Source organism: Pseudomonas sp. MDT2-39-1, assembly GCF_054898085.1.
Genome location: NZ_CM142716.1, coordinates 1,413,712 through 1,470,200, shown reverse-complemented (window position 1 = coordinate 1,470,200; position 56,489 = coordinate 1,413,712). Strand labels below are relative to the sequence as shown.

Sequence of the window (56,489 nt, the reverse complement as noted above, 5' to 3'; positions counted from 1 at the left end):
CGGCAGGCTTTTCAGCCTTGTTGCCCAGTTTGGCGTCGACTGCGAACTCGAAGCTCAACTCTTTGGCGCAGCTGTCGCAATTGACTTTCCAGGTGTGGATCGCCAATTCGCCGAACACCGGACCACTGGCCACCGCGACCCATTGGCCGGGCGGGTTGATCAGGTGGCGAACCGTTTCCACGGTCAGGCGCATGGACAAGTCCTTGGCACCCTTGAGGGTCACGACCAGCACGTCATTATTACGAATCGAGCCGCCGTTGCCGGTGACTTGATAACGCCCCGGCACAAGGGCGCGGCATTCGGTGAGGGTGTGTTGCGGGTTCATCAGGTTATAGCGGAAATCGTGTTCGACCATGGGTCCTCCAAATATGCGCGGTATGCTATCACGGGCCTGCACGCAGCATGGCGTGGGCAGATGACCTTCGATCTGGTTCAAATCACCGGCCGACTCATGGCACACTGCCGCTTTTGCATCTCAAGGAACGGACATGGCGTTAATCGAATGTTTTGAGTGCAAGCAAAGCATCAGCTCCATGGCGCCTGCTTGCATTCATTGCGGTGCACCGGCGGGAACGGTGCAAGCAACCACTTCGACGGCAGCGCCCTTGCAGGCGCCGCTTTCTTTCGGGCGTTTGCCAGAAGATGCGAAAGTCGCCAGGGTGATCCCGGCCGCGTTCGGACGTAAACGCAAAACCGAAGTTCCGGCCGAAACGGCGGCGCCGATGGCCGCCCCCAACGGCGTGCGCCCGGTGGAACTCTGGCTGAAGCTGATGATTTTCTTTCTGCCGCCGTTCTTTGTCTGGTTCCTGCTGCGTCGCGGGCATTCGCTGGGGCAACGCTTGTTGGGGTTCGGCTGGCTGGGGCTTATGATCCTCTTGTCCAAGGCCTGATCGAGTCAGCCCTCGACCCGATTCTGCGGTGTGCCGGCGGCCCAGGCGGCGATGTTCTGCAGGGTCGTCGTGGCAATCGCGTCCAAGGCTTCGCGGGTCAGGAAGGCCTGGTGCGCGGTGATGATCACGTTCGGAAAGGTCAGCAGCCGCGCCAGCACATCGTCCTGCAACGGCAGGTCGGACCGGTCCTCGAAGAACAGCTGCGCCTCTTCTTCATAGACATCCAGCCCCAGATAACCCAATTGGCCGTCCTTCAGCGCGTCGATCAGCGCCGGCGTGTCCACCAGACCACCACGCCCGGTGTTGATCAACATCGCGCCGGGCTGCATGTGCGCCAGTGACTCGCGGTTGATCAAATGTTTGCTCTGCTCGTTGAGTGGGCAGTGCAGGCTGATGATCTGCGACTCGGCGAGCAGCTCCGGCAAGCTCAGGTAACGAGCACCGAGGGCTTCGACTTGCGGATTAGGGTAGGGGTCATAAGCCAGCAACCGGCAGCCGAAACCGTTCATGATTTTCGCGAAGGTCGCGCCAATCTGCCCGGTGCCGACCACGCCGACAGTCTTGCCCACCAAGTCGAAACCGGTCAGGCCGTGCAGGCTGAAATCACCTTCGCGGGTGCGGTTGTAGGCGCGGTGCAGTCGCCGGTTGAGCGCGAGGATCAGCGCCACCGCGTGTTCGGCCACCGCGTGCGGCGAGTAGGCCGGGACCCGCACAATCGAGAGCCCCAACAGCTTCGCCGCCTCCAGGTCGACATGGTTGTAGCCGGCCGAGCGCAGGGCGATCAAGCGTGTGCCGCCCGCGGCCAGACGTTCCAGCACCGGGGCGCTCAGGTCATCATTGATGAACGCGCAGACCACCTCGTGAAATTCCGCCAATGCCACGGTATCGAGGCTCAGCCGCGCCGATTGAAAGTGCAGCTCGATACCGGCGGGCAGCTCGGCGTCGAGAAAGCTGTCGCGGTCGTAGGTCTGGCTGCTGAAAAGAATCGTGCGCATACGGTCCTCCTGGATAACTCGGTCACGATTACAGAATCCGGTGAGTTTAGCGGTTATGGTTTGGGCACCATTGCGCTGCATCAAGCGTTTATTCGGGCGTGGGCGGCCAGGCGATTGATCGCCCGGTCGAGTTCTTCCAGGGCGCCGGGGGCTTTCGGGTCCAGTTGCTTGAGCAGGGTTTCGCTGCGCTGGCAGGCGGCACGCAGTTGCGGGACGCCGCAATAGCGGGTCGCGCCGTGCAGGCGGTGGACGCGCTCGATCAGGGCGTTCTGGTCATTGATTTCCCGGGCCAGACGAATCGCCTCGCGGTCGGCTTCCAGGGAGGCCAGCAACATCGCCAGCATGTCGGCTGCCAGATCGGCTTTGCCGGCGGCCAGGCGCAAGCCTTCGTCGTGGTCGAGCACCTGCAACTCATGTGCGCCGCCATGGCTGTCGCTGGAGCGCTTCGGCCCGTGATTGCGCAACGCCAGGCCGGTCCACTTCAAAACCACCTGGGCCAGTTGCCGTTCGCTGATCGGTTTGGTCAGGTAGTCGTCCATGCCGCTTTGCAGCAGCGCGCGTTTTTCGTTGGCCATGGCGTGGGCGGTGAGGGCGACGATCGGCAGTGGCGTGCAATGCCGCTCGCTTTCCCACTGACGAATCGCCTCGGTGCTCTGACGCCCGTCCATGCCGGGCATTTGCACGTCCATCAACACCAGGTCAAAGGTCTCGCTTTGCACCGCTTTCACCGCCGCGTAACCGCTTTCGACCGCGAGCACCTTGGCGCCCATGTCTTCGAGCAGGGTTTGCACCAGCAACAGGTTGGCCGGGTTGTCGTCGACGCACAGCACCTTCGGCGCGCGGCTGGATACCGGTTCGCCGGGTTCGTTGCGCTGCTGGCGCGGGTTGACCAGGTCGGACAAGGCCCGGCGCAACTTGCGGGTGCAGGCCGGTTTGGCCTGGAGCTGGCTGTGTGGGTTGGGCACCGAAAGGTGGAACAGCGTCTGTTCGGTGGTCGGGCACAGCACCAACACTTTGCAGCCCAGGTGTTCGAGGTCCCAGATGTGCTGGTTGAGGCGCTCCGGTGGCATGTCGTTGCTGGTGATGCCGAGCACCGCCAGGTCGATCGCCTGATCGGTCTGATGCGCGCCGGTTACGCAATTGGCCAGGCTTTCCAGGGTATTGAACGGCGTCACGACCAGGCCGCAATCTTCCAGTTGATGCTGCAAGGCCTGGCGCGCCAGTTCATGGTTTTCCAGCACCGCCACGCGGCGCCCGAGCAGCGGTGGGGCGGGAAGGTCTTCGGCATCGTCACGGGTCTTGGGCAGGCTGAGACTGATCCAGAACTCCGAGCCTTCGCCCGGCGTGCTGTCGACGCCGATCTCGCCACCCATCTGCTCGATCAGCCGCTTGGAAATCACCAGCCCCAAACCGGTGCCGCCGGGCTGGCGGGACAGCGAATTGTCGGCCTGGCTGAACGCCTGGAACAGGGCGCGCACGTCCTGGTTCGACAGGCCGATGCCGGTGTCCTGAATGCTGATACGCAGTTGCACGCTGTCTTCGTGTTCTTCTTCAAGCATGGCCCGGGCGACGATGGTGCCTTCGCGGGTGAACTTGATCGCGTTGCTCACCAGGTTCGTGAGGATCTGCTTGAGTCGCAGCGGATCGCCCACCAGCGACAAAGGTGTGTCGCGATAAACCAGGCTCACCAGCTCAAGCTGTTTGGCATGGGCGGCCGGGGCGAGGATGGTCAGCGTGTCCTGCAACAGGTCGCGCAGGTTGAACGGAATATTGTCGAGCACCAGTTTGCCGGCCTCGATTTTCGAGAAGTCGAGGATCTCGTTGATGATCCCCAGCAGGCTGTCGGCAGACTTTTCGATGGTGCCCAGATAGTCGAGCTGTCGCGGGGTCAGCTCGCTTTTTTGCAACAGATGAGTGAAGCCGAGAATACCGTTGAGCGGCGTGCGGATTTCATGGCTCATGTTGGCCAGGAACTCGGATTTGATCCGGCTCGCTTCCAGGGCTTCCTTGCGCGCCAGGTCCAGCTCGATGTTCTGGATCTCGATGGTTTCCAGGTTCTGGCGCACGTCTTCGGTGGCCTGGTCGACGCTGTGCTGCAATTCTTCCTGAGCGTTTTGCAACGTGCCGGCCATGCGGTTGATGCCCGACGCCAGCTCATCCAGCTCCTGACTGCCAAGGGGGGGCAGGCGGGTTTCCAGATGACCGTCCTTGAGTTGCGCCACCGCCAGTTTGATCTGGCTGATCGGTCGATTGATCGTACGGCCCATCCGCAAGGCGAGCAACGCCGCACCGGCCAGGCCCGCGCCAATCAGCAGCAGGCTGGCGAACAGGCTGCGGTAACCGCGCAGCAACATGCCGCTGTGGGACAGTTCGAGCTCGACCCAGCCCAGCAGGCGCTCGGCTTCATCAGGTATCAGGTCACCGGCCAGGTTGCGGTGCTTGCCGAACACCGGCAGCAGATAACGCGTCGCATCGTTGCCACTGCGGCGCAGCATCTGCGAGCCATTGCCCATCGGTGCCGGGTTGAGCATGGTCGGGCCGGCGTGGGCCACGGGCGTGCGGTCGGGGGCGAGGAAGGTCACGGCGCGCACGTCTGGTGTTTCCAGCGACTGAGTGGCGATGCGCTCCAGCAACTCATTGTCTTTGTGACCCATGGCCGGGGCCACCAAGGGCGCGAGCTGTTCGGCGATCATCTCGCCGCGCTGCATCAGTTGGGTTTGCAGGTCGGATTGCTGCGTCCAGGTGAAATAGCCGCCCAGGACCGCCGCCATCAGAGTGGTCGGCAACAGGGTCAGCAACAGCACGCGGCCTTTAATTCCCAGTTTCTTGAGCACGCATCTCTCCTGCATCCAGCTATTGATTGACCTGCGCGTGCGTCCGGCACGTGCCACCGGGCCAGTGTAGCGATTTGCAGGCAGGCAATCTTCGTAAAATTGATGTCGTCATTCGTCGGATGGATCGCCGCTTTTGCGCCACGGGCAAACCTTGGGTTGCCCATCGTCAGGCAATCTTGAATAATCGCCAACTGAGAATTATTTGCAGATACTCATGACTCCCATTTCTGTTGGCCATCCCCGAATCCTCTCCATCGAAGACGACCTCGTCCTCGGTGCTTATGTGCACGAGCATTTGGGCCGTTGTGGTTTTCAGGTGACCTGGTGCCAGAACGGGCAGGAAGGCCTGGACATTGCTCGTCAGCAGTCCTTCGATGTGGTGCTGATGGATATTTTGCTGCCCGGGTTGAATGGGCTGAACGTGCTGACGCAGTTGCGCCAGAGCCATTCCACCCCGGTGGTGCTGATGTCAGCGCTGGGCGCCGAGGCAGATCGCATCAGCGGTTTTCGCCTGGGGGCCGATGATTACCTGCCAAAACCCTTCAGCATGGCCGAGTTGCGCGTGCGCATCGAAGCGATCCTGCGCCGGGTGGCGCTTGACCGTCGGCCAGAGCCGGCAGCGGTGGCGTCCCCCATCGATAGCCTGCGTTTCGATGATGAGGTCTGTGAGGTTTTCTATGGCGAACACGCCGCCGGCCTGACCCGCAGCGAGTATCGACTGCTGGACACACTGAATCGCAATGGCGATGAAGTGCTGAGCAAAGCCTTCCTTTATCAGCACGTGCTGCAACGCGGTTTCGCCCCCCATGACCGCAGCCTCGATATGCACATCAGCCAGATCCGTCGCAAACTCAAAGGCATCGGCTACACCGAACGGGAAGTGCGTACGGTCTGGGGCAAGGGTTACGTATTGAGTGCTGGCGATGAAATGGTCTGACCTGCCGGGCCGGCACTCGCTGTTCTGGAAACTGGCGTGTTTGCTGGTGGCGTTCTGTCTGCTGATGATCTGGCTGAGCTGGTCCTGGGGCCGCTACATGGAGGAACGAAACCAGTTCCTGTCGGATCAGGCCCGACGCACGCTGGTGGGGTATGCCACCGAGGCCGAACAGGCGTGGCGTCAGGGCCATAGCGAGGGTATCGATGCCTGGCTGCAAGGTATGAAACAGCGCGAGACAGGCTGGGTTGGCGTCATCGGCGGTGATTTACAGTCGTTGAGCAGCCTGCCGCTGACGGACAAGGAAATCGAACACCTGACTTTTCTGCGCGGCCTGGATTGGCCTATTCACAAGAAACGTCTGCCGTGGCTGCGCGTGCCGTTCCCCGGTGATTCCTACGCCGGCAATCTGGTTGTCGAGCTTCCAGAGCGCTTCATGCCCGGACAATACCGGGTGTTCTGGCGCGTGATCACCAACGGCATCATCCCGGGACTGTTCACGCTGTTGCTGTGCGTCGGTCTGTATCGGCTGTTGGTCGTGCCGTTGAACAGCCTGCGCGAACAAGCCAACGCCTGGCGTGCCGACCAGTTGAGCGTGCGAGTGTCGAGCAGCACCACCAACCGGTCGGATGAACTCGGTGAACTGGGTCGGGCGTTCGATCACATGGCCGAGCGACTGCAAAGCACCGTGGCCCTGCAACAGCAATTGCTGCGCGATTTGTCCCATGAACTGCGTACACCGCTTAGCCGTCTGCGGGTTGCCAGCGAAAGCGAGCAAGGGCTGGCGCAGTTGCGCGAGCGCATTGGTCGAGAAGTCGATGGCATGCAGCGGCTGGTAGAAGACACGCTGCAACTGGCCTGGCTCGACACCGAGCGCGGGCCGTTACCCGACGAAGCGATTCAGGTCCAGGCGCTGTGGGAAATGCTCACGGAAAACGCCTGCTATGAAAGTGGCTGGCCGGCGAGTCAGTTGCAGTGTGCGGTGGATTCGTCGTGCTGGGTGCGGGGCAATCTCAACACCTTGGCGCAGGCGCTGGAAAACATTCTGCGCAATGCCATTCGTCATTCCCCAAGTGGCGGTATCGTACGGCTCGGTGGTCAGCGCGATGGCGACTTCTGGCATTTGTGGCTGGAAGAAGAGGGCGGCGGGGTGGCTGAAGCGGATCTTGAGCGGATCTTTTGTCCATTCATTCGGCTCGATGGATCACGGCCGGGAAATGGCGGGTTCGGGTTGGGGTTGAGCATTGCGCGGAATGCGGTGAAGCGTCAGGGCGGGAGTCTTTGGGCGCAGAATACCGGGTTGGGGTTGCGGTTGAATATGAGGCTGGTGGCTGAGATTGATGGCGTCTTCAAAGACGCTATCGCGAGCAGGCTCACTCCCACAGTGGATGTGTGCCGACCAAAAATCGTCTGATCAACCCCGGTCCCTGTGGGAGTGAGCCTGCTCGCGATAAGGCCCATCGCGTCACCATCACGAAAAAGTCTCACCGCTGGTGAGACAATTTTCCTGGACCCAACCACCGTCGGATCTATAAGACCTGTCACGCTGAAGTGAAAGTCGCACCACCGGTGCGACAATTCGGTGGTCGAGCGACCTGATCATTTTCTCCCAGTGCAAACCTTGTTTAAAGCCGCGCTGTTCGGGCGCAGCGACGTCCAACCGGCAAAAGTGTCAGCGCCGCTGACACAAACCCGCCCGCTCGGCGCGAGCATTGTTCAGCTAGTATTTTTTTGAGCTGCTGCCCATATCTATATCGCGCAAACAGCCGCTTATTCCCATAAGCCATAAGCACCACACTTTGCGTGATATGGCCTGCGCGGGTTTGCCGGTATGATAGGCGCCCCCGCAGTCTGGATTGCGAATACGCCATGACCTTGCAGTACCCAACCATCGCCGATTGCGTCGGCAACACTCCGCTGGTCCGTTTGCAGCGCCTGCCTGGCGCCACCAGCAATACCCTTTTGCTCAAGCTCGAAGGGAATAACCCGGCGGGTTCGGTCAAGGACCGGCCGGCGCTGTCGATGATTACCCGCGCTGAATTGCGCGGGCAGATCCACGCCGGCGATACGCTGATCGAAGCGACCTCGGGTAACACCGGTATCGCGCTGGCCATGGCTGCCGCGATCAAGGGTTACAAGATGATCCTGATCATGCCGGACAACTCCAGCGCCGAACGTAAAGCCGCGATGACGGCCTATGGCGCCGAGCTGATTCTGGTCACCCAGGAAGAAGGCATGGAAGGCGCGCGCGACCTCGCTCAGCGCATGGAAGCCGAAGGCCGTGGCAAGGTGCTGGATCAGTTCGCCAACGGGGATAACCCGGAAGCGCACTACACCACCACCGGCCCGGAAATCTGGCGCCAGACCGAGGGCACCATCACCCATTTCGTCAGTTCGATGGGCACCACCGGCACCATCATGGGCGTCTCGCGCTACTTGAAAGAGCAGAACGAAAGCGTGCAAATCATCGGTCTGCAACCGATGGAAGGCTCGGCAATTCCGGGCATCCGTCGCTGGCCGCAGGAATACCTGCCGAAGATCTACCAGGCCGAGCGCGTGGACCGGATCGTAGACATGGCGCAAAGCGAAGCCGAAGACGTGACCCGTCGTCTGGCTCGCGAAGAAGGTATCTTTTGCGGCGTGTCCTCGGGCGGTGCTGTGGCCGCCATGCTGCGCCTGTCCCAGGAAGTTGAAAACGCGGTGATCGTGGCGATCATCTGCGACCGTGGCGACCGTTACTTGTCGACCGGCATTTTCGACGCGCCCAACTGATGGCCAAGCAAGAGAGAGGCCTGCGCTTCCAACCCACCGGTGGCAGCAAGGCCCCGCAAATTCCGACCGGCAAAAAGCAGCGCTTGAGCATCGAGCGCCTGGCCAATGACGGTCGCGGTATCGCGTTTTTTGAAGGTCGCACCTGGTTCGTCATTGGCGCATTGGCCGGTGAAGAGATCGAGGCGCGTGTGTTGGGTGCCCACGGCAAAGTGGTCGAGGCGCGCACCGAACGTGTGTTCCAGGCCAGCGAATTGCGTCGTCCGGCGCCGTGTCCGCATGCCGGTCGTTGCGGCGGTTGCAGCGTGCAACATCTGCCGCACCACGAACAACTCGCCCTGAAACAGCGCATGCTCGCCGAGCAATTGTCGAAGGTCGCCGGTGTTGAACCCGAAGAATGGGCTGCGCCGTTGAGCGGTCCGGAATTCGGTTACCGGCGTCGCGCCCGAGTGGCGGTGCGCTGGGACATGAAGGCGAAAAAGCTCGAAGTCGGTTTCCGCGCGGCGGGCAGTCAGGACATCGTGGCCATCAACGAATGCACGGTGCTGGTACAGCCCTTGCAGCCGATCATGACCCGCTTGCCGGAAATGCTTCGACGCTTGAGCAAACCTCAGGCACTCGGGCATGTGGAATTATTCGCCGGATCGTCGTTGGCGGTTTTGCTGCGACACATGGCGCCGTTGTCCGACGCCGACCTGACGATCCTCAAGGATTTCTGCGCGTTCCATGAAGCTCAGCTGTGGCTGCATGGAGATGGCGAACCACAACCGGTCGAAGCCGATCAGTCGTTGGGCTATCGACTTGAGCAGTGGGATTTGAACCTGGCGTACCGGCCGGGGGATTTCATCCAGGTCAATGCCGGGGTCAACGAAGCGATGATCGCCCAGGCGCTGGACTGGTTGAAGCCGACAGCGGATGAGCGCGTTCTCGATCTATTCTGTGGGTTGGGTAACTTTGCTTTGCCCCTGGCCAAAGCCGTTCGCGAAGTGGTGGCGGTCGAAGGCGTACAGGCGATGGTCGAGCGGGCAGCCGCGAACGCCGCTAGCAACAATCTTCATAATGCGAAGTTTTTTCAGGCCGATTTATCCCAGCCTTTGACCGATGCCGAATGGGCGCGCGAAGGCTTTTGTGCGGTACTCTTGGACCCACCGCGTGACGGTGCTTTCGAGGTGGTGCGCAAGCTGGCGTCCCTGGGCGCCAAACGGTTGGTGTACGTGTCGTGCAACCCGGCAACGCTGGCGCGCGATACGGCTGAATTGATCAAGCAGGGCTACCGGTTAAAACGTGCCGGGATTCTCGATATGTTTCCTCAGACGGCACATGTCGAGGCCATGGCGTTATTTGAAGCGAGCTAGGACGGCTCGTCTGGTCCGACTGGCCGCCCGTGCAGCTCTCGCATTAGCCCCGTGAGGGCAATCGGGCCATGAAGGTCAGCGATTTGACGCATTGAATCTGCGTCGTAGGGAAGGTAAGCAAGATGGTACAGGTGAGAGCACACCAGCCGATCAACACCGACGGCAGTATCAATCTCGAGGCTTGGCTCGATCATGCGGTCAGTGTCGATCTGGCACTGGATCGCGAAGCCTTGAAGGAAGCGTGCGAGTTCGCTCGCGTGTCAGAACAACAAGCCAATGCGGCGAAGAATCTATGGTCCGAAGGGACCTCGAGTTTCCGCACGGGCCTTGAGATCGCCGAGATTCTCGCCGACCTCAAACTGGATCAGGATTCGTTGGTCGCGGCGGTCTTGTACCGCGGCGTGCGCGAAGGCCAGATCGAACTGCCGGCAGTCAGCCAGCGTTTCGGTCCGGTGGTCGCCAAACTCATCGACGGCGTGTTGCGCATGGCGGCGATCAGCGCCAGCCTCAGCCCTCGTCAATCCTTGGTGCTGGGCACCCAGGGCCAGGTCGAAAACCTGCGCAAAATGCTTGTGGCCATGGTCGACGACGTTCGCGTCGCGCTGATCAAACTGGCCGAACGCACCTGTGCGATCCGTGCGGTGAAAACTGCCGACGACGAGAAGCGCAATCGCGTTGCCCGTGAAGTCTTCGACATTTACGCGCCGCTCGCTCACCGTCTCGGTATCGGTCATATCAAATGGGAACTGGAGGATTTGTCCTTCCGTTACCTCGAACCCGATCAGTACAAGCAGATCGCCAAGTTGCTCCACGAGCGGCGTCTGGATCGCGAGCGCTTCATCGCCGACGTGATGAGCCAGTTGAAGAATGAGCTGACCGCCACCGGCGTCGATGCCGACATCAGCGGGCGCGCTAAACACATCTATTCGATCTGGCGCAAAATGCAGCGCAAGGGTCTGGAATTCAGCCAGATCTACGACGTGCGTGCCGTTCGCGTGCTGGTGCCGGAAATGCGCGACTGCTACACCGCGCTCGGTATCGTCCACACCCTGTGGCGGCACATCCCGAAAGAATTCGACGACTACATCGCCAATCCGAAAGAGAACGGCTACCGCTCGCTGCACACCGCGGTGATCGGCCCCGAGGGCAAGGTGCTGGAAGTGCAAATCCGCACCCACGCCATGCACGAAGAAGCTGAGCTGGGCGTTTGCGCGCACTGGCGCTACAAGGGCACCGACGTCAAATCCGGCTCCAATCACTACGAAGAGAAAATTTCCTGGCTGCGTCAGGTCCTCGAGTGGCATGAAGAGCTGGGTGACATCGGCGGCCTGGCAGAACAGCTGCGGGTCGATATCGAGCCGGACCGGGTCTACATCTTTACCCCGGACGGTCACGCCATCGACTTGCCGAAAGGCTCGACACCGCTGGACTTTGCCTACCGCGTGCACACCGAAATCGGTCACAACTGCCGTGGCGCGAAGATCAACGGGCGCATCGTACCGCTTAACTACAGCCTGCAAACCGGTGAACAGGTCGAGATCATCACCAGCAAGCACGGCACCCCGAGTCGTGACTGGCTGAACTCGAACCTGGGTTACATCACCACCTCGCGAGCGCGGGCGAAGATTGTTCACTGGTTCAAATTGCAGGCGCGCGATCAGAACGTCGCCGCCGGCAAAACCTTGCTCGAACGCGAACTCACTCGCCTCGGTCTGCCAGCGGTGGATTTCGACAAGCTGGCCGACAAGGCCAACATGAAGACCGCCGAGGACATGTACGCCGCGTTGGGTGCCGGCGATCTGCGCCTGGCACAACTGGTGAACCTGGCGCAGCAACTGGTCGAGCCGGAACGCGGCAACGAGCAGCTGGAACTGATCCCGCGCAAAGCCACCGGCTACAAACCGGGCAAGCGTGGCGACATTCAGATCCAGGGCGTCGGCAACCTGATGACGCAAATGGCCGGCTGCTGCCAGCCGTTGCCGGGCGATGCCATCGTCGGTTACATCACCCAGGGCCGTGGCGTGAGCATTCACCGTCAGGACTGCGCCTCGGTGCTGCAACTGGGCGGGCGCGAGCCGGAGCGGATCATCCAGGTCAGCTGGGGCCCGGTGCCGGTGCTCACCTACCCGGTGGACATCATCATCCGCGCTTACGACCGTTCCGGTTTGCTGCGTGACGTCTCGCAAGTACTGCTCAATGAGCGGATCAACGTGCTGGCCGTTAACACCCGCTCGAACAAAGAGGACAACACCGCGTTGATGTCCTTGACCATCGAGATTCCGGGCTTGGATGCACTGGGGCGGTTGCTGGGTCGAATTTCCCAGTTGCCGAACATCATCGAAACCCGCCGTAACCGGACTCCATGAAACCGATGTACAGCCTTGAAGACTTGCTGCACCTGATGAGCCGTCTGCGCGACCCGCAGTTCGGCTGCCCGTGGGACATCAAGCAAACCTACGAAACCATCGTCCCGCACACCCTCGAAGAAGCTTACGAAGTCGCCGACGCCATCGAGCGCGGTGACTTCGATCACTTGCAGGGTGAGTTGGGCGATTTGCTGTTCCAGGTGGTTTATTACAGCCAGCTGGCCCGGGAAGAAGGGCGCTTTGAATTTGCCGGCGTCATCGACAGCATCACCCGCAAGCTGATCCGTCGTCATCCTCATGTGTTTCCCACCGGGGATCTGTACGCGCCGCTGGATGTACCGCGCCTGAGTGAAGAACAGGTCAAGCAGCGCTGGGAAGAGATCAAGGCTGAAGAGCGCGCCGAGAAATCTGCCGCACCCGAACAGCTGTCCTTGCTCGATGATGTACCCTCCGCATTGCCGGCGCTGTCACGTTCCGCGAAGTTACAGAAGCGTGCAGGGCAGGTCGGTTTCGACTGGCCTGACGCCTTGCCGGTACTGGATAAAGTCCGCGAAGAACTCGATGAAGTACTCGAAGCCATGGCCGACAATGACTCGGCAGCGATTGCCGATGAAGTCGGTGATCTGTTGTTTTCCGTGGTCAATCTGGCGCGTCATTTGAAGGTCGATCCGGAAACTGCACTGCGTGGCGCCAACAGCAAATTCGAAAGACGCTTCCGTTTTATCGAACAGGCATTGCGCGACACCCTCCGTCCCATAGAAGATTGCACCCTCGAAGAGTTGGACGCCCTGTGGGGCGAAGCCAAACGTCAGGAAAAGAATTTGCCCAGCTGCGGTTGAGCAGTTGCCTAAGTGAGAAATAAGCACCATGAGCATTTCCCTTCGCGACCAGTTGCTCAAAGCAGGGCTGGTCAACCAAAAGCAGGCCAAACAGGTCGGCAAAGAGAAACAGAAGCAGCAACGCCTGGCCCACAAAGGCCAGATTGAACTTGATGACTCCCAGCAGCGAGCGGCTCAGGAAGCGATGGCCGAGAAGGTCAAACGCGACCAGGAGCTGAACCGTCAGCAACAGGAGAAAGTCGAGGCCAAGGCCCGTGCGGCCCAGATCAAGCAGTTGATCGAAGTTTCGCGCCTGCCGAAGCTGACCACCGAGGACTACTACAACTTCGTTGACGACAAGAAGGTCAAGCGTATCTCGGTCAACACGCTGATGCGCAACCAGCTCAGCAATGGCTTCCTGGCGATCGTGCACCATGCCGGCGGTTACGAAGTGATCCCGCGTGAAGCCGCCCTGAAGATCCAGGAGCGTGATCCGCAGCGGATTGTGCAGCTGAATGTGAAGACCGAAGAAGTCGCGGCCGAGGACGATCCGTACGCGGCCTACCAGATCCCTGACGATCTGATGTGGTAAGCCTTTAAAGGCTGCAACAACGACAAACCCCGCTCATGGCGTAATGCTGTTCACTAAAGCGCGGGCACTCATTTGTGGCGAGGGGATTCATCGAAACGTCGCACCGCCCCGTTCGGCTGCGAAGCAGTCGTAAATCCACACAACTCGGTCTGTCTGAACGGGCGCAGGGGGCCGCTTCGCAGCCCAACGGGGCGGTGCGACGTTTCGATGAATCCCCTCGCCACAGGTTCTCGCTCGACTGATGATTGTCTTAAGTGAACAGCATTACGCTCATGGCGGGGTTTGTCGTTTCAATGCTGTCATTGCTTATGCGGATTGGAGCGCTCGTTGCTGCTCCAGTTTTTCCAGTTCGGCCTTGTAGCTGTGGGCGTCGGTTTCGGAATGAAACATCCCCACCAGCATGTCTTGTTGATGTACGTCCCAGATACGGATACCGGCGGCTACACCTTCATGGGATTTATGTGAATCGTCGCGTTCAGTTACTTTTACAGTCATCTGCTAGCTCCAATCTCTGTTATCTGCAGCAAGGCGTGTGCAGGACTCAGTTATATATTTTGGTAGCTTGCTAAGTAAACGACTGAGTTCGGTAACGAATTTTTGCGAAATCGGCAAAAGTCCTGCAGCCCGCCAAACACGCGGCATTCGGTCGCAGGGCGTTGAGTTTTATGACAAAAGCTTCATGTTCACGACGATGAAAACGGCGGATTGAAACCGGTACCTGTAGGAGCCAGGCTTGCCGGCGAAGGCGTCCTTGGGTGCGCCTTCGCCGGCAAGCCTGGCTCCTACAAAAGCAAAAGCAAGGCACAAAAAAAACGCCCCGAACCAGTCGGGGCGTTTTTATGTGCAGTGAAGCGGCGGGGTATTACTTACCCTGCCAGCGTTGCAGTACCAAGGTAGCGTTGGTGCCACCGAAGCCGAAGCTGTTGCTCATCACGGTGTTGATGGTGGCGTCTTCGCGCGTCTTGGTCAGGATCGGCATGTCTGCCACTTCCGGGTCCAGTTCGTCGATGTTGGCGGAACCGGCCATGAAGTTGCCTTCCATCATCAGCATGCAGTAGATCGCTTCGTGGACGCCGGCGGCGCCCAGGGAGTGACCCGACAGGCTCTTGGTGGAGCTGATGGCTGGAGCTTTGTCGCCGAACACTTCACGCACACCCTTCATTTCCGCGACGTCGCCGACCGGAGTCGAAGTGCCGTGGGTGTTCAGATAGTCGATCGGTGCATCAACGGTGGACATGGCCATCTGCATGCAGCGGATGGCGCCTTCGCCGCTTGGAGCGACCATGTCGTAGCCGTCGGAGGTCGCGCCGTAGCCAACGATTTCGGCGTAGATCTTCGCGCCGCGAGCCAGAGCGTGTTCCAGCTCTTCGACCACGACCATGCCGCCACCGCCGGCGATGACGAAACCGTCACGCTTGGCGTCGTAGGCACGGGAAGCTTTTTCCGGGGTTTCGTTGTACTGGCTGGACAGTGCGCCCATGGCGTCGAACAGGAACGACTGGCTCCAATGCTCTTCTTCACCGCCGCCAGCGAACACGATGTCCTGCTTGCCCATCTGGATCTGTTCCATGGCGGTACCGATGCAGTGAGCACTGGTGGCACAGGCAGAAGCGATGGAGTAGTTCAGGCCCTTGATCTTGAACGGCGTGGCCAGGCAAGCGGAAACGGTGCTGCTCATGGTCCGCGTTACACGGTATGGGCCAACGCGCTTCACGCCTTTCTCGCGCAGGATGTCCAGCGCTTCCATCTGGTTCAGCGTGGAGGCGCCACCGGAACCGGCGATCAGGCCGGTGCGCGGGTTGGAGACTTGCTCATCGGTCAGGCCGGAGTCTGCGATGGCGTCTTTCATGGCCAGGTAGGCGTACGCCGCCGCGTGGCCGACGAAGCGATAGATCTTGCGATCGATCAGCTCTTCGAGGGGAAGGTCGATGGAGCCGGAAACCTGGCTACGCAGACCCATTTCGGCATATTCCGGGTTGAACCGGATGCCAGGGCGGCTTGCACGCAGGTTAGCGGAGACGGTCTCTTTGTCATTGCCCAGGCACGATACGATGCCCAGACCAGTGATAACGACGCGGCGCATGCGGATAACCCTTAGAAGTTGTCAGTGGAGGTGAAAACGCCGACCCGAAGGGCTTCGGCGGTGTAGATCTCGCGGCCGTCGACACTGACCGAACCATCGGCGATGGCCAAGTTCAGCTTGCCCTTCAGCACGCGCTTGATCTGAATGTTATAGGTCACTTTCTTGGCGGTCGGCAGGACTTGACCGAAGAATTTCACTTCGCCCGAACCCAGCGCACGGCCGCGGCCCGGCAGACCTTGCCAGCCGAGGAAAAAACCGACCAGTTGCCACATGGCGTCGAGGCCCAGGCAACCTGGCATCACCGGATCACCTTCGAAGTGGCAGGCGAAGAACCACAGGTCCGGAGTGATATCCAGCTCGGCGACCAATTCACCTTTGCCGTACTTGCCACCCTCGGCACTGATATGGGTGATGCGATCCACCATCAGCATGTTCGGGGCGGGCAGTTGTGCGTTACCTGGGCCGAACAGCTCACCGCGACTGCAGCGCAGCAGGTCTTCCCGAGTAAAGGCGTTTTGTTGGGTCATGCGAGCTCCTCAATAATCCCATGCGGCAGGGTGGGGCAAATCTTCCCGGCCGACCGAAGCGTTCATGCTTCAAGTCAGCAGCCTACTCATAGACTATTGCGTTGTGGTGAAAGTCACAGCACCAAGGACATGAATGTACACTTGTGCACTGAAATTATTATTCAAGCCCCTTTTCGGGCCTGTTCGGGTGCCTAAGACTGCCGCACTTTCGCCTTTCACGCCAGTCGCAGATGGTCGAAAGGCCTGCACTACTGCACCCAGCGCTGCAGAATCTGCTGCAGATCAGTGCGTTTGAAGGGCTTGGCCAGGTAATCGTTCATTCCAGCCGATAAACACGCTTCACGGTCGCCCTGCAAGGCATTGGCGGTCAGGGCGATGATCGGCAAGTCTGCGCAGCCGGGCAACTGGCGGATCTGGCGGGTCGCTTCGTAGCCATCGATGATCGGCAGTCGGCAATCCATCAGAATCGCTTCGAAAATCAGGCTCTCGGCACTTCGCACCGCCTGCGCGCCATCGGTCGCGACGCTGACAGTAAAGCCCAGACTGCGCAACATTGCTTCGATGACCGTCTGGTTGACCGGATTATCCTCAACCAGCAGCACATTGCGCCCTTCGCCCTGGCCGTCGCCGGCCTGTGTTCGTGACTTCAGTTCCGGCAGCGACTGCTTATAGAGCGCCAGAGGAATTTCAAGGGTGAACACCGAGCCCAGGCCTTCTTCGCTATGGGCGCGCAAGGTGCCACCCATCCGTTCGGCCAGCGTGCGCGCAATCGGTAACCCCAGTCCGGTGCCACCGTAACGCCTTGAAATAGAACTGTCGGCCTGCTGGAACGCATTGAACATCAATTCCAGGCTTTCGGCCGAGATGCCAATCCCGCTATCGCGCACGGTGCAGGTGAACCACAGCAATTCGTGATCGAGTGACTGCCATTGCGGTTCGATGCTGACGCGGCCTTGCTCGGTGAACTTCAGCGCATTGCCCACCAGGTTGACCAGAATCTGCCGGATCCGCGTCGGGTCGCCCTGAACCTGCAACGCGCGCATGTCTTCGGGAATCGCCAGGGCCAGATCGAGCCTGCGTTGCACCGCACTGTGCTGGAACGACTGGGCGCAACTGCTGATCAGGTCCGCGAGGTTGAACGGAATGTGTTCAAGCTCCAGTTCCGAACGCTCGATGCGCGAGAAGTCGAGGATATCGTTGATGACTTTGAGCAGGTGTTCGGTGGACTCCGAAGCCAGCGCCGCGTACTCGATCTGCTCCTCGGTCATGTCGGTGGTTTCCAGCAGTTGCAGCATGCCCAGCACGCCATTCATCGGCGTACGCAATTCATGGCTCATCATCGCCAGGAAATCGGACTTGGCGTTGTTGGCCTTTTCCGCTTCTTCGCGGGTCTGGATCAACTGCGCCATGGCTTGATGCTGCTCACGGCTGGCCTGCTCAAGGCCCTGGGCGAGGTTGTTGATGTGTTGCGACAACGCGCCCAATTCAGTGTCATCGACGATCGGCAGCGGTGTTTTGTAGTCGCCGTCCTGGATCGCCTTCACGGCGTGGCCGATGTCGCGGATCGGCTGCGACAGGCTGCCGGCCAGACGCCGGGCCACCAGAAATGTAAATAGCAGGGCGAACAAGGCGAGAATACCGGCCTTGAACAGGATTTCCTGCTGACGCTGACTGAAGGCGTCATTGGACAAACCGACGATCACCCGCCCCAGATAATCCTCGGGGGGGGCGGTGCTGGCGACTTTGCTGCCCTGGAAAAAATCATTGTTGAGTGCGATCCGTTGCAGCCGCACCGGCGCCTGGAACACTTCGACCTGGTGCGAGCGGGTGTGGGTTTCCGACGGTTGCTCGACGTACACCAGAATCCGGTTGGCGCTGTCCTGGACTTCCAGAAAGCGCACGTTGGGCGTGGCCAGCGTGGCCTTGAGCAAACTTTCGAGCACCTCGTTGTTACCGGAAATCACCCCGTATTCCGTGGCGGGCGCCAGTTGGTTGGCGATCAGCTGACCCGTGTGGTTGAGCTCCTGACGCAAGTCCTGGATCCGCACGAAGGTGAAGAAACTGATCAGCAGCAAGGTCAGCAACAGGGCGGGGCCGAGGCTGATGATCTGCGTGCGGGTATTGATGTCCCAACCGCGACGGAAGGTCATGGGCGGCTTTCTCCTTCGGCCAACTGTGCTGCGACAAACGCTTCAGTCACCTGTTCAATACCCAATGAACGAGCCACCTGCGGGTTACTTAACACTTTGAAGTGTTGTGGATATAACGCACGCGGCCAGCCTGTCGACGGCCGATCGAGCAATTCGTCGAGCACTTCCAGCCAATCGTTCTGATCGCTGTAGGTGCTGGCCAGGCTACCGGCCTTGACGAACGCGGCGTTAGGGCCGACCAGCGCAAGTTGCCGCGAGTAGCTGCTCAACAGCAGGTTTTTTGCGGTTTTCGGGTTGTACAAATCGGAATCGTCGAGGCCCAGCAGCACGTCGCAATTCCTCAGCAAATTCTGTAAGGGGCGGCTGTCGTTGGTGTTGTCCCATCGCTCGGCGATCACTTCAAGGCCCAACGCTTGCGCCGACAGACGCAATTCCTTGAGCAGGAATTCGCTGTGACTGTCGTACAGCACGCCGATGCGTCGGGCCTCGGGCAGGATGAGCCGGGTCAGGCGCAATTGCCGATCCAGCGGCGCATCGCTCCAGAGCAGGCTGAGGTGCGATGGAAAATCAGCACCGAACCGATGGTGGGCTTGCAGGCGACTGATGCGCAGCACCAGCGTCGGCGGACCTTGTGTCTCTTGCAGGCGCCAGTCGAGGCTCGGCAGATCGAGCAGGATCAAACGCGTATCGGCGGGTAGTTTGCCCGGCTTCGGCAAGCTGTCCAGTGCCTGGAAGCGCACGCTGTCGGCAGGGCGCATGCCGCTCAGCGCCTGCACAAAGGATTGCACGCCGGGGCTGTCTTCGGCGCCGGTCAGCAGAATGTCGGCGGCTTGTGCCGGCAGGCTGCCGAGCAGACCGCTGAACACCAGACACAACCCTGCCAGCAGGCGGCCAAGGGTTGGCGACTTCCGCGACAGGCGATGCAGCATTTAAAACGTCAGCTCCGCGCTGAAGTAGAGCACCCGACGCTCGTCGTAGTTGTTATCGACGAAGGTGGTGGGTTGATTGTCGAGGCGTTGCTGGAGTACGCCGGCCAGTTCCAGGCTGGCCTTGCCCAGACCGATGCGTTTGGCGATGCGCGTGTCGACGCGTTCGAAGCGGTAGCCGTTGAGGGCGTCGTCACCATAATAGAAGAGGGCGCTGTTCCAGCCGTGGCCCCAATTGCGCAGCCAACCGGCGGAACCGCTGTTGCGCGCGGTCAGTAGCTCATCCTGCGGATTGCTCGCCTCGGCGTCGACGTAGGCGTACGTCAGGCGCAGCCGGTCGGCGCTGCTCAGGTGCCAGTCCAGTTGGGTCTCCGTGCCCTTGAAGCGCGAGCTGTTGGAATTGCTGGCGATGTACTGATTGTTGCGCAACGGTTCGCTGATCATGCCGCTGATTTCGTCGTAGAACAGCTTCACATCGACCGTCAGGCCTAGCTCTGCGAAGTAGCCGTTGTAGCCCAGCTCGCGCGAGCGCATGCGTTCCTGTTCGAGGTCGCCGGGGCCGCGAGTCTTGACGAAATACCGGGCGCTGGTCTGGCCGTAGGCACTGGGTCGCAAGTTCGTTACCTGATAACTCCAGTTGACGTTGTTTTCGAACATGTCCGGTGAGCGGATGGCTTCCGAGTACACCGCGCGCAGGCCGTGACGCGGGTTGATCAGATAGTTGACGGCGACCCGCGGGGTCAGCGAGCTGCCGGTCAATTGCGTGTCTTCGAACATGGCTCCGCCCTGCAGCAACCAGTGCTCGGTGGCGCGCCACTCGAGTTGGCCGAATGCCCGCCAGGTGGTGTCGTCGAGCGTGCCATTGAAGTAGGTCTCGGAATCTGCCCGGTCGTAACGATAGTTCATGCCGCTGACCAGTCGCAGACTGTCGGACAGGCTGAGGGTGTCTTGCAGTTCGAGGTCGTAGCGCGATTCCCGGGCACTCTGGTCGATGTCGCCACAGAGGGTTTGCCGGGCGCCGTTGCGCCATTGCGCCAGCACTTGATTACCCAGCGCACGTTCCGCCGCCGTGCCGGCCGGTGCGCCAGGAACGGTAAAGCGCTCGATGTTGCGCGCAAGGCGTTCGGTGTAGTTCGGGTTGAGCTGCCAGAGTTCGGTCAGTTCCGGGCTGAACGAAACCTCTGCATCGCAGGCGCGCCAGGTCTGCTGACGGTCCCAGTGCTGAGCCGAACCCTGGATATAAAGGCTGTGATCAGGATTGATGTCGAGGTTCCAGCGCAACGAGCCGGCGTAGTCCTTGGCAACGACGTCGGAATTGTTCCCCGCAGCGGTAATCCCGGAAAACACTGGGCGGTAGGTATAAGGCCGCTGGTTGGTTCCGTCCTTGGCGTTCAATTGCCAGTCGATGCTCTGGTTTTCATTCAGCGTCTGGCTGACGGCAAGGTTGAAGCGGTTCAAGCGGCGACTGTCGCGGTAATCGGCACCGTTGCGGTTGGTGTCGAAGCCGTCGTCCTGCTGACCGGACAGTGACAGGCGCAGGTCGCCGCCGTCCCAACCCAGGCCCTGGCTGGCATAAAAGTCGTTGATGCCGCGCTGGCCACGGGTGACTTTCATCCGCGTGCCGTGGCTGTCGGCCGGGTTGCGGGTGATGATGTTGACCACCGCCATCAGCGCATTGGCCCCGTAGCTGACGGTGTTGGGGCCACGGAAAACCTCGACGCGCTCGATGTCTTCCATGGCCACCGGAATATCACTCCAGTCCACCGTGGCCAGGCCGGCGCGGTAAACCGAACGGCCGTCGATCAACACTTGCATGCGCCGCGCTTCGGTGGCGTTGGTGCCGTGGTAGTTCACTGCGGCCTGGTTGCCGCTGATATTGCCGACCATCATGCCCGGCACCAGCCGCAGCAATTCGCTGATGTCCCGCGCGCCGCTGGCGTTGATCAATTCGCTGTCGATCACCGTCATGCTTCCCGGGACGGCGGCCGGCGACTGCTTCAGGCGGGTGGCCGTGAGCACTTGCGGCAGCGGTTCGTTGTCGAGAAACAAATCGTCGGCCAGCAATGGCGTGCTGAAAATCAGTGCCAGAACCAGCGGCGAGCGAGGTGAAGGAGAGCCAAACGACACGAAACATCCTTGATAGCGATTAGTTGGCGCGCATGTTAACCGAGCTGATCGACTTTTCCATTCACGATGCCGGCATTTTCCTAGGAATTATTGGTCTTCTTCTTACAAGTGCGGGTAATTGACACGGGGGCTGGCCGCCACTGGGACGCTCCGTATAATGCCGACATCGCCACTGGTATGGATTAACGGATTGCATATGACTGAACAGCGCCCAATTGCGGTCCTGGGAGGCGGAAGTTTTGGTACCGCCGTGGCTAATCTGTTGGCCGAGAACGGGCATCAGGTCCGGCAGTGGATGCGTGACCCCGAACAGGCCGAGTCCATTCGGGTCAATCGCGAGAACCCGCGTTACCTCAAAGGCATCAAGATTCTTCCGGCAGTAGAACCGGTGACCGACTTGCAAGCGACTTTGGAAGCTTGCGAGCTGTGCTTTGTCGCGCTGCCGTCCAGCGCGTTGCGCTCGGTACTGGTCCCGCACGCCGAGCGTTTGAGCGGCAAACTGCTGGTGAGCCTGACCAAAGGCATCGAAGCCCACACGTTCAAGCTGATGAGCGAGATCCTCGAAGAAATCGCCCCGCAAGCGCGGATCGGCGTGCTGTCTGGGCCGAACCTGGCCCGTGAAATCGCCGAACACGCACTGACCGCCACAGTGGTCGCCAGCGAAGACGAAGAACTCTGCCAGCGGGTTCAGGAAGCGCTGCATGGCCGTACCTTCCGCGTGTACGCCAGCGCCGACCGTTTCGGCGTGGAGTTGGGCGGGGCGCTGAAAAATGTGTACGCGATCATCGCCGGCATGGCCGTGGCGCTGGGCATGGGCGAAAACACCAAGAGTATGCTGATCACTCGCGCGTTGGCGGAAATGACTCGCTTCGCCGTGAATCAGGGCGCCAACCCGATGACGTTCCTCGGGCTGGCGGGCGTGGGTGACTTGATCGTCACGTGCTCGTCGCCGAAAAGCCGCAACTACCAGGTCGGGTTTGCCCTTGGGCAGGGGTTGAGCCTGGAAGATGCGGTCACGCGTCTGGGCGAAGTCGCCGAAGGCGTGAACACGCTTAAAGTGCTCAAGGCCAAGGCTCAGGAAGTGGGCGTCTATATGCCGCTGGTCGCCGGGTTGCACGCGATCCTGTTCGAAGGGCGCACTTTGAATCAAGTGATTGAACTGTTGATGCGCGGCGAACCCAAAACTGATGTCGACTTCATTTCCACCAGCGGTTTCAACTGATCACGCTTTCCAGAAAAAGCAGGGAGTTGCACATGAACGATCCGAAAACAGAGGCCACCTACGAGTCCATTCTGCTGCGAGTGTTATGGATGATCGTCTTCTTGCTGGTCTGGCAAGTGGTGCAGTTCATCCTCGGCGCGGTGGTGCTGGTGCAACTGATCTATCGTTTGATCTATGGCGCCCCGAGCGCCAGCCTGATGAACTTCGGCGACAGCCTGAGCCAGTTTCTGGCGCAGATCGGTCGTTTCGGCACCTTCCACAGCGACCAGAAACCCTGGCCGTTCGCCGACTGGCCGACGCCGCGCACACCGGAAGGCGAAGCGCCACACGCCGTGCCGCCAGCGCCACATCCGGCCCGAGATGAGGAGCCGAAACTATGAAACTCTGGGTATTGCGTCATGGTGAAGCCGAGCCTTATGGCTCGCGTCCAGACTCCGAACGGGCACTGACTCCACACGGTCGTGAAGAGGTGCTGCGTAGCGCCGCCGAACTGATCGGTCAGCCGATTACAGCCATCTACGCCAGCCCGTTCCTGCGAGCGCAGCAGACCGCGCAGCTGGTGCGTGATGCCTTGGGCTTTCAACCGGACATTCGCACCGTCGAATGGCTGACACCCGGTTACAGCCCGCAAGCGGTTTCGGAGCAGTTGGTGTCTGTGGATTACGCGCTACTGGTCAGCCATAACCCGCTGGTGGGTAACCTGTTGGGCTACCTGCAGAACGGGCATGTGCAGGACCCGGAAAAGGTTGGAACCGCCGGCCTTGCCGAGCTGGAAGGCGATTTGCCGCTGGCCGGGGCAATGAAACTCAAGGGCATCAAACACCCGTAAAGCGCTTCTGCTTTTTGGCTCTGGCTCTGGCTCTGGCTCTGGCTCTGGCTCTGGCTCTGGCTTTGGCTCTGTTCTGGCTTTGGCTTTTGCCGTTGTAGGAGCGAGGCTTGCCCGCGAAGCTTTTGGCGTCTTTGAAGGCCCCTTCGCGGGCAAGCCTCGCTCCTACAAGACCGGCGGTGTGGCAGATTTTTGTGTGAAATAGTCAACCAAGCAACCGCTTGGTTGACTACGCTTGCTCCAGACCAAAAATAAAGGAGCGAGTCGCATGTCTGCTGCTTTTCGTTTGCCGCTGGACGTCTTTTACGAGCGTGAAGCCCGTCATCCCCGCCAGCGTTTTCTGGTCCAGCCCACGGGCGGCGGACAGGTCGAGACCCTGACCTGGGCCGACGTCGGCCATCAGGTACGCTGCGCTGCGCACTGGCTGCGGGCCCGCGAGTTGCCCCAAGGCAGCCACATCGCCCTGATCTCGAAAAACTGTGCACACTGGATCATCGCCGACCTGGCGATCTGGATGGCCGGGCACGTTTCAGTGCCGTTGTACCCGAACCTCACCGCCGAGTCCGTTGCACAGGTGCTCGAACACTCCGAAGCGGCGCTGGCGTTCATCGGCAAACTCGATGACTGGCCGAGCATGTCACGCGGCGTCAGCGCCGATCTACCGACCATCAGCCTGCCCTTGCATCCGCCCGGCACCTTCGATTTCAGTTGGGCCGACTTGCAACGCAGCTCGCCGATTCAGGATGACCCCAAACCCGCCGCCGATCAGTTGGCGACCATCATTTACACCTCCGGCACCACTGGGCTGCCCAAAGGCGTGATGCACAGTTTCGGCAATCTGGGGTTCGCCACCACGCGCGGCACGCAGTTGTTCGGCCTGAATGAGTCGGATCGGCTGCTGTCCTACCTGCCGCTGTGCCATGTCGCTGAGCGGATGTTCGTCGAGCTGGCGTCGATCTACACCGGGCAAACGGTATTTTTTGCCGAGAGCCTAGACACCTTCCTGACCGATTTGCGCCGTGCACGACCGACTGCGCTGTTCGGCGTGCCGCGGATCTGGACCAAATTCCAGATGGGCGTGTACAGCAAGATCCCGGCAAAACGCCTCGACTTCCTGCTCGGCCTGCCCTTCATCGGCAAGCGGGTAGGGCACAAAGTGCTCGTCGGATTGGGGCTGGATGCGTTGCGCGTGGCGTTGTCCGGCGCCGCGCCCGTGCCACAGACCTTGCTGCTGTGGTACCGCAAACTGGGGCTGGATGTGCTGGAGGTCTACGGCATGACCGAAAGCTGCGGTTATTCCCACATCGGCCGCCCCGGCGACAACAAACCCGGCTGGATCGGCAAGCCTTGCCCGGAGGTTGAAGTGCGGATCGCCGACTCCGGCGAAGTCCTGGTGCGCAGCGGTGCGACCATGCTCGGTTATTTCAAGGAGCCCGAGAAAACCGCTGAGACCATCACCGAGGACGGCTTCCTGCGCACCGGTGACAAGGGCGAGCAAGATGCCGAAGGCAACCTGCGCCTGACCGGGCGGTTGAAGGAAATCTTCAAGACCAGCAAAGGCAAATACGTCGCCCCGGCGCCGATCGAAAATCGGCTGGCGGTGCATTCGCGGATCGAACAGGTGTGCGTGGTCGGCGATGGCTTGAGTGCGCCGCTGGGGTTGTGCGTGCTGTCGGCGGTCGGCCAGCAGGATGCCGTCGGAACGGCGCGGGCGGGCCTGCATTCAAGCCTGGAAAAACTGCTGGAGGAGGTCAATGGCGTGCTCGACAAACACGAACGCTTGCGCCGGTTGGTGGTGGTCAAGGACAGTTGGGCGGTGGAGAACGGCTTCCTGACGCCGACCCTGAAGATCAAGCGCAACGTGATCGAAGCGGCGTACGGTGACCGGTTTGAAGAATGGAGCGAGCGCAGCGAGACGGTGCTGTGGCAGGATTGAGCCACGAATAAAACCAACAAAGGAAAGTAACGATGAGTCTGTGGCGTACCACTCCCAACGTCGAGCAGTTGAACGCAATCCAGAAAAACACCATCGGCGAAGTGCTGGATATTCGCTTCGAAGCCTTTGATGAAGAGTCCCTGACCGCAAGCATGGTCATCGACCACCGCACTCACCAGCCGTACGGTTTGCTGCACGGCGGTGCCTCGGTGGTACTGGCCGAGACGGTCGGTTCCATGGCCAGTTATCTTTGCATCGATGCCAGCAAGTTCTATTGCGTGGGTCTGGAAATCAACGCCAACCATTTGCGCGGACTGCGCAGCGGGCGGGTGACGGCGGTGGCCAAACCGATTCACATTGGGCGCACGACGCATGTCTGGGATATCCGTTTGAGCAGTGATGAGGGCAAGGCCAGTTGCGTGTCGCGGTTGACCATGGCGGTGGTGCCGTTGGGCGAGAATCCACCAACCCGCTGAACACAATCCCCTGTAGCAGCTGTCGAGCCCCGGCGAGGCTGCGTCCGGGGCTCGACAGCTGCTACACGGAACCTGATCAGGTTTGAGTCTTGCGACATGCCCCTGACCGGACTGTCATCATTCCTGGCACTTACAGTCATTGCCGCAGCCTCGCGTCTTACGGACAATCAACCCCTGTTCTCGCTCATGGATTTGCCGGTATGTCGCAACAGATATTTTTCGCTCACGCCAATGGCTTTCCTTCGGGCACCTACGGCAAATTGTTCGCGGCGCTGGCGCCCGAGTATCAGGTGACGCATCTGGAACAGCACGCCCACGATCCGCGTTTCCCGGCGGACGACAATTGGCGCAACCTGGTGGATGAGCTGATTCATCACCTCAAACAACAACCGGAACCGGTCTGGGGCGTCGGCCATTCCTTCGGTGGCGTGCTGCACCTGCACGCGGCGTTGCGTTGCCCTGAACTGTATCGCGGCGTGGTGATGCTCGATTCGCCGGTGTTGACCCGTGCCGATCAATGGGTGATCCGCGCGGCTAAGCGCTTCGGATTCATTGACCGTCTGACCCCGGCCGGCCGCACGCTGGGGCGACGGGAAGAGTTCGCCGATCTGGAAGCGGCGCGACTTTATTTCGCCGGCAAAACCCTGTTCCGCAGCTTTGATCCGGAGTGCTTCGACGCTTACCTGCAACACGGTTTGCAAAAAGTCGGCGACAAGCTGCGCCTGCGTTTCGACCCGGCTACGGAAATCAGCATCTACCGTGGCGTCCCGCACACCAGTCCGGGCCAGGCACGGCAGTTGAAAGTGCCGCTGGCGGTGGTTCGCGGGCACAAGAGCCGGGTGGTGATGCGTCATCACGCAAGCTCCGTGGGGCGTATGCCGCTGGGTGAATCCCTGACCATGCCCGGTGGCCACATGTTCCCCCTCGAACGTCCGCAAGACACCGCCACGCTGCTGAAAAACCTGTTCAGCCGCTGGGAAGGTCGTCGCCAGCAGGATTGCGCATGAGCCACGTCGTCGAAGAAGTTCGCCTGAGCCTGCCGCACATCGAGCTGGCCGCGCATCTGTTCGGCCCTGAAGACGGCTTGCCGGTGATCGCCTTGCACGGCTGGCTGGACAATGCCAACAGCTTCGCCCGGCTGGCGCCGAAGCTCATTGGCCTGCGCATCATCGCCCTCGACATGGCCGGTCACGGTCATTCCGGGCATCGCCCGACCGGGGCCGGTTATGCGATGTGGGACTACGCCCACGACGTGCTGCAAGTCGCCGAACAGCTGGGCCTGAAGCGTTTTGCACTGATGGGGCACTCCATGGGCGCGATCGCTTCGTTGATCATCGCCGGGTCGATGCCGGAACGCGTCACGCATCTGGCGTTGATCGACGGCATCATTCCTCCTACAGACAAAGGCGAAAATGCCGCCGAACGCATGGGCATGGCCCTGCAAGCGCAGCTGGATTTGCGGGAAAAACGCAAACCGGTCTACAGCACGCTGGACCGCGCCATCGAGGCACGAATGAAAGGCCTGGTGGCGGTCAGTCGTCAAGCCGCCGAGCTGTTGGCTCAGCGTGGACTCATGCCAGTGCCGGGCGGTTACACCTGGCGCACCGACAACCGTCTCACGCTGCCGTCGCCGCTGCGTCTTACGACCGAGCAGGCGATGGCCTTCGTCCAGCGGGTCAATTGTCCTGCTTTATTAGTGGTTGCAGCTGACGGCATGCTCGCCAAACATCCCGAACTGCTGGAGCGTCTACCCTTTAGCCGTGAACAGCTGCCAGGCGGCCATCATTTGCACCTGAATGACGAACCCGGCGCCGACCTTGTCGCAGACTGTTTCAATCGGTTTTTCGCCGTTCCTTGACTTGCGCCGGGCAACTGTCGAGGCTGGGCGGGTTGAAATGGGAGACAACCATGATAGATCTCTACACCGCTGCGACCCCGAATGGCCACAAGGTCTCTATCGTGCTCGAGGAACTCGGCCTGCCCTACACGGTGCACGCCTTGAGTTTCGACAAAAAGGAACAGAAGTCACCGGACTTCCTCAAGATCAATCCCAATGGCCGGATTCCGGCGATTGTCGACCGCGCCAACGGCGATTTTGCCGTGTTCGAATCCGGCGCCATCCTGATTTACCTCGCTGAACTGAGCGGCAAACTGCTGCCCAAAGACCCAAAGGGGCGCTCGGTCGTCCTGCAATGGTTGATGTTCCAGATGGGTGGAATCGGCCCGATGCAGGGCCAGGCCAATGTGTTTTTCCGCTACTTCCCGGAAAAACTTCAGGGTGCCATCGACCGCTATCAACATGAAACCCGCCGCCTCTATGAAGTGCTCGATACGCGCCTGCAAGCCGCGGAGTTTCTGGCGGGCGAATACAGCATTGCCGACATCGCCACCTTTCCTTGGGTGCGTGGCCATGAGTGGTCCGGTGTCGAGGTTGACGGTTTGCCGGCCTTGCAGCGCTGGATGGCGACCATGGAAGCACGTCCGGCGATCCAGCGAGGTTTGCTGGTGCCCGAGCGCATCGATGATGCCAGTGTCGTCAAGGGTGCCCAGGCCATGCTGATCCGATGAGTCTATCCATGCGTTCATTCAGTGTGCTTGCGCTGTGTTGTTTCAGTCCCTTTTTGTTTGCCGCCGATGTCCCGGGCAGTCAGGACTTGCCGATCGTGCCGCGTATGGCCGATGCGCAGATCGTCGACTATCGCCCGGGCGCCGAGCTTGAGCGGATTTATCCGCTGGGTTCGATCCGTAAAATCAGTGGACAGTTGCGCTTCGATGGTCAGGTCAGCGCCCGGGGAACGGCGACGTCGGTGACCTACGAGTTGCCGCCGGAGCATTCTTCAACCGATGCCTTCACCGCCGCCCGTGAAGCCTTGCAGAAGCAGGGCGCCGGATTGCTGTTCTGGTGTCAGGCGCGTGATTGCGGTGAAAGCAGCCTCTGGGCCAATGATGTCTTTGGCAACGCCAAGTTGTACGGTGCCGACGATCAACAGGCGTACTTGCTGTTGCGTCTTGCGGCACCTCAGGACAATACGCTGGTGGCGCTTTACAGCATCACTCGCGGCAATCGCAAAGCCTATCTCCACGTCGAGCAGTTCGACGCTGCTGCCCCGCTAGGCGATTTGCTACCGACCTCGGCGACCTTGCTGCGGGAGCTCAAAAGCACCGGTGAACTCGATTTTCCGAAGTTGAGCGCTGATCCCGATGACACCTGGCTGCGCTTGATTTCTCGTGGCTTGAACCTCGACACCACGTTGCGGGTCAGTGTTTCCGGAGCCAAGGCCGAAGCCTGGCGACAGGCGCTGATCGGGCAGGGCGTGCGTGCGGCACGGATGGAAGCTGGCAACGTCGAAGGCTCTGGCCTGCACATCGAACTGTTGCGATAAGCTTTGTCAGGCGGACGCGCCCGGTGCGTTCGCCTATTTTTTTCTGACTGATTCTTTCGAGACTTCACATGCCCAATAACGATCGGCTGTTGGTGCAGATCCTGCTCCTGGTGCTGTTTGGCGCGAGCTTCTGGGTGATGGCGCCGTTCTGGTCGGCGCTGTTCTGGGGCGCAGTGCTGGCGTTTGCCAGTTGGCCGCTGATGCGTTTGCTGACCCGTTGGCTCAACGGCCGGGAGTCTCTGGCAGCGGCGTTGCTGACCCTCGGCTGGATGTTATTGGTGGCGGTGCCGCTGGTGTGGCTTGGGTTCAACCTGGCGGACCATGTGCGTGATGCCACGGCGTTCATCAAGGATGTGCAGATGGACGGTTTGCCGGAAGCGCCGACCTGGCTGGGTGGTGTTCCTTTGGTTGGCGAGCGGTTGGTCGTGATCTGGAACAGCATCGATCAGCAAGGTGCGGCGATGATGGTGGCGATCAAACCTTATCTGGGGCAGGTCGGCAACTGGCTGCTGGCTCGCAGCGCGCAGATTGGCGGCGGCATTCTCGAGCTGACATTGAGCATCGTCTTTGTATTCTTCTTTTATCGCGATGGGCCGCGGCTGGCGGCGTTTGTCCATGGCTTGCTGGAACGTTTGATCGGTGATCGCGCCGGGTACTACATCGAACTCGTGGCCGGGACCGTGCAGCGGGTGGTGAACGGGGTGATCGGCACAGCGGCGGCGCAGGCGGTTCTGGCGTTGATCGGGTTCTTGATTGCCGGGGTGCCCGGGGCGCTGGTGCTTGGCATCGTGACCTTCATGCTCAGCCTGATTCCGATGGGGCCACCGTTGGTGTGGATTCCGGCCACCGCGTGGCTGGCCTGGAAAGGCGAGTACGGGATGGCGGTGTTCCTCGGGTGCTGGGGCACGTTCATTATCAGCGGCGTCGACAATGTGCTTAAGCCGTACCTGATCAGCCGGGGCGGGAATTTGCCGTTGGTGATCGTGTTGCTGGGCGTGTTTGGCGGGTTGATTGCGTTTGGGTTTATCGGCTTGTTCATCGGGCCTACGTTGCTGGCGGTTGCGTACAGTCTGTTGACGGACTGGAGCAAGAGTCATGCGCGGGTAGACGATCGCCGGCCCTAAGATTTTCGGTGGGGCTGAGGGCCTCTTCGCGAGCAAGCCTCGCTCCCACAGGTCATATGCGCGGACGATGCGTCGAGCAAATGACCTGTGGGAGCGAGGCTTGCCCGCGAAGCTTTTGATTTAGGTTGCGACGTTCAGGTATTGGCCCACCGTCGCCACGTTATCGAGCGAATACTGCTTGGTCAGATTGGCGATCATTTTGTTCAACGCTTCATTGACGTTGAACTCGTCACTGGTTTTCTCGCGACCTGCTTGCAGCGCCGCTTTCAGTTCATCGCTGCTGACTCCGCCGCTGCTGTCACTGTCCAGCACTTTGAGCAACGCGGCGCTGGTGTCGGTGCTGGTCGATGAAGTGCTGTTGCTGGCCTGCAACGCGCTGCTCAATTCGGTGGCGGTCACGCTGCCATCGCTGTCCGCATCAAGCTGGCTGAACAATTCTTCGCTGGACACCTGCTGTGGCGGCGGGGGGGAGGCTGGCGGCGAGTTCGTCCTCGCTGACGGTGCCGTCTTCGTTCTTGTCCAGGGCCGAGAAAATTTCTGTGCTGTCGGCACTGCTGCCAGCGCTGGTCAGGCCCGTGCTCAGTTCGTCACTGCTAATGGCACCGTCACCGTCGGTGTCCAGGGCGCTAAGCAGCGCATCAGCCAGTTCTGTGTTAGGTGCCAGGTTATGCGGCGGTGGCGGAGAAGGGGGTGCCATCGCCGCCATTTCCTCGCTGCTCAGGCTGCCGCTGTCGTCGCTGTCCAGGTCGCCGAAATTTTTGCTCAGGCTGACCAGAAGACCGTCGTCGGTTTTCTGCGACACGGCACTTTTAAGCTCGTCTTGATCCACCGCGCCGTCACTGTTGCTGTCGAGTTTGGCGAACAGTTCTTTCTGGAATTGCTGGCTGCAGGCGCTGTTGGTTGTGGTGCTGCTGGTGCTGGTATAGCTCGTGTAATTGCCGACGCTACCGATCATTGGACTCACTCCCTGGAATGGGAAACCGGCGGGTGCACCGGCTTATGCAGCGTCAGGGGGCAAGGTGTCGTGGGTGTGTGGGGTTTGTACCGAGTGGTACACAAGTCTCAGGCCAGACCCCGACCCTGTAGGAGTGAGCCTGCTCGCGAAAGCGGTAGGTCAGTCGATATCAATGTTGAATGATCGACCGCTTTCGCGAGCAGGCTCGCTCCTACAGGGGATGTGTGTGACTTAAGTGCGGGGCAAGCGGATGACGGCGGTGAGACCGCCCCCGGGCGTTTCTTCCAGGCTCAACTGCCCGCCCAGCCGTTCCACCGCTTCGCGAGCGATGGTCATGCCCAGGCCGACACCCCCCGAGTTGCGATTACGCGAACCTTCCAGCCGAAAGAACGGCTCGAACACCGCTTCACGTTTGTCCGCCGCAATCCCCGGGCCGTGGTCGATGACGCGGATCACCAGTTGCTCGCGGTTGTCTTCGAGAGTGATCAGCGCTTGCCCGGCATAGCGCAGGGCGTTGTCCAACAGGTTGTTGATGCATGAGCGCAAGGCCATCGGCTGCACTTGCAGCGGCGCGCAGTGGCCGCTGGCCTGGACATCGGCGCCCTGGTCCTGGGCGTTTTCGCTCAAGGATTCGACCAGCGCTTGCACATCCATCCATTGCCCGGCTTCGCTGGCGCGCTGTTCGTGCAAATACGTAAGGGTGGCGTCGAGCATGCTGATCATGTCATCCAGGTCCTGGCGCATCTGGCCCTGCAGGTTGTCGTCTTCAATCTGTTCCAGCCGTAACTTGAGGCGAGAGAGCGGCGTGCGCAGGTCGTGGGACACCGCGCCGAGCATCCGCGAGCGCTGCTGCACCTGCTCGATAATTCGTTTCTGCATCAAATTGAAGGTGTAAGCCGCTTGCCGTGCTTCCCGTGGGCCGGACTCGTCCAGCGGCGCGCTGTCGAGGTTTTCGCTCAAGCGTTCGGCGGCGTCACTCAGGCGCTGGATTGGCCGACTCAACAGTTTAGCGCCGTACCAGGCGGCAATGATCAACGTGACAAACTGGAATGTCAGCGGTACCAAGGGACCACCAAACCACGGCCGCGGCGGCCGGTTTTCAAAGCGCGGGTCCATCGGCGGGCGCTGCCTGTCCATGCCTTCGGAAAACGCCGGCGGCGGTGGAGGCGGTGGTGGGCCGTAATGGTGAAACCAGGCAAACGCCAACAGGTGCGCGAGGATGATCGCCAGCAGCAGCACGCCAAACAGGCGGCCGAACAGCGTATCGAAGCGCGCCCGCATCAGCCGATGTCTCTCGCGTCGAACAGATAACCCTCACCGCGAACGGTCTTGATCAATTGCGGGGCTTTCGGGTCATCGCCGAGTTTCTGGCGCAGGCGCGAGACCAGCAGGTCGATGCTGCGATCAAACGCTTCAATCGAACGACCGCGGGCAGCGTCCAGCAGTTGTTCGCGGCTGAGCACCCGACGCGGACGTTCGATGAACACCCAAAGCAGGCGGAATTCGGCGTTGGACAGCGGCACCACCAGGCCATCGGCGGCGATCAGTTGGCGCAGCACGCTGTTCAGGCGCCAGTTGTCGAAGCGAATATTCGCACGCTGTTCGGTGCGATCGTCGCGCACACGACGCAGAATGGTCTGAATTCTCGCGACCAATTCCCGTGGCTCGAAGGGCTTGGCCATATAGTCATCGGCACCCAGTTCCAGGCCGATGATCCGGTCGGTGGGTTCGCAGCGCGCGGTGAGCATCAGGATCGGAATGTCCGATTCGGCGCGCAGCCAGCGACACAGCGACAAACCGTCTTCGCCGGGCAGCATCAGGTCGAGCACCACCACGTCGAAATGCTCCGCTTGCAGCGCAAGGCGCATGGCGGCGCCGTCGGTGACGCCGCTGGCGTGAATGTTGAACCGGGCCAGGTAGTCGATCATCAGTTCGCGGATCGGGACGTCATCGTCGACGATCAGGGCGCGAATGCTCCAGCGTTTGTCGTCACCGGGCGCTTTTTGATCGTCGTTCAGAGGTGCTGGGGTGCTGTGCATGCGTGCGTTCATCTGCCAGGTAGGCTGCCAACCACAAAGATGGGCTGCGAGGTTGTGGTTCCAGCATAGGCGTCCAGCCCGCAGGCTGGAAGTGCTGTAAGGACGTGTTGCGGCTGCCGAGGGTAGCTAGGAAGGGTGTTGTGGGCGTGTCGTGTGTGTATCGAACTCGACACAATCGGCGCAAGGGCTAGTCTTGCTTGAGCCTTCGGGACGATTTACCGATCATCGGGTCCCGCAGTGGCGCTGGTTCCGCTACAATGCGCGCCGATTTCGTCCTGCCTGAGAGCCCGCTCATGTCCGTCTGCCAGACTCCTATCATCGTCGCCCTGGATTTTCCCACCCGTGACGCCGCACTGAAGCTGGCCGACCAGTTGGACCCGAAGCTGTGCCGGGTCAAAGTCGGTAAGGAACTGTTCACCAGCTGCGCCTCGGAAATCGTCGGCACCCTGCGGGACAAGGGCTTCGAAGTGTTCCTGGACCTCAAGTTCCACGACATCCCGAACACCACTGCCATGGCCGTCAAGGCAGCGGCGGAAATGGGCGTGTGGATGGTCAATGTGCACTGCTCCGGCGGTTTGCGCATGATGGCCGCCTGCCGTGAAGTGCTCGATCAGCGTACCGGTCCGAAGCCGCTGTTGATCGGCGTGACTGTGCTGACCAGCATGGAGCGTGAAGATCTGGCGGGTATCGGTCTGGACATCGAGCCACAAGAGCAGGTGCTGCGCTTGGCCGCTCTGGCGGAAAAAGCCGGAATGGACGGTTTGGTGTGCTCGGCCCTCGAAGCCCAGGCCCTGAAATCGGCGCACCCGTCGCTGCAACTGGTGACCCCGGGGATTCGTCCGGCCGGCAGCGCGCAGGACGATCAGCGCCGCATTCTGACCCCGCGTCAGGCGCTGGATGCCGGTTCTGATTATCTGGTGATTGGTCGTCCGATCAGCCAGGCGGCTGATCCGGCCAAGGCGTTGGCAGCAGTCGTGGCCGAGCTGGCTTAAGCAGCGACTGCTCAAACCATTCGCGGGCAAGCCTCGCTCCTACAAGTGCACCACCGTACCTGTAGGAGCGAGGCTTGCCCGCGAAGCTTTTATACCTTCAACACCAACTTCCCGAAATTCTCGCCGCTGAACAATTTCATCAGCGTCTCCGGGAACGTCTCCAGCCCTTCAACAATGTCTTCCTTGCTCTTGAGCTGCCCCTTGGCCATCCACCCGGCCATTTCCTGTCCGGCGGCGGCGAACTGCGCGGCGTAATCCATCACAACAAAGCCTTCCATTCGCGCACGGTTGACCAGCAATGACAAATAGTTGGCCGGGCCTTTGACCGCTTCCTTGTTGTTGTACTGGCTGATCGCGCCACAAATCACCACCCGCGCCTTCATGGCCAGGCGACCCAGAACCGCGTCGAGAATATCGCCGCCCACGTTATCGAAATACACGTCGACACCTTTCGGGCATTCACGCTTCAGGCCCGCATGCACATCTTCGTTCTTGTAGTCGATGACGCCGTCAAACCCCAGTTCGTCGATCAGGAACTTGCACTTGTCCGCGCCGCCCGCGATGCCGATCACGCGGCAGCCTTTGATCTTGGCGATCTGCCCGGCAATGCTGCCCACTGCACCGGCCGCGCCGGACAGCACCACGGTGTCACCTTCCTTGGGGGCGCCGACATCGAGCAGCGCGAAGTACGCCGTCATCCCGGTCATGCCCAACGCTGACAGGTAACGCGGCAGCGGTGCCAGTTTCGGATCGACCTTGTAGAAACCTCGTGGCTCGCCGATGAAATAATCCTGTACGCCCAAGGCACCGTTGACATAGTCCCCGACCGCAAACCCGGGATTGTTCGAGGCAACGACTTTGCCTACACCCAATGCGCGCATGACTTCGCCGATACCGACCGGCGGAATGTAGGACTTGCCCTCGTTCATCCAACCACGCATGGCCGGGTCCAGGGACAGGTATTCGTTTTTGACCAGGATCTGACCCGCAGCCGGTTCGCCGACTGGCACTTCTTGATAGGTAAAGGTCTCGCGGGTTGCCGCGCCCACCGGACGTTTGGCGAGCAGGAACTGGCGATTGGTCTGGGTAGTCATGACTGGCACTCAAGATGAATGAAGCTTTGTTGATAGACCTTCATGACCGATGCCGCAAGTTTGGCTGATGCGGCGAATGCACATCGATCCAGTGCAGTGATAGTCAGTTCCGCAGTTTTATCACTGCAACTCATGGTCGCCCAACCGGGCTTCTGATAGTGCTGCCGTCTCACTCACCCCTGTGGCTAGACTGCGAACACGTGATCCCCCGCATCCTTCTCTTCGAGGACATAACAATGAGCATGACGTTTTCCGGCCAGGTCGCTGTTGTGACCGGCGCTGCCAACGGTATTGGCCGCGCGACAGCCCAGGCATTCGCCGCTGAAGGGTTGAAAGTGGTGGTGGCCGACATGGACACGGCTGGGGGCGAAGGCACGGTGGCACTGATTCGTACGGCGGGCGGCGAAGCGACCTTCGTGCGTTGCAACGTCACGGTGGAAAGCGATGTAAAAAATCTGATGGATGAGGTGGTGAATACCTACGGCCGTCTGGACTATGCCTTCAACAACGCCGGCATCGAGATCGAGAAAGGCAAACTGGCTGAAGGCACGATCGATGAGTTCGACGCGATCATGGGCGTTAACGTCAAAGGCGTCTGGCTGTGCATGAAGTACCAGCTGCCATTGCTGCTGGCCCAGGGTGGTGGCGCGATCGTCAACACCGCTTCGGTGGCGGGCCTCGGTGCTGCGCCGAAGATGAGCATTTACGCGGCGTCGAAACATGCGGTGATTGGCCTGACCAAGTCGGCGGCAATCGAATACGCCAAGAAAAAGATTCGCGTGAACGCGGTCTGCCCGGCGGTGATCGACACCGACATGTTCCGACGTGCCTATGAAGCGGACCCGAAGAAGGGCGAGTTCGCCAACGCCATGCACCCGGTCGGCCGCATCGGCAAGGTCGAGGAAATCGCCAGCGCGGTGCTGTATCTGTGCAGCGATGGCGCGGCGTTTACGACCGGTCACTCGCTGGCAGTGGACGGTGGTGTCACGGCGTTCTGAACAATCAAGGTTTGCCCTGTAGGAAAAAGCCCGCATACGTGAGGGCTTTTTCATGGCGCCGTGAAAGAGCCGGACAAGTGTGTTTCAAATGGTTAGAACCGAGGGTTTTGGCGGCGTTGTCGCACATCCGATCAAGCGCACCTGTGATTAACTGCTCCCCGCAAATGGACAGGAGTTTGCTTGCTCATGGAATTGAGAATCGATCGACAGGCATTGGTGCCGGTCGTACAGCAAATCGTCGACGCGCTGGCCGTCTGGCTCCGTCAGAGCGAGGTGCTGCCAGGGACGCGTTTACCTTCTGCGCGGCAAATCGCGCGGGACAATCTGCTCAGTCAGTCCAGCGTCGTCGAAGCCTGTGAGCGCCTGGTGACTCAAGGCGTGCTGGCTTCGCGGCATGGCGCCGGTTTCATTGTCGCCACACCGGCGCTGGCCGCTCAGGGGCAACAGGAATGCCTCTGGTTCGAAGGGGCGGAAGTGAAGCAGGGCGACCTCTCGGGCAAACTTTTATTAGGCTGTGGCGGACTGCCCGAAAGCTGGCGTGAAACGGACGACCTGAGCTACGCGATTCGTCAGGTCAGCCGTACCGACATGGCCGGGATGTTCAACTACAGCACGTCATGGGGCCTGCCAGCCCTGCGTGTGCAGATCCTCAAGCGCCTTAAACAGCTCAGTATCGAGGTGGACGAAAACCGTATTCTGACCACCGCAGGTGCCAGTCATGGGCTCGACCTGATCGTGCGCACCTTGCTCAAACCGGGTGATTGCGTGGTGGTGGAAAGTCCGGGCTATCCACTGTTGTTCGACCTGCTCAGGCTGCACGGTGTGACGATGATCGAAGTGCCGCGTACCCCGCGTGGGCCCGACACGGCGCAGCTTGAAGCGCTGTTGCTCAAGCACGGACCCCGAGCGCTGTTCATCAACAGCTTCTACCACAACCCGACGGGCAGCTGCCTGGCGTCTGTGGTGGCGCAGCAGATTATGCAGCTGACCAAAACCCATGGCGTGCTGGTGATTGAAGATGACGTCTATGCGGATTTGCACAGCGGCCCCGGCACCCGCCTCGCTGCGTTGGGTATCGATGACAACGTGATCTACGTCGGCAGCTACTCGAAAACCCTCAGCAGCTCATTGCGGGTTGGCTTTGTCGTGGCCCGTGACGAGATAGTTGCGCAACTGGCCGAGGTCAAGATGATCAGCAGCATGGGCGCCTCACGGTTCTGCGAATCGGTGCTGACGTGTCTGTTGGCCAGCGGCGCGTACCGCAAACTGGTCCAGCGTCAGCGTCAGCGTTTGAACACGGACAGAGAGGCGGCCCTGCAAGTGCTCGAAGACGCCGAGTGGGAGGTTTTCGGCAAGCCGGCCGGCGGCCTGTTCATTTGGGCGCGGTCGCGGATGTCCGACTACGCTCAGGTGCGCAAACAGGCCCGGCGCTTCGGTGTGCTGCTGTCTTCCGCCACGGCATTCAGTCCTGACGGCCAGGTTAGTGACTGGCAGCGCATCAACGTGGCTTATGCCTGCGATCCTCGGGCCCGGGCATTTTTTCAGGCGACCGCTGCGAATCGACCTAAAGCGTTCTGAAAACGACGTGGGCGTAGCTTTTTGCCATTATTCCGACGCCAGAGACTTGTGCTGGCGTATGCCCGTTGCGAATCTGCGTCAACAGACTATGTCAGGGGACTAAGTGCAATGATTTCGGCCGTGCAAGGACGTTTTGCCAACCTCGGTATGGCAAAAAAAATGGGTGTCGGGTTTGTACTGGTGCTGCTGCTGACGGCCCTGGTGGCAGCCATCGGCGTTTGGTCCCTGCAAACCATCAGTCATCGCTTCGACGGGCTTAAGCAGATGTCGTCGCTCAATAACGGTTTACTCAAGGTGCGATTGCTTGAGCAGGAATACGCCTTGCACGGCAACCCGAAAACCGTCGATGCGCTGCACGAGGGTGTTGATGGCCTGATCGCCCTGGCGACGCAGCTCAAGGCGGCATCAGCGGCCAACGTGCCGGTGATGAACGACGTCGAGCAGTCCTTGGGGGCTTATCGCAAGGCCTTCGACGAGTTCGTCTCGCTGAGTCAGGCCAAGGACCTGGCCCTGGAAATGGCCAGTTGGTCGGTGTCCAGCGTGGCCAACAACCTTGATGTCCTGCAAGCAGGGCTTGCCGATGACGGCGCCTATACCTTGAAAGAGTCCGAGGGCAAGGACGGTGGGCAGTTCATCGAGCAGGCCAATCAGGTCAGCCAGGTGTCGCGGCTTATGCTGCAGGCCATGAACGAAGCGCGTGTGCGTCTGGACCAGAGCCGCAAAGGCGACGACAGCGCAGGCCAGGGCAAAATCGAACAGGCCGATCAGGCGCAGGTTCAGGCTGAGCAGTTGAAAACCACGGTCAAGGATGAGGGCTATCAGACTGTCCTCAATGAAGTGGCGGGGCACATCAACAGTTTCAGCGAGAAACTGACCGAGTACACCGGTCTGTTGGCCCAGGAAAAAACCGTCTATGAGCAACTGCATCAGCGTGCTGCGCAAGTGGTGGAGCGGGTCGATCAGGCCTATGTCGCCGAAGACCAGTCGATACAGGCCGAGTTGAAAAAGAACTCGATGCTGATCATCGGCTCCTCGGCGCTGGCGTTGCTGGTCGGGTTGATTGCGGCGTGGGTGATTACCCGGTTGATCGTGGCGCCGTTGCGCAGTGTGATTCGTGTGGCGCAGCAGATCGCTGCGGGTGATTTGAGTGCGACGGTGGAAGTGACGCGCCGTGACGAGATCGGCCAGTTGATGCAGGCCATGCAGCAGATGGGCGCGGGGCTGAGCACCATCGTCAGTGGTTTGCAGGCCGGTATCGAGCAGTTGGCGAGTTCGGCTCAATCGTTGTCGGCGGTGACTGAGCAGACCAACCTGGAAGTCAGTAGCCAGAAGGAAGAAACCGAGCAGGTCGCCACGGCGATGAATCAGATGACGGCGACGGTGCACGACGTTGCGCGTAACGCGGAGGAAGCCGCGCAGGCTGCGCAAACGGCGGATGGCAAGGTTGAAAGTGGTCAGCAGGTGGTGCGTCAGAGCATGGCGCGGATCGAGCAGTTGGCGGACTCGGCGACTTCGGCCAGTTCGAGCATCGAGAGCTTGAGCGCGGAAATCCAGAACATTGGCACGGTGCTCAGTGTGATCAAGAGCGTTGCCGAGCAAACCAATCTGTTGGCGCTCAATGCGGCGATTGAGGCGGCTCGGGCCGGCGAGCAGGGCAGGGGCTTTGCGGTTGTGGCGGATGAGGTTCGGGCGCTGGCCAAGCGAACTCAGCAATCGACCGAGGAGATTGAGCGTCTGGTGAGTGCCTTGCGTTCGGCGGCGCAGTCGTCGGTGCAGCAGATTCAGAACAGTGGTGAGCTGGTGAAGTTGGCGGTGAGTGACGCGTTGCAGACCGAGAGTGCGCTGGGGAGTATTGCGGCGGCGGTGTCGTTGATTCAGCAGATGAATCAGCAGATTGCGGCCGCCGCTGAGGAGCAGAGTTCGGTGGCCGAGGAGATTAATCGCAGTGTGACGAGTATTCGGGCGAGTGCGGATCAGTCTTCGTTGGCGATGCGGGGGAACGCGGCGTCGAGTATTGAGCTGGCGCAGTTGGGGGTTGAGTTGAAAGGGATGGTCGGGCACTTTCGGCTCTGATCTTTTTCCCGCATATGTACACAGATCTACTGTAGGAGCGAGCCTGCTCGCGATGCGGCCTGATAGCCGACCTGTCTCTTTCAGGTGTACATATCCATTCCTGCGGTAACGGCGGCTGGCGGTTTCGCCCTTACGGCGAGGCACTTTTTTCAAGCGCCAAAAAAGTACCCAAAAAGGCTCGCCCCAAGCGTCCGGCCCCTCGCCTGGGCTCGGCGTACCTTCGCTCCGGTATCCATCCGGGGACACTGCCCTCCGGTCTGCTTCGCGACGACCTACATGCAGCGTGTTCGACTGCGTCGAACGGCGCTGCGCGCCACTCCCCGGATGAACACCTCCACTCAGCCTACCGAAAGGGGCGGGTAGATCAAGATCAAAAGCAGGCGAGCTAACGCTCGGCCTATTGAGTGGTGAGAAGCGGATGTACGCCGATCCAATTGTAGGAGCGAGGCTTGCCCGCGATGGCGGCCTGACAGCCGGCCAATCACTTGCAGATGTACACCAAAACCTGTGGGAGCTGGCCTGCGAAGGCGGCCTTTCACTCGACCTATCTTTCCCGGTTGTACTCACCCACCAAATCCAATCCAAAAAAAAGCCACCTGTTCCGGTGGCTTCTTTAATTCTTCTGATCAGTCGTAAATCACTTTCTTCTTCCAGTCCGCATCCGCCTCGACGTCTTTGAGGCCTGCGTTCAGTTGGTTCGCTTCGCTTTCAACCGCTGCGATGTTGTCCATCACCATGGCGTTGGCGCGCGCCAAGAGTTTTTCCAGGTATTCGAGTTGTTCGGCGTAGACCTGGGGTTCCTGTTGTTTTCGCAGGTATTGCACACCGCGTTCGAAAGCGAGGCGGGCCTGGCCTGGCTGGTTTTGTTGCAGGCAGTGCTGACCGAGGTTGTTGAAGAACTCGATGTGCAGCAGGACCAGAATGTGGCGCACTTCGCGGATCCAGCGCTTGGCTTCGTTGGTCGGCAGGTAGCCGTCCTGTGCGGCACGGGTGATTTGGCCGTGCAGGGCTTCGAGCAGGAAACGCACGTCCTTGGCCTTGGCTTCGGTCTGGATCGGTGCCGGCGGGTTGTTGACCGGGATCGATTCACCTTGAGCGGCCAACGCTTCCAGTTCGGTAATCCGCGCCCTGAGGTTGGAACTGGTTTTTTCCAGGTTGAGCAAACGCTGACAGACGTTGAGCTCCAGGCGGGTCAACAGCAGCTTCAGCCCAGGTGTCATCAGCTGACCGGGGAAGGTCTCGGTGATTTCGCCGCAGCGACGCAGGCGATCATTGAGTTCAACCTTGGTACGGACCCTTTCCAGCTTATTGTTTTCCACCACATGGTTCATGTAGCCAATGGCGATCAATAGTGCGATCCCGGCTACGACTAGCAGGGTGATCATGAGTGGTGTCACCGGTAAGACCTCTTTATAGGGTTCGCGATCGAGTGTAGTGGCTTGGCATTTGGGCGCATAGGGCCGCTCGACGAGTTGAATCGGTTGTGGCTGTCTTTATATCGGCCGTCGTTCTACTTATATAAATGCTGGCCACCGTGAATCACATTGCCATCATCTAGAGCGGCGGACTATAACGTCTTGGTGGTTGCCAGAATATAGTCGCCAGAGGTCAGGAGGCGCAAAAGCCTGAATCACGCCTGAAAGCGGGGCGAAGTCATTGATTTAAATAAATTTATATCTGGGGGTTGACGACCCCTCAATCCATCCATAGAATGCGCGCCACTTACAGCGTAAAGCACACAGCGAAACGCGGTAAGGAGTGAATGTTGTACGTGTGTCCCCTTCGTCTAGTGGCCTAGGACACCGCCCTTTCACGGCGGTAACAGGGGTTCGAGTCCCCTAGGGGACGCCATATGCGGGAATAGCTCAGTTGGTAGAGCACGACCTTGCCAAGGTCGGGGTCGCGAGTTCGAGTCTCGTTTCCCGCTCCAATTTTAAGCAACGTTGCTTTCGGGCAGCGTTGAGTGAAGCCAGAGCCGACATCTTCGGATGCGGATTTGGGCACTGAAATACACACCATGTGTTTCAGTTAGCGTGTCCCCTTCGTCTAGTGGCCTAGGACACCGCCCTTTCACGGCGGTAACAGGGGTTCGAGTCCCCTAGGGGACGCCATTTGCGGGAATAGCTCAGTTGGTAGAGCACGACCTTGCCAAGGTCGGGGTCGCGAGTTCGAGTCTCGTTTCCCGCTCCATATTTAACGAAAACGCCGCTCAGTGATGAGCGGCGTTTTTGTTGGTGCGTCATTCATAAAAAAGGACCTCAAGGTCCTTTATTTGTTTGTGTAGGAATCAAGGCGATCAACGCGTCGGACCCGCTACAACAGCGGGTCCGATAAAGCGATCAGAGCTTCGGCAACTGCCCGATGCGCCCCATCATTTCCGTCACGATCTGCAGGTCCAGCAGGAACTGGTCGACGGTCTTGAACTCGTTGTCGGTGTGCCCTGTGTACTTGACCTCGGGCCGAGCCAGGCCGAATTGCACGCCGTTGGGCAGTTCATGGACTGAGGTGGCGCCAGCGGAGGTGCCGTACTTGTGTTCCATGCCCAGGTTTTCGCTGGCCACGGCGAGCAAGGCCTTGACCCATTCACCCTCAGGGTTGCGGTACATCGGTTCGGCGATCGAGTAGTCGAAGGCCACCGCTACGTGGGTCTTCTTGCTCCAGGCGCCAAGTTTTTCGGCGATTTGTGCCTTGAGCACTTCAGGGGATCTGCCCTTCGGCACCCGCAAGTTGACCGCGAGCTTGAAGGCTTTGTCATCCATGGCGACGTAGGTCAGGGAAGTGGTCAGCGGCCCCATGAAGTCATCAGAAAAACCGACTGCCAATTTGCCACCCAGGTAATCCAGCCCCCAGTTGTCCGCAGCGTAGCGGGCAGCATCGGTGAAGTGGTTGTGCTTGAGCGCGACCTTGCCATCCTGGCTGTGGATGAAGTCGAGCGTCCGGGCTACCGGGTTGACGCCGGACTCGGGCTCGGAGGAGTGGGCGGAAACGCCGGTGATCGTCAGTTTGACGTCCTTGCCATCGACCTTGGCGGTTACGTCGAAGTTGCCGCCATTGCGCTTGGCATAATCGGCGCCAGCCTTCTGCAAACTGGCGGCCAATTCGGCAGGGTTCTCACTCAACAGAGTGACGACGGAAGCCGACGGGATCTGATTGGTGGCCAGGCCGCCAGTCATCGAGATGATTTCCGCGCCTTTGCCCTCGGCTTTACGCTTGGGGAAATTCGCCATCACGGTGCCGTAACCTTTCTCGGCAATCACCACCGGGTAGCCGCCATCCAGTGCCAGGTTGTAGTTAGGTGTCGGGTTGTGTTCGAAGTAATAAGGAATGGCGTCGCCGGTGGTTTCCTCAGTGGTGTCGACCAGCAGCTTGAAATTGCGCGCCAGCGGCAGCTTCTCTTCCTTGATGATCTTCATGGCATAAAGCGCTACCACGATGCCGTTCTTGTCATCCTCAGTGCCCCGACCATACATGCGATCGCCGATCAGGGTGACTTTGAACGGATCGAGTTTGGTGCCGTCTTTCAGAACCCAGTTTTCCGGTGTTACGGGCACTACGTCGGCATGGGCGTGAATACCCACGACTTCATCGCTGCTGCCCTCAAGGGTGATTTCATAGACGCGATTGTCGATGTTTCGGAAATTCAGGTTGAAGGCTTGGGCCAGGCCCTTGATCTTGTCAGCGATCTTGATGAATTCGGGGTTGTCGTGCTGGTCAACGCCGTCGACGCGGAAGGTCGGGATGGCCACCAGTTCGCGCAAGGTCTCGGTGGCAGCGGCGCCGTATTTCACCCGTGCATAGAGGCCAAGCAGGCGATGGATTTCGTTCTGTTGTTCTGGCGTAAGGGGCTTGTTGTCGAGGAAGGCGCTGATGGCCGGGCCGAGGTCGTCGGTTTTTCCGAGGTCGCTCTTGGCCAGGCCTCCCAGGAACTGCCTGAAATCCGTGACCGATGCGTCGCTGAAAGTCTTGAGGATGGTCGCGCTCTGTTGCGGGGTGATGTTGGCCTGCGCTGACAGGGTGAATGACGAAAGGCTGGCCAGTACCAGGGTTGACGCAGCCAGGTGCTTGAGTGAGAAATTCATTGCTGGGGGCATTCCTTTGCAGGCAGTTTGTGAGAAGTTTCTGATTGATGAGACAGAAACGTTTCCAACCTAACACTGTAACCGAGTGTTACGGGAGTCCTGAAGTGGGATCTGTCGCACAGAAATGCAAAAGCGGCGCAGAAACGAAAAAGGCCCGTCAGTCTGACTGAACGGGCCTTTTGCATGGGCGCAGGTTTTACATCGACAGAATCAGGCGCCCGGCGAACAGAATCAGAATCACCCCCATGGTGCGTTCGAACCAATGCCCCATGCGCATGAACAGCAATCGCACCCGAGCACTGGAAAAGAACAGCGCGACGATCACGAACCACAGCGCGTTCACAAAACACATCCACACCCCATACAGCGCCTGAACCTTCATCGGTGTCGTAGCGCTGATGATCGTGGTGAAAATCGCCAGGAAAAACAGCGTCGCCTTGGGGTTGGTCGCGTTGGTCAGAAAACCGGTGGTGAACGCCTTCAGCAGCGTTTGCTCGACGACAGGCTCCTCCGCGACCTTGTCACCTTCAAGCGCGGACTTGGGTTTACTGCGCAACAGGCTGACACCGAGGTACAAAATGTAAGCGCCGCCCACCACCTTGGCCACGGTCAACAACCAAGGTGTCGTGTGCATCAGCGCCCCGACCCCGAGCAGGGTGTAAAGCACGTGCACGGAAATCCCCGCACCAATGCCCAGCGCCGTGCAAATCCCTACCAGTCGGCCGAAACGCACACTTTGGCGGATGGTCACCGCGAAGTCCGGTCCCGGTGCGACCACAGCCAGAAAGTGAATGGTCGCCAGCGCCAGGAACTCGCCCAGGTAATTCGAAAACATCTCAACTCCAAAAAGTTAGGGGTGAAGCATTGCCGCGATAGCCGACAAAGAACGAAAGGCTCAATCGCGGATCCGCTACGCCCGGAGTTACCGAGTGCATGCAGCGCGAATTGAACATGATGAAATCACCCGGCTCAGGACGAATCTCCAGGGTCGGAGTCCCGAGCAGGGCCGGGTCGATGCCGTAGCTGTCGCCACGCATTTCGTCGAATCGATCCGGAGAAATGTCGTGGTCCCACATCTGCAGCGCGCCGCCCTCGGTGGGCATGTTCAGGTAAACGTTGCAAGCGAACTGCGCTTCCAGGCTTCTGGCCTGGTAACTGTCCGGGGCGTCCTTGGCGAAAATGTCGTGGTGGGCAAGGAAGCACACACCCGGTTTCACGACCCGGGACAACCCGACATACATCTTGCGACCATAGAGATTTTCCAGATGCGCACCCGCCGGCCAGGACTCATCGAGCATGCAGCGCAGGGTGTCGACCGGGGACGAGTAGGGCGCGCAACGTTTGCGCAACTCCGCGATATTGCGCGAGGCATGCTCGAAATAATCCTCGATCAGCAGCGGCTGGTTTTCCGCCTCATAAAACGCCATGCCGATGCGGCCGATGCTCGGCGCATTGATATAGCCTTCGAAACCCGGGGCGAGGATCTTGTCGCCAATCTGAATCGCCAGCGGCCGGGGCAACAGGCCTTTGACGCGGATGGCGAGGACTTCTTCGTTGGCCAGTTTTTTTATGCACGTCTCATCGAGACGCTCGACGTCAAGCATCATGTCTTAGGTCCATCTATCAGATAGTCAACAGAGCCCGCGAACGCGGGCTCCCCCGGGCGTCAGGCGATGACGGGGACGGCATCGCCGGAAAGTTCAATCCACGCTGTAGTGGACTGACAGCGTTCCCTTTTTCAGTGAAAGGGAAGCGATCGTGACCGTGCCCAAATCCTTCAGGCTACGTACGTGGGTGCCGCCGCAGCCGTAGGCGGGCAGTTCACCGAAACCGATTTCCCGGGCGCCTTCGCGCATCGACGTCAGGCGTGGCAGATCATGGGCAACCCATTGCTCGATGCCGTGCTGAAGGATCTCGGCATCCACCTCTTTTGCCGACTCCGCGGGTTTGAATTGCACGCGTCCTTCGCCCGGCCAGTGATGAGCCTTGATCGGCATCCAGCCCAGCGCCTGGACAAAGTGACCGATCAGGTGACCGGCCGAATGCATACGCGAATTGAACTGGCGACGTTGCTCGTCAATACGAATCTGGGTCATGCCCGGTTTCACCGGGCGGTCGACGAAATGAATGATCCGGTCCGGGTCCTGCACCACGCGCAGCACCTGGCTTTCGCCGATCCAGCCGGTATCGCAAGGCTGACCGCCACCTTGGGGGTGAAACAACGTGGCGCGCAGCACCACTGCAAATTCGTTCTCCTGGGGCGTGCAATCCAGGACTTCCACATTGGCCTTGAGGTCATCACTATGGAAAAAGAGGCGAAGCGTCATATTCCATGTCCTCATTAAAGTTTCTATTTTTATTATATGAAGCGTGGAATTGCGTGATAATCCGTTCAAACATCAAAGGACTGTTGCGCTGTGAGCATAAATCTTCCACTTCCACTGCTGGGTGAAATGGCGATCTTCGTCAAGGTTGTCGAGACCGGCAGTTTTTCCGAAGCGGCTCGCCAATTGGGCTCCTCACCCTCGGCGGTGAGTCGCAGCATTTCACGTCTGGAAAAAGCGCTGGCCACGCGTCTGCTGCAGCGAACCACACGTAAACTGCGGTTGAGCGACGGTGGCGAAGAGGTGTTCAAGCGCTGCCAGGAAATGGTCAGTGCGGCCAAGTCAGTGATGGAAATCAGCGGGCAGTTCACCCATGAAGCGGAAGGGCTGGTGCGGGTCAGTGTGCCCAAGGCGGTCGGCCGATTTGTGATTCACCCGCATATGCCGGAATTTCTGCGCCGTTATCCCAAAGTGGATGTGGAGCTGTTGCTTGAGGATCGGCAGGTGGATCTGATCGACGATAACGTTGATCTGGCGATTCGCATTACCGATCGACCACCCGCTGGATTGGTCGGGCGGCAGTTGCTGACCATCGACCATTTGCTCTGCGCAACACCGCAGTACCTTGCGGAATATGGCACGCCGACGCATCCCCATGACTTGCTCAACCATAGCTGCATCTACCTGGGTGAAACCCCGAGCGATGCACGCTGGAAATTCAAGAAAGGCACCAAGGCTGTGACGGTCGGTGTACGCGGGCGGTATGCGGCGAATCACACGGGCGTGCGACTGGGTGCGGTGTTGCAGCACATCGGGATTGGCAGTCTGCCGTACTTCACGGCGCGTTATGCGTTGGAGCAGGGTTTGATTGTGCAAGTGCTGCCGGACTGGACGTTCCTCGCGTCCTACCATGGCGGCGCCTGGTTGTTGCATTCGCCGACGCGGTATTTGCCGCCGAAGTTGCGGGTGTTTATCGATTATCTGGTGGAGTGCCTGGAGAAAGAGCCGACGTTGGGCAAGCCGGGGAAGGCGGGTAAGGTCGCGGCGGAGTATGAGTTGCCTGAGAGTGATGGGTTGCTCTGAAGGTCCTCTTCGCGGGCAAGCCTCGCTCCTACAGGGATTGCGCTTTACTTGTAGGAGCGAGGCTTGCCCGCGAAGGCGTCTTCGGCTACTGCACAAAAAAGGCCCGCATGAATAACCATGCGGGCCTTTTGCATTTCTGATCGGTGATCAGTGCTTGCTGTCCTGGTTCGACATCGCCAGCAGCTGTTTTTCCTGATTCCAGTCGAAAGGCTCGTCGTTCTGTTCGGCTTCGAAACGACGCTCTTCCAGTGACTGGTACAAATCGATTTCATCATCGGGCATGTAATGCAGACAGTCACCGGCGAAGTACCACAGCAGGTCGCGCGGGACCAGGTGGGCGATTTGCGGATAGCGGGTGATTACCTGGCACAGAATGTCCTGGCCCAGGTATTGGCTTTCGATCGGGTCGACCGGCAACAAGGCACGCAGTTCGTCAAAGCGCTCCAGGAACAAGGCATGGCTTTCTTCGGGAACCTGTTCGGCCTCACCTACGGCGACCAGGATGCTGCGCAGGTGGTCGAGCAAGACAAGATGATCGGCAACGACGTTGGACACGAGATAAGTCCTCAAGAGCAAAACGGGCGCGGGAGTATAAAGCTCCTGCGCCCCTTTTTACAGGATCAGCGGACCTTTCCGTCGGCCAGCGCCAGTTCATCTTTGTCGAAATCATCGACATCGATCACCTTGCGGCGCGCGGTTTCTGCTTCACGCAAGGTCTGCGCTTCCACCGGCTGCAACACCCCAGCCTCCAGCGCTGCTTCGATGACGTGTTCCCCGGCAGCCGGTTTGACTTGACCGCTTTTCAGCGCCATGTGTAGTTTTTTCTGCAACGGCTGCGCCGCGTTCAACAGGTTGCAGGCGTGTTGCAGGGCCCCCACTGCGTCGTCCGCCGATTGCGGACGGTAGCAACCGCCGAGCAGTTCTTCGAGGGTTGGATCGCCCTTGGCACGGCCAATTACCGCGGCGACTTCGGCGCCGAGTTTGTCCGATGGCCCTTTGTGGCGACGGCCAAACGGGAACACGATCACCCTCAACAGGCAGCCCAATACCTTGTTCGGAAAGTTGCTCAGCAATTCATCCAGCGCACGTTCCGACTGACCAAGGCTTTCTTCCATGGCCCAGGTAAACAGTGGCGCCATGTGCTCCGGCGAATCGAGGTCGTGGTAACGCTTGAGCGCGGCGGAGGCGAGGTACATGTTGCTGAGCACATCCCCAAGACGCGCCGACAGACGTTCGCGACGTTTCAGTTCACCCCCCAACAGCATCATGCTCAGGTCTGCGAGCATGGCGAACGCGGCGGCCTGACGATTGAGTGCGCGGAAATAACCCTGACTGAGCTTGTCCCCCGGCGAATGTTCCAGGTGTCCGAAGCCGAGGTTCAGCACCAGCGTGCTGGCGGCGTTGCTTACGGCGAAACCGATGTGCTTGAGCAGCAGGCCATCGAACTCGGTAAGTGCCTGATCCTTGTCTTCACGACCGGCGAGGGCCATTTCCTTGAGCACGAACGGATGGCAGCGAATGGCGCCCTGGCCGAAGATCATCAGGTTGCGCGAGAGAATGTTCGCGCCTTCCACGGTGATGAAGATGGGTGCACCGTTCCAGCTGCGACCGAGGTAGTTGTTCGGCCCCATGATGATCGCCTTGCCGCCATGAACATCCATGGCGTGGCTGATGCACTCGCGGCCGCGTTCGGTGAGGTGGTACTTGAGAATCGCCGACAGCACCGACGGTTTCTCGCCAAGGTCCACCGCGTTGGCGGTCAGCATTCGGGCGGCGTCCATCATCCAGGCGTTGCCACCGATGCGCGCCATGGCTTCCTGAATGCCTTCGAATGCCGACAGTGGCACGTTGAATTGCTCACGTACCTGCGCGTACTGGCCGGTTACCAGGCTGGTGAACTTGGCCGCGCCGGTGCCGACCGCAGGCAGGGAGATCGAACGCCCGACCGACAGGCAGTTCATCAGCATCATCCAGCCTTTGCCGAGCATTTCCTGGCCGCCGATGAGGAAGTCCAACGGCACGAATACGTCCTTGCCGGAGTTCGGGCCATTCATGAAGGCGGCACCCAATGGCAGGTGACGGCGGCCGATTTCAACACCGGCGGTGTCGGTCGGGATCAGTGCCAGGCTGATGCCCAGGTCTTCCTTGTCACCCAGCAGATGGTCCGGGTCATAGGCCTTGAAGGCCAGGCCGAGGAGGGTGGCCACCGGGCCCAGCGTGATGTAACGCTTTTCCCAGTTGAGGCGCAGACCAAGGGTTTCCTTGCCTTCCCATTCGCCTTTGCAGATGACCCCAGTGTCGGGCATGGCGCCGGCGTCGGAGCCGGCCAGGGGACCGGTCAGTGCGAAGCACGGGATGTCGTCGCCCCGGGCCAGTCGTGGCAGGTAATGGTTGCGTTGTTCGTCGGTGCCGTAATGCAGCAGTAGTTCGGCGGGGCCAAGGGAGTTAGGGACCATCACGGTGGAAGCGAGGTCGCCACTGCGGGTCGCCAGTTTCATCGCCACTTGGGAGTGGGCATAGGCCGAGAAGCCCTTGCCGCCAAACTCTTTGGGAATGATCAGCGCAAAGAAGCCGTTTTCCTTGATGTGAGTCCAGGCTTCAGGAGGCAGGTCCATGTCTTGCCCGATCTGCCAGTCGGTGACCATGGCGCAGAGTTCTTCGGTCGGACCGTCGATAAAGGCCTGTTCCTCTTCGCTCAGCTGCGCTTTTGGATAAGAAAGCAGCTTGTTCCAGTCCGGGCGACCGCTGAACAGTTCACCGTCCCACCACACGGTCCCTGCGTCGATCGCATCGCGTTCGGTCTGCGACATCGGCGGCAGGGTTTTCTGAAACCAGCTGAACAGCGGCGCGCTGAAGAATTTACGGCGCAGGTCGGGCAGCAATAACGGCGCCGCCACCGCTGCAATCAACACCCAGAAAACCAGCAGCAGCCAACCTGGCGCGCGGCTGAAGGCTCCCATCGCGACGATATAGACAGCGACGATGCACAGGGCGGGCAGGGGAGCGATACGACGGTGGGCTAAATAAGCTATCCCGACAACCAAAACCAGTATCCACAACAGCAGCATATTTAATCCTCCGTGAACCAGGGCAAAACCAACCTTCAGAGCTTAGACGGCATCCGCAAAACAGGGTGGTCGGAGCGAGGTGATTGAATTCGTGGGAAACCATCGATGAGTTATGTAGGTTGGGTTGGCAACACGCCAAGGAAATCGTTCGTTTCCTACGCGGCTATGCGTCCATGTTTGGCCGAAACGTCGTTATCTCTGTGCTAAAGGTGTCGCTAGACTCGTGGCTTCCCCAGGAGATTGTTCTCATGCACGAGTATCTGAGTCCCGGCCGCTTCATCGATAGTGACCACCCCTCGGTGGTGGAGTTCGCCGAAAAGCATCGGGGCGCCAGTCGCGACCCGCTTGAGCAGGCGATCAACCTCTATTACGCGGTGCGCGAGGCCGTGCGCTACAACCCCTACACGTTCAGTCGCGACCCGCAGACCTTGCGCGGCAGTTATGCATTGGCGACCGGGGAAAGTTACTGCGTGCCCAAGGCCACGCTCCTGGCCGGTGCCGCGCGACATTGCGGGATCCCGGCCCGCATCGGCCTGGCGGATGTGCGCAATCACTTGTCGACGCCGCGTTTGCTTGAGTTGCTCAAGAGCGACGTGTTTGCCATGCATGGCTATACGGAGCTGTTTCTAAACGGTCGCTGGGTCAAAGCAACGCCGGCGTTCAACCAAGGCTTGTGCGAACTGTTCAATGTCGCACCATTGGAATTCGACGGAATCAACGACAGCGTATTCCATCCTTTCAATCGCGATGGCGAGCAGCTTATGGAGTACCTGGTCGACCACGGCCAGTTCACCGACGTGCCCGAAGCATTCTTTTTCGAGCATTTGGAAAAGTGCTATCCGCATCTGTTCAGCGATAAATTGCCTGCACAGTTGGGGGACATGCAGAGTGATTTGAGCCGCACCTGATCCGGCGTATGCTGCCTGCGCATTCATCCATAAAGAGGCGGTCATGCTGAAGATCTGGGGTCGGAAAAATTCGTCGAATGTCAGAAAGCCATTGTGGGCCGCCGAGGAACTGGGCCTGGACTATGAAGCCATTGATGCGGGCGGCGCCTTCGGTGTAGTCGATACGCCGCAGTACCGTGCGATGAACCCCAATGGCCGCGTGCCGGTGATCGAAGACGACGGTTTCGTGCTCTGGGAATCGAACGCCATCGTGCGTTACCTCATGGCTCAGCACGCCGATAGCACGGCCTGGTATCCGGCGGATCTGAAGGCCCGCGCCGCTGCTGACAAGTGGATGGACTGGACCACCACAAGTTTTGCCGGCCCGTTCCGCACCGTCTTCTGGGGCGTGTTGCGCACCCCCGAAGACAAGCAGGACTGGTCCGCCATCAATTCAGCGATCAAGGAATGCGATGACCTGCTGGCGATGGCCGACAAGGCGTTGGCGGCCAAGCCGTACCTGTCCGGCGACGAAATCGGCATGGGCGACATCCCCCTTGGCAGTTTCATTTATGCCTGGTTCGAGATGCCGATCGAGCGCGCACCGCAGCCCAATCTTGAAGCCTGGTACGGACGGCTGAAACAACGCCCGGCGTATAAAAAAGCCGTTATGACCGCGTTGACTTAATACTCACTATCGACACACTTGACTGTACTTGTGTGGCAGCGACAAGCACCATTGCGCTCACGCGCCGCGGTTGCATTCGTCGCCGCCCGCCCTTACTTGTCCCTTTCTTCCCTTCTTGGTGCGTAAATCCGATATGAGTTCCGCTCTGTCCATCCGGCAGCTAACCAAAACCTACGGCAACGGTTTCCAGGCCCTGAGTGGTATCGATCTGGACGTCGCCGAAGGTGACTTTTTCGCCTTGCTCGGCCCGAACGGCGCTGGCAAATCCACCACCATCGGCATTCTCTCGACCCTGGTGAACAAGACCAGCGGGACGGTGAATATCTTCGGTCACGACCTGGACAAGAATCCCGCGCAGCTCAAGCGCTCCATCGGCGTGGTGCCCCAGGAATTCAATTTCAACCAGTTCGAAAAGACCTTCGATATCGTCGTGACCCAGGCCGGTTACTACGGCATCCCGCCGAAAATCGCCAAGGAACGAGCCGAGCAATACCTGACCCAACTGGGCCTGTGGGACAAGCGCGATACGCCGTCGCGCTCACTGTCCGGCGGCATGAAGCGTCGCCTGATGATCGCCCGTGCGCTGGTTCACGAACCGCGCCTGCTGATCCTCGATGAACCGACCGCGGGTGTGGACATCGAACTGCGTCGCTCGATGTGGAGCTTCCTCACCGAGCTGAACCAGAAAGGCATCACCATCATCCTCACCACCCACTACCTGGAAGAGGCTGAGCAGTTGTGCCGCAACATCGGCATCATCGACCACGGCACCATCGTCGAGAACACCAGCATGAAACAGTTGCTCGGCCAACTGCATGTGGAAACGTTCCTGCTCGACATCCAAAACACGCTGCAAACCGCGCCGCAGTTGCTCGGTTATCCGACCAAGCTGCTCGACAGCCACACCCTTGAAGTTCAGGTCGACAAGGCCATGGGCATCACCGCGCTGTTCACCCAATTGGCGCAACAGAACATCGAAGTGCTGAGCCTGCGTAACAAAACCAATCGCCTCGAGGAGTTGTTCGTGTCCCTGGTGGAGAAAAATCTGTCGAAGGTGGCGGTATGAGTTCCGAGCTGCAACCCAACCTCGTTGCCCTCAATACCATCGTTTACCGAGAGGTCAAACGCTTTACCCGGATCTGGCCGCAGACGCTGCTGCCGCCGGCAATCACCATGGTTCTGTACTTCGTGATCTTCGGCAATCTGATTGGTCGGCAGATCGGTGACATGGGTGGTTTCACCTACATGGAGTACATCGTGCCGGGGCTGATCATGATGTCGGTGATCACCAACTCTTACGGCAACGTGGTGTCGAGTTTCTTCGGCAGCAAGTTCCAGCGCTCCATCGAGGAATTGATGGTGTCGCCGGTATCGCCGCATACGATTCTGATCGGTTACACCTTGGGCGGTGTGCTGCGCGGCTTGATGGTCGGGGTCATCGTGACGCTGCTGTCGCTGTTCTTCACCGATCTGCAGGTGCATCACCTGGGCGTGACCATTCTGGTGGTGGTGCTGACGGCGACGATCTTCTCACTGCTGGGCTTCATCAACGCCGTGTTTGCACGCAACTTCGATGACATCTCGATCATCCCGACCTTCGTGCTGACACCGCTGACGTACCTGGGCGGTGTGTTCTACTCGATCAGCTTGCTGCCGCCGTTCTGGCAGACCGTGTCTCTGGCGAACCCGGTGCTGCACATGGTCAACGCCTTCCGTTACGGCATTCTTGGCGTTTCGGACATCAAGATCAGCGTGGCGATTACCTTCATGCTGGTGGCGACTGTTGTGTTGTACATCGGCTGCGCGCGGTTGCTGGTGAGTGGGCGCGGGATGCGTACCTAAGAAAGACCGAGTCGCCTTCTTCGCGGGCAAGCCTCGCTCCTACAGTGGATTGGTGACACAGATCCCTGTAGGAGCGAGGCTTACCCGCGAAGGGGTCAGCCCAAACACCACAAAAAAACGGCCTCCAAAATGGAGGCCGTTTTGCATTTACTGCATCCGGCGTTGCTTACGCCGCTTCCACTGCCGGCTGACCCACCAGCGCCAATACATCATCACTAGGCAATAGGCAAGGGCACCCAGCACCAGCCCCATCACCACTGACCCCAACAAAAACGGCTGCCACAACGTAGACAGCTCGCCGCTGATCCATTCCCAGGTCAGCTCGTCCGGCAAATGCCTGGCCGGTACATCCATCAACCACGCGCCCGTCTGATAGGTGCAGAAGAACACCGCAGGCATGGTGATCGGGTTGGTCAGCCAGACCAGGCTGACGGCAATGGGCATGTTGCCCCGCACCACGATCGCAAGGATGGCCGCGACCAGCATCTGCAACGGAATGGGCAGGAAGGCCGCGAACAGACCCACCGCCATGGCCCGGGCGACCGAGTGACGGTTGAGGTGCCAGAGGTTCGGGTCATGCAGCAGGGTGCCGAGAAAGCGTAAGGATTTGTGTTCCCTGATGCTGGTCGGGTCTGGCATGTAACGTTTGAATAAGCGCCGGGGCATAAGGCTTCTCGGTCGGTTAAGGCGGCAAGTATGTCTGGATTCTATGAACCGCCCATTCAGACTTTGTGACAATTAATAACCGTGCACGTGCGGTCGGCCAGCTATGCCTAGGGTGGGACTCTCAAGGACGGGCGTATGCGCACAGGGATGATGGCGCTGGCGTTGGGTCTGCTGGCCCTGCGTTTTTTACCGGTTTTACCGCCGGTCTGGTTATGGATGTTGCTGCCTGTTGTGGGTTTGATGCTGCTGCCGTTTCGAACCTGTCCGTTGGCGTTTTTCCTGTTCGGCTTCAGTTGGGCATGCGCGAGTGCGCAGTGGGCGCTGGATGATCGCCTGCCGCTGAAGCTCGATGGCGAAACTCGTTGGGTCGAAGGTCGGGTGACGGGGCTGCCGCAGAATGCCGAAGGTGTCGTGCGCTTCGAATTGACGGACAGTCAGTCCCGCAGCACCCGGCTGCCCCGACATCTGCGTCTCGCCTGGTATGACGGGCCTCCCGTCAACAGTGGCGAACGGTGGCGCTTGGCGGTCAAATTGAAACGTCCCGCCGGGCTGCTCAATCCGCATGCATTTGACTACGACGCTTGGCTGCTGGCCCAACGTATTGGCGCTACCGGGACGGTCAAGGATGGGCAGCGGCTTGCCGCCGCCCAATGGGCCTGGCGCGACAACATTCGCCAACGGTTGCAGGCGGTAGATGCTCAGGGCCGGACGGGAGCGCTGACGGCATTGGTTTTGGGCGACGGCGCCGGGCTGAGTCGCGAGGATTGGCAGGTACTGCAAGACACTGGCACCGTGCATCTGCTGGTGATTTCCGGGCAGCACATCGGGCTGCTGGCGGGGCTGGTGTATCTGCTGATCGCCGGGCTGGCCCGCTATGGTCTGTGGCCAAGCCGTTTGCCCTGGCTGCCATGGGCGTGCGGACTGGCGTTTGCTGCGGCGCTGGGGTACGGACTGCTGGCCGGTTTCGAGGTGCCGGTGCGGCGGGCCTGCGTGATGATCGGGCTGGTGTTGTTGTGGCGGCTGCGGTTTCGTCACCTCGGTGCCTGGTGGCCGCTGTTGCTGGCGCTCAACGGCGTTTTACTGCTCGACCCGCTGGCGAGCTTGCAGCCGGGGTTCTGGTTGTCCTTCGCGGCGGTGGCAGTATTGATTTTTACCTTCGGTGGACGGCTGGGCCCTTGGCGCTGGTGGCAAACCTGGACCCGCGCGCAATGGCTGATCGCGATCGGTTTGTGCCCATTGCTGTTGATACTCGGGTTGCCGATCAGCGTCAGCGGGCCGGTGGCCAACTTGCTGGCGGTGCCCTGGGTCAGTCTGGTGGTATTGCCGCCAGCCTTGCTCGGGACCTTGTTGTTGCCCGTCCCTTATGTGGGTGAGGGATTGCTGTGGTTGGCGGGTGGTCTGGTCAACCTGCTGTTCAAGGGGCTGGCATTAATGGCCGGGCAATTGCCCGCCTGGGTGCCGGTCGCGGTGCCGCTGTGGATTTGGGCGCTCGGCATGCTGGGTGCCTTTCTTCTATTACTGCCTAAAGGTGTGCCGTTGCGCCCGTTGGGTTGGCCGCTGTTGCTGCTGCTGGTTTTTCCACCTCGCCCACTGCTTCCCGAAGGCATCGCCGAAGTCTGGCAGCTGGATGTCGGTCAAGGCCTGGCCATCCTTGTGCGCACCCGCCATCACACGTTGTTATATGACACCGGGCCGCGTTTCGGTGATTTCGACCTCGGCGAGCGGGTGGTGCTGCCGGCATTGCGCAAACTGGGCGTGACCGGGATCGACCTGATGCTCATCAGCCACGC

General features: G+C 60.0%; 48 protein-coding genes, 4 tRNA genes and 2 pseudogenes (2 of these 54 only partly in view). 33 read left to right on the top strand and 21 right to left on the bottom strand.

The genetic code is table 11. From position 1 onward, the window contains the following. Nucleotides 1–355: the 5' portion of a hypothetical protein gene (locus ACYZTM_RS07250; protein ID WP_131060340.1), read on the bottom strand. It extends 80 nt beyond the left edge of the window; only the first 355 of its 435 coding nucleotides appear in the window; the start codon lies at nt 353–355; its stop codon lies off the left edge, out of view. A 133-nt stretch (nt 356–488) separates the two neighbouring features. Here ACYZTM_RS07250 and ACYZTM_RS07245 point away from each other — a divergent pair, with 133 nt between their 5' ends. Then, nucleotides 489–890, top strand: coding sequence for a hypothetical protein (locus ACYZTM_RS07245; protein ID WP_461987873.1), 402 nt, complete (start codon nt 489–491; stop codon nt 888–890). Nucleotides 891–895: 5 nt separating this feature from the next. Here ACYZTM_RS07245 and ACYZTM_RS07240 read toward each other — a convergent pair whose 3' ends face one another. Together ACYZTM_RS07240 and ACYZTM_RS07235 are read right to left on the bottom strand one after the other, a co-directional pair. Beyond that, nucleotides 896–1,885: a 2-hydroxyacid dehydrogenase gene (locus tag ACYZTM_RS07240; protein WP_461987871.1), complete on the bottom strand. Its 990-nt coding sequence runs from the start codon at nt 1,883–1,885 to the stop codon at nt 896–898. An 80-nt stretch (nt 1,886–1,965) separates the two neighbouring features. Next, a complete protein-coding gene (locus ACYZTM_RS07235; RefSeq protein ID WP_461987869.1) occupies nt 1,966–4,719 on the bottom strand; it encodes a response regulator in 2,754 nt (917 codons plus the stop codon). 214 nt (nt 4,720–4,933) lie between these two features. Here ACYZTM_RS07235 and ACYZTM_RS07230 point away from each other — a divergent pair, with 214 nt between their 5' ends. The 7 genes from ACYZTM_RS07230 to ACYZTM_RS07200 all read left to right on the top strand — a co-directional run bounded on the left by ACYZTM_RS07230 (nt 4,934) and on the right by ACYZTM_RS07200 (nt 13,553). After that, nucleotides 4,934–5,656 (top strand): response regulator transcription factor, encoded by a 723-nt coding sequence (locus ACYZTM_RS07230; RefSeq protein WP_131060344.1) that lies wholly within the window; start codon nt 4,934–4,936, stop codon nt 5,654–5,656. Further along, complete coding sequence (locus ACYZTM_RS07225; protein WP_461987867.1) at nt 5,643–7,067, top strand: histidine kinase sensor domain-containing protein; 1,425 nt, start codon at nt 5,643–5,645, stop codon at nt 7,065–7,067. Before ACYZTM_RS07230 ends, ACYZTM_RS07225 begins: the two co-directional genes overlap by 14 nt. 455 nt (nt 7,068–7,522) lie before the next feature. Next, the gene (cysM, locus tag ACYZTM_RS07220) at nt 7,523–8,425 is read left to right on the top strand and encodes a cysteine synthase CysM (protein WP_131060350.1); all 903 of its coding nucleotides are present in this window, start codon (nt 7,523–7,525) and stop codon (nt 8,423–8,425) included. Then, complete coding sequence (gene rlmD / locus ACYZTM_RS07215) at nt 8,425–9,777, top strand: 23S rRNA (uracil(1939)-C(5))-methyltransferase RlmD (protein WP_461987864.1); 1,353 nt, start codon at nt 8,425–8,427, stop codon at nt 9,775–9,777. Before cysM ends, rlmD begins: the two co-directional genes overlap by 1 nt. 122 nt (nt 9,778–9,899) lie before the next feature. Next, nucleotides 9,900–12,143, top strand: a complete 2,244-nt coding sequence (gene relA / locus ACYZTM_RS07210; RefSeq protein ID WP_131060352.1) for a GTP diphosphokinase — start codon at nt 9,900–9,902, stop codon at nt 12,141–12,143. 5 nt (nt 12,144–12,148) lie between these two features. Next, nucleotides 12,149–12,982 carry a nucleoside triphosphate pyrophosphohydrolase gene (mazG, locus tag ACYZTM_RS07205; RefSeq protein ID WP_131060353.1) on the top strand — a complete coding sequence of 278 codons (834 nt, stop codon included), beginning with the start codon at nt 12,149–12,151 and terminating at the stop codon, nt 12,980–12,982. A 28-nt stretch (nt 12,983–13,010) separates the two neighbouring features. Continuing rightward, nucleotides 13,011–13,553 carry a DUF2058 domain-containing protein gene (locus ACYZTM_RS07200; RefSeq protein ID WP_403106002.1) on the top strand — a complete coding sequence of 181 codons (543 nt, stop codon included), beginning with the start codon at nt 13,011–13,013 and terminating at the stop codon, nt 13,551–13,553. A gap of 306 nt (nt 13,554–13,859) precedes the next feature. Here the strand turns inward: ACYZTM_RS07200 and ACYZTM_RS07195 are convergent, their stop codons facing one another. The 6 genes from ACYZTM_RS07195 to ACYZTM_RS07170 form a co-directional block, all read right to left on the bottom strand. Further along, nucleotides 13,860–14,048 (bottom strand): hypothetical protein, encoded by a 189-nt coding sequence (locus tag ACYZTM_RS07195; RefSeq protein WP_008148017.1) that lies wholly within the window; start codon nt 14,046–14,048, stop codon nt 13,860–13,862. Nucleotides 14,049–14,415: 367 nt separating this feature from the next. After that, entirely contained in the window at nt 14,416–15,636 is a 1,221-nt protein-coding gene (fabB, locus tag ACYZTM_RS07190) for a beta-ketoacyl-ACP synthase I (protein ID WP_131063380.1), read from the bottom strand. A gap of 11 nt (nt 15,637–15,647) precedes the next feature. Next, complete coding sequence (gene fabA / locus ACYZTM_RS07185; protein WP_111451717.1) at nt 15,648–16,163, bottom strand: 3-hydroxyacyl-[acyl-carrier-protein] dehydratase FabA; 516 nt, start codon at nt 16,161–16,163, stop codon at nt 15,648–15,650. A 248-nt stretch (nt 16,164–16,411) separates the two neighbouring features. Next, complete coding sequence (locus ACYZTM_RS07180; RefSeq protein ID WP_461987861.1) at nt 16,412–18,313, bottom strand: ATP-binding protein; 1,902 nt, start codon at nt 18,311–18,313, stop codon at nt 16,412–16,414. Next, nucleotides 18,310–19,242 carry an ABC transporter substrate-binding protein gene (locus ACYZTM_RS07175; protein WP_461987859.1) on the bottom strand — a complete coding sequence of 311 codons (933 nt, stop codon included), beginning with the start codon at nt 19,240–19,242 and terminating at the stop codon, nt 18,310–18,312. Before ACYZTM_RS07175 ends, ACYZTM_RS07180 begins: the two co-directional genes overlap by 4 nt. Further along, on the bottom strand, nt 19,243–21,366 hold the full coding sequence (locus ACYZTM_RS07170; protein ID WP_461987857.1) for a TonB-dependent receptor plug domain-containing protein: 2,124 nt from the start codon (nt 21,364–21,366) through the stop codon (nt 19,243–19,245). It abuts the gene before it with no gap. Between the two features lie 196 nt (nt 21,367–21,562). On the opposite strand from ACYZTM_RS07170, the gene ACYZTM_RS07165 reads away from it, so the two are divergent. The 10 genes from ACYZTM_RS07165 (at nt 21,563) to ACYZTM_RS07120 (ending at nt 30,333) form a co-directional block, all read left to right on the top strand. Then, nucleotides 21,563–22,588 (top strand): NAD(P)H-dependent glycerol-3-phosphate dehydrogenase, encoded by a 1,026-nt coding sequence (locus ACYZTM_RS07165; RefSeq protein ID WP_131063376.1) that lies wholly within the window; start codon nt 21,563–21,565, stop codon nt 22,586–22,588. Nucleotides 22,589–22,620: 32 nt separating this feature from the next. Further along, nucleotides 22,621–22,968: a DUF4389 domain-containing protein gene (locus ACYZTM_RS07160; RefSeq protein ID WP_461987855.1), complete on the top strand. Its 348-nt coding sequence runs from the start codon at nt 22,621–22,623 to the stop codon at nt 22,966–22,968. Beyond that, nucleotides 22,965–23,417 carry a phosphohistidine phosphatase SixA gene (gene sixA, locus ACYZTM_RS07155; protein ID WP_461987853.1) on the top strand — a complete coding sequence of 151 codons (453 nt, stop codon included), beginning with the start codon at nt 22,965–22,967 and terminating at the stop codon, nt 23,415–23,417. Before ACYZTM_RS07160 ends, sixA begins: the two co-directional genes overlap by 4 nt. A gap of 265 nt (nt 23,418–23,682) precedes the next feature. Further along, nucleotides 23,683–25,350 (top strand): AMP-binding protein, encoded by a 1,668-nt coding sequence (locus ACYZTM_RS07150; protein ID WP_461987851.1) that lies wholly within the window; start codon nt 23,683–23,685, stop codon nt 25,348–25,350. Between the two features lie 32 nt (nt 25,351–25,382). Continuing rightward, the gene (locus tag ACYZTM_RS07145; protein ID WP_131063372.1) at nt 25,383–25,826 is read left to right on the top strand and encodes a hotdog fold thioesterase; all 444 of its coding nucleotides are present in this window, start codon (nt 25,383–25,385) and stop codon (nt 25,824–25,826) included. A gap of 200 nt (nt 25,827–26,026) precedes the next feature. After that, entirely contained in the window at nt 26,027–26,833 is an 807-nt protein-coding gene (locus ACYZTM_RS07140) for an alpha/beta fold hydrolase (protein WP_131063371.1), read from the top strand. Further along, a complete protein-coding gene (locus ACYZTM_RS07135; protein ID WP_131063370.1) occupies nt 26,830–27,684 on the top strand; it encodes an alpha/beta hydrolase in 855 nt (284 codons plus the stop codon). Before ACYZTM_RS07140 ends, ACYZTM_RS07135 begins: the two co-directional genes overlap by 4 nt. Before the next feature lie 50 nt (nt 27,685–27,734). Continuing rightward, nucleotides 27,735–28,394, top strand: a complete 660-nt coding sequence (locus ACYZTM_RS07130; protein WP_461987848.1) for a glutathione S-transferase family protein — start codon at nt 27,735–27,737, stop codon at nt 28,392–28,394. Nucleotides 28,395–28,402: 8 nt separating this feature from the next. Next, entirely contained in the window at nt 28,403–29,209 is an 807-nt protein-coding gene (locus tag ACYZTM_RS07125) for a DUF4892 domain-containing protein (RefSeq protein WP_461987846.1), read from the top strand. Between the two features lie 68 nt (nt 29,210–29,277). Beyond that, nucleotides 29,278–30,333: an AI-2E family transporter gene (locus ACYZTM_RS07120; protein WP_131063367.1), complete on the top strand. Its 1,056-nt coding sequence runs from the start codon at nt 29,278–29,280 to the stop codon at nt 30,331–30,333. A 120-nt stretch (nt 30,334–30,453) separates the two neighbouring features. Here ACYZTM_RS07120 and xopAW read toward each other — a convergent pair. The 3 genes and pseudogenes from xopAW to ACYZTM_RS07105 all read right to left on the bottom strand — a co-directional run bounded on the left by xopAW (nt 30,454) and on the right by ACYZTM_RS07105 (nt 33,327). Further along, nucleotides 30,454–31,288, bottom strand: a pseudogene (xopAW, locus tag ACYZTM_RS07115) (XopAW family type III secretion system calcium-binding effector). Between the two features lie 231 nt (nt 31,289–31,519). Beyond that, the gene (locus ACYZTM_RS07110) at nt 31,520–32,569 is read right to left on the bottom strand and encodes a sensor histidine kinase (RefSeq protein ID WP_461987844.1); all 1,050 of its coding nucleotides are present in this window, start codon (nt 32,567–32,569) and stop codon (nt 31,520–31,522) included. Continuing rightward, nucleotides 32,569–33,327 carry a response regulator gene (locus ACYZTM_RS07105; RefSeq protein ID WP_090186861.1) on the bottom strand — a complete coding sequence of 253 codons (759 nt, stop codon included), beginning with the start codon at nt 33,325–33,327 and terminating at the stop codon, nt 32,569–32,571. Before ACYZTM_RS07105 ends, ACYZTM_RS07110 begins: the two co-directional genes overlap by 1 nt. Before the next feature lie 293 nt (nt 33,328–33,620). Here ACYZTM_RS07105 and pyrF point away from each other — a divergent pair, with 293 nt between their 5' ends. Next, complete coding sequence (gene pyrF, locus ACYZTM_RS07100; protein ID WP_027924005.1) at nt 33,621–34,319, top strand: orotidine-5'-phosphate decarboxylase; 699 nt, start codon at nt 33,621–33,623, stop codon at nt 34,317–34,319. 89 nt (nt 34,320–34,408) lie between these two features. On the opposite strand, the gene ACYZTM_RS07095 is transcribed toward pyrF, so the two are convergent. Further along, nucleotides 34,409–35,413, bottom strand: a complete 1,005-nt coding sequence (locus ACYZTM_RS07095) for an NADP-dependent oxidoreductase (RefSeq protein WP_131063512.1) — start codon at nt 35,411–35,413, stop codon at nt 34,409–34,411. 236 nt (nt 35,414–35,649) lie between these two features. Here ACYZTM_RS07095 and ACYZTM_RS07090 point away from each other — a divergent pair, with 236 nt between their 5' ends. The 4 genes and pseudogenes from ACYZTM_RS07090 (at nt 35,650) to ACYZTM_RS07075 (ending at nt 40,062) form a co-directional block, all read left to right on the top strand. Then, nucleotides 35,650–36,411, top strand: a complete 762-nt coding sequence (locus ACYZTM_RS07090) for an SDR family oxidoreductase (protein ID WP_131063511.1) — start codon at nt 35,650–35,652, stop codon at nt 36,409–36,411. A 186-nt stretch (nt 36,412–36,597) separates the two neighbouring features. Beyond that, the gene (locus ACYZTM_RS07085) at nt 36,598–37,989 is read left to right on the top strand and encodes an aminotransferase-like domain-containing protein (RefSeq protein WP_131063510.1); all 1,392 of its coding nucleotides are present in this window, start codon (nt 36,598–36,600) and stop codon (nt 37,987–37,989) included. 108 nt (nt 37,990–38,097) lie between these two features. Next, nucleotides 38,098–39,201, top strand: a pseudogene (locus ACYZTM_RS07080) (HAMP domain-containing protein); the annotation flags it as partial. Next, nucleotides 39,181–40,062, top strand: a complete 882-nt coding sequence (locus ACYZTM_RS07075; RefSeq protein WP_370655173.1) for a methyl-accepting chemotaxis protein — start codon at nt 39,181–39,183, stop codon at nt 40,060–40,062. The pseudogene ACYZTM_RS07080 and the gene ACYZTM_RS07075, both read left to right, overlap by 21 nt. Nucleotides 40,063–40,688: 626 nt before the next feature. Here the strand turns inward: ACYZTM_RS07075 and ACYZTM_RS07070 are convergent. Further along, nucleotides 40,689–41,459 (bottom strand): hypothetical protein, encoded by a 771-nt coding sequence (locus ACYZTM_RS07070; RefSeq protein ID WP_461987841.1) that lies wholly within the window; start codon nt 41,457–41,459, stop codon nt 40,689–40,691. Nucleotides 41,460–41,837: 378 nt separating this feature from the next. Between ACYZTM_RS07070 and ACYZTM_RS07065 the strand changes: the two genes are divergently transcribed. The 4 genes from ACYZTM_RS07065 to ACYZTM_RS07050 all read left to right on the top strand — a co-directional run bounded on the left by ACYZTM_RS07065 (nt 41,838) and on the right by ACYZTM_RS07050 (nt 42,252). Beyond that, nucleotides 41,838–41,913 (top strand) — tRNA-Glu (locus ACYZTM_RS07065). 3 nt (nt 41,914–41,916) lie between these two features. Beyond that, nucleotides 41,917–41,992, top strand: a tRNA-Gly gene (locus tag ACYZTM_RS07060). Between the two features lie 105 nt (nt 41,993–42,097). Continuing rightward, nucleotides 42,098–42,173, top strand: a tRNA-Glu gene (locus tag ACYZTM_RS07055). A gap of 3 nt (nt 42,174–42,176) precedes the next feature. Further along, nucleotides 42,177–42,252, top strand: a tRNA-Gly gene (locus ACYZTM_RS07050). Nucleotides 42,253–42,401: 149 nt separating this feature from the next. Here ACYZTM_RS07050 and ACYZTM_RS07045 read toward each other — a convergent pair. The 4 genes from ACYZTM_RS07045 to ACYZTM_RS07030 all read right to left on the bottom strand — a co-directional run bounded on the left by ACYZTM_RS07045 (nt 42,402) and on the right by ACYZTM_RS07030 (nt 46,468). Beyond that, complete coding sequence (locus ACYZTM_RS07045) at nt 42,402–44,141, bottom strand: dipeptidase (protein ID WP_461987839.1); 1,740 nt, start codon at nt 44,139–44,141, stop codon at nt 42,402–42,404. A 196-nt stretch (nt 44,142–44,337) separates the two neighbouring features. Continuing rightward, complete coding sequence (locus tag ACYZTM_RS07040) at nt 44,338–44,976, bottom strand: LysE family translocator (protein WP_131062756.1); 639 nt, start codon at nt 44,974–44,976, stop codon at nt 44,338–44,340. Nucleotide 44,977: 1 nt separating this feature from the next. Beyond that, a complete protein-coding gene (locus tag ACYZTM_RS07035; protein ID WP_461987837.1) occupies nt 44,978–45,748 on the bottom strand; it encodes a 2OG-Fe(II) oxygenase in 771 nt (256 codons plus the stop codon). Between the two features lie 93 nt (nt 45,749–45,841). Then, nucleotides 45,842–46,468: an alanyl-tRNA editing protein gene (locus ACYZTM_RS07030; protein WP_461987835.1), complete on the bottom strand. Its 627-nt coding sequence runs from the start codon at nt 46,466–46,468 to the stop codon at nt 45,842–45,844. Nucleotides 46,469–46,558: 90 nt separating this feature from the next. On the opposite strand from ACYZTM_RS07030, the gene ACYZTM_RS07025 reads away from it, so the two are divergent. Then, nucleotides 46,559–47,548 (top strand): LysR family transcriptional regulator, encoded by a 990-nt coding sequence (locus tag ACYZTM_RS07025; RefSeq protein ID WP_131062753.1) that lies wholly within the window; start codon nt 46,559–46,561, stop codon nt 47,546–47,548. Between the two features lie 147 nt (nt 47,549–47,695). Here ACYZTM_RS07025 and ACYZTM_RS07020 read toward each other — a convergent pair whose 3' ends face one another. Beyond that, complete coding sequence (locus ACYZTM_RS07020) at nt 47,696–48,103, bottom strand: PA2817 family protein (protein ID WP_131062752.1); 408 nt, start codon at nt 48,101–48,103, stop codon at nt 47,696–47,698. A gap of 65 nt (nt 48,104–48,168) precedes the next feature. Then, the gene (locus ACYZTM_RS07015; RefSeq protein WP_131062751.1) at nt 48,169–50,616 is read right to left on the bottom strand and encodes an acyl-CoA dehydrogenase; all 2,448 of its coding nucleotides are present in this window, start codon (nt 50,614–50,616) and stop codon (nt 48,169–48,171) included. A 248-nt stretch (nt 50,617–50,864) separates the two neighbouring features. Here ACYZTM_RS07015 and ACYZTM_RS07010 point away from each other — a divergent pair, with 248 nt between their 5' ends. The 4 genes from ACYZTM_RS07010 to ACYZTM_RS06995 all read left to right on the top strand — a co-directional run bounded on the left by ACYZTM_RS07010 (nt 50,865) and on the right by ACYZTM_RS06995 (nt 54,033). Beyond that, a complete protein-coding gene (locus ACYZTM_RS07010; protein ID WP_131062750.1) occupies nt 50,865–51,524 on the top strand; it encodes a transglutaminase-like domain-containing protein in 660 nt (219 codons plus the stop codon). A gap of 43 nt (nt 51,525–51,567) precedes the next feature. Continuing rightward, the gene (locus ACYZTM_RS07005; RefSeq protein ID WP_461987831.1) at nt 51,568–52,191 is read left to right on the top strand and encodes a glutathione S-transferase family protein; all 624 of its coding nucleotides are present in this window, start codon (nt 51,568–51,570) and stop codon (nt 52,189–52,191) included. 133 nt (nt 52,192–52,324) lie between these two features. Then, a complete protein-coding gene (locus ACYZTM_RS07000) occupies nt 52,325–53,257 on the top strand; it encodes an ABC transporter ATP-binding protein (RefSeq protein WP_461987829.1) in 933 nt (310 codons plus the stop codon). Continuing rightward, on the top strand, nt 53,254–54,033 hold the full coding sequence (locus tag ACYZTM_RS06995) for an ABC transporter permease (protein WP_131062747.1): 780 nt from the start codon (nt 53,254–53,256) through the stop codon (nt 54,031–54,033). Before ACYZTM_RS07000 ends, ACYZTM_RS06995 begins: the two co-directional genes overlap by 4 nt. Nucleotides 54,034–54,180: 147 nt before the next feature. On the opposite strand, the gene ACYZTM_RS06990 is transcribed toward ACYZTM_RS06995, so the two are convergent. Beyond that, nucleotides 54,181–54,699 (bottom strand): DUF2062 domain-containing protein, encoded by a 519-nt coding sequence (locus tag ACYZTM_RS06990; RefSeq protein ID WP_131062744.1) that lies wholly within the window; start codon nt 54,697–54,699, stop codon nt 54,181–54,183. A 135-nt stretch (nt 54,700–54,834) separates the two neighbouring features. Here ACYZTM_RS06990 and ACYZTM_RS06985 point away from each other — a divergent pair, with 135 nt between their 5' ends. After that, nucleotides 54,835–56,489, top strand: the 5' portion of a protein-coding gene (locus ACYZTM_RS06985; RefSeq protein ID WP_461987826.1) for a DNA internalization-related competence protein ComEC/Rec2. 580 nt of this gene lie beyond the right edge of the window; the window shows 1,655 of its 2,235 coding nt (coding positions 1–1,655); its start codon is at nt 54,835–54,837; the stop codon falls past the right edge of the window.

Excerpts from the sequence above, each read along its gene's own strand:
- ACYZTM_RS07035 (WP_461987837.1), bottom strand. The coding sequence starts at position 45,748 with ATGATGCTTGACGTCGAGCGTCTCGATGAGACGTGCATAAAAAAACTG.
- relA (WP_131060352.1), top strand. The coding sequence starts at position 9,900 with ATGGTACAGGTGAGAGCACACCAGCCGATCAACACCGACGGCAGTATC.
- ACYZTM_RS07120 (WP_131063367.1), top strand. The coding sequence starts at position 29,278 with ATGCCCAATAACGATCGGCTGTTGGTGCAGATCCTGCTCCTGGTGCTG.
- rlmD (WP_461987864.1), top strand. The coding sequence starts at position 8,425 with ATGGCCAAGCAAGAGAGAGGCCTGCGCTTCCAACCCACCGGTGGCAGC.
- ACYZTM_RS07090 (WP_131063511.1), top strand. The coding sequence starts at position 35,650 with ATGAGCATGACGTTTTCCGGCCAGGTCGCTGTTGTGACCGGCGCTGCC.
- ACYZTM_RS07110 (WP_461987844.1), bottom strand. The coding sequence starts at position 32,569 with ATGCGGGCGCGCTTCGATACGCTGTTCGGCCGCCTGTTTGGCGTGCTG.
- fabB (WP_131063380.1), bottom strand. The coding sequence starts at position 15,636 with ATGCGCCGCGTCGTTATCACTGGTCTGGGCATCGTATCGTGCCTGGGC.
- pyrF (WP_027924005.1), top strand. The coding sequence starts at position 33,621 with ATGTCCGTCTGCCAGACTCCTATCATCGTCGCCCTGGATTTTCCCACC.
- ACYZTM_RS07005 (WP_461987831.1), top strand. The coding sequence starts at position 51,568 with ATGCTGAAGATCTGGGGTCGGAAAAATTCGTCGAATGTCAGAAAGCCA.
- ACYZTM_RS07150 (WP_461987851.1), top strand. The coding sequence starts at position 23,683 with ATGTCTGCTGCTTTTCGTTTGCCGCTGGACGTCTTTTACGAGCGTGAA.
- ACYZTM_RS07105 (WP_090186861.1), bottom strand. The coding sequence starts at position 33,327 with ATGCACAGCACCCCAGCACCTCTGAACGACGATCAAAAAGCGCCCGGT.
- ACYZTM_RS06990 (WP_131062744.1), bottom strand. The coding sequence starts at position 54,699 with ATGCCCCGGCGCTTATTCAAACGTTACATGCCAGACCCGACCAGCATC.
- ACYZTM_RS07225 (WP_461987867.1), top strand. The coding sequence starts at position 5,643 with ATGAAATGGTCTGACCTGCCGGGCCGGCACTCGCTGTTCTGGAAACTG.
- ACYZTM_RS07140 (WP_131063371.1), top strand. The coding sequence starts at position 26,027 with ATGTCGCAACAGATATTTTTCGCTCACGCCAATGGCTTTCCTTCGGGC.
- ACYZTM_RS07040 (WP_131062756.1), bottom strand. The coding sequence starts at position 44,976 with ATGTTTTCGAATTACCTGGGCGAGTTCCTGGCGCTGGCGACCATTCAC.
- cysM (WP_131060350.1), top strand. The coding sequence starts at position 7,523 with ATGACCTTGCAGTACCCAACCATCGCCGATTGCGTCGGCAACACTCCG.
- ACYZTM_RS07160 (WP_461987855.1), top strand. The coding sequence starts at position 22,621 with ATGAACGATCCGAAAACAGAGGCCACCTACGAGTCCATTCTGCTGCGA.
- ACYZTM_RS07010 (WP_131062750.1), top strand. The coding sequence starts at position 50,865 with ATGCACGAGTATCTGAGTCCCGGCCGCTTCATCGATAGTGACCACCCC.
- mazG (WP_131060353.1), top strand. The coding sequence starts at position 12,149 with ATGTACAGCCTTGAAGACTTGCTGCACCTGATGAGCCGTCTGCGCGAC.
- ACYZTM_RS07200 (WP_403106002.1), top strand. The coding sequence starts at position 13,011 with ATGAGCATTTCCCTTCGCGACCAGTTGCTCAAAGCAGGGCTGGTCAAC.
- ACYZTM_RS07015 (WP_131062751.1), bottom strand. The coding sequence starts at position 50,616 with ATGCTGCTGTTGTGGATACTGGTTTTGGTTGTCGGGATAGCTTATTTA.
- ACYZTM_RS07180 (WP_461987861.1), bottom strand. The coding sequence starts at position 18,313 with ATGACCTTCCGTCGCGGTTGGGACATCAATACCCGCACGCAGATCATC.
- ACYZTM_RS07165 (WP_131063376.1), top strand. The coding sequence starts at position 21,563 with ATGACTGAACAGCGCCCAATTGCGGTCCTGGGAGGCGGAAGTTTTGGT.
- ACYZTM_RS06995 (WP_131062747.1), top strand. The coding sequence starts at position 53,254 with ATGAGTTCCGAGCTGCAACCCAACCTCGTTGCCCTCAATACCATCGTT.
- ACYZTM_RS07125 (WP_461987846.1), top strand. The coding sequence starts at position 28,403 with ATGCGTTCATTCAGTGTGCTTGCGCTGTGTTGTTTCAGTCCCTTTTTG.
- ACYZTM_RS07045 (WP_461987839.1), bottom strand. The coding sequence starts at position 44,141 with ATGAATTTCTCACTCAAGCACCTGGCTGCGTCAACCCTGGTACTGGCC.
- ACYZTM_RS07085 (WP_131063510.1), top strand. The coding sequence starts at position 36,598 with ATGGAATTGAGAATCGATCGACAGGCATTGGTGCCGGTCGTACAGCAA.
- ACYZTM_RS07095 (WP_131063512.1), bottom strand. The coding sequence starts at position 35,413 with ATGACTACCCAGACCAATCGCCAGTTCCTGCTCGCCAAACGTCCGGTG.
- ACYZTM_RS07130 (WP_461987848.1), top strand. The coding sequence starts at position 27,735 with ATGATAGATCTCTACACCGCTGCGACCCCGAATGGCCACAAGGTCTCT.
- ACYZTM_RS07075 (WP_370655173.1), top strand. The coding sequence starts at position 39,181 with ATGCAGGCCATGCAGCAGATGGGCGCGGGGCTGAGCACCATCGTCAGT.
- ACYZTM_RS07195 (WP_008148017.1), bottom strand. The coding sequence starts at position 14,048 with ATGACTGTAAAAGTAACTGAACGCGACGATTCACATAAATCCCATGAA.
- ACYZTM_RS07000 (WP_461987829.1), top strand. The coding sequence starts at position 52,325 with ATGAGTTCCGCTCTGTCCATCCGGCAGCTAACCAAAACCTACGGCAAC.
- ACYZTM_RS07230 (WP_131060344.1), top strand. The coding sequence starts at position 4,934 with ATGACTCCCATTTCTGTTGGCCATCCCCGAATCCTCTCCATCGAAGAC.
- ACYZTM_RS07245 (WP_461987873.1), top strand. The coding sequence starts at position 489 with ATGGCGTTAATCGAATGTTTTGAGTGCAAGCAAAGCATCAGCTCCATG.
- ACYZTM_RS07240 (WP_461987871.1), bottom strand. The coding sequence starts at position 1,885 with ATGCGCACGATTCTTTTCAGCAGCCAGACCTACGACCGCGACAGCTTT.
- sixA (WP_461987853.1), top strand. The coding sequence starts at position 22,965 with ATGAAACTCTGGGTATTGCGTCATGGTGAAGCCGAGCCTTATGGCTCG.
- ACYZTM_RS07135 (WP_131063370.1), top strand. The coding sequence starts at position 26,830 with ATGAGCCACGTCGTCGAAGAAGTTCGCCTGAGCCTGCCGCACATCGAG.
- fabA (WP_111451717.1), bottom strand. The coding sequence starts at position 16,163 with ATGACCCAACAAAACGCCTTTACTCGGGAAGACCTGCTGCGCTGCAGT.
- ACYZTM_RS07145 (WP_131063372.1), top strand. The coding sequence starts at position 25,383 with ATGAGTCTGTGGCGTACCACTCCCAACGTCGAGCAGTTGAACGCAATC.
- ACYZTM_RS07030 (WP_461987835.1), bottom strand. The coding sequence starts at position 46,468 with ATGACGCTTCGCCTCTTTTTCCATAGTGATGACCTCAAGGCCAATGTG.
- ACYZTM_RS07175 (WP_461987859.1), bottom strand. The coding sequence starts at position 19,242 with ATGCTGCATCGCCTGTCGCGGAAGTCGCCAACCCTTGGCCGCCTGCTG.